General features: G+C 36.5%; 56 protein-coding genes, 1 pseudogene and 1 other annotated feature. Of the genes and pseudogenes, 39 read left to right on the top strand and 18 right to left on the bottom strand.

Annotated elements, in window-relative coordinates; genetic code table 11:
* Positions 1-138: 138 nt before the first annotated feature.
* From HF990_RS06640 to ahpC, 3 genes are all read right to left on the bottom strand, one after another.
* Positions 139-462 carry a winged helix-turn-helix transcriptional regulator gene (locus HF990_RS06640; RefSeq protein ID WP_168412247.1) on the bottom strand — a complete coding sequence of 108 codons (324 nt, stop codon included), beginning with the start codon at positions 460-462 and terminating at the stop codon, positions 139-141.
* A gap of 160 nt (positions 463-622) precedes the next feature.
* Entirely contained in the window at positions 623-2,155 is a 1,533-nt protein-coding gene (gene ahpF, locus HF990_RS06645; protein ID WP_016838483.1) for an alkyl hydroperoxide reductase subunit F, read from the bottom strand.
* A 14-nt stretch (positions 2,156-2,169) separates the two neighbouring features.
* Complete coding sequence (ahpC, locus tag HF990_RS06650) at positions 2,170-2,733, bottom strand: alkyl hydroperoxide reductase subunit C (protein ID WP_016838485.1); 564 nt, start codon at positions 2,731-2,733, stop codon at positions 2,170-2,172.
* A gap of 326 nt (positions 2,734-3,059) precedes the next feature.
* Between ahpC and HF990_RS06655 the strand changes: the two genes are divergently transcribed.
* From HF990_RS06655 to HF990_RS06670, 4 genes are all read left to right on the top strand, one after another.
* Complete coding sequence (locus HF990_RS06655) at positions 3,060-3,683, top strand: NUDIX hydrolase (protein ID WP_016838487.1); 624 nt, start codon at positions 3,060-3,062, stop codon at positions 3,681-3,683.
* 422 nt (positions 3,684-4,105) lie between these two features.
* Positions 4,106-5,623: a malate:quinone oxidoreductase gene (locus HF990_RS06660; RefSeq protein WP_016838489.1), complete on the top strand. Its 1,518-nt coding sequence runs from the start codon at positions 4,106-4,108 to the stop codon at positions 5,621-5,623.
* A 103-nt stretch (positions 5,624-5,726) separates the two neighbouring features.
* The gene (sfsA, locus tag HF990_RS06665; RefSeq protein ID WP_016838490.1) at positions 5,727-6,416 is read left to right on the top strand and encodes a DNA/RNA nuclease SfsA; all 690 of its coding nucleotides are present in this window, start codon (positions 5,727-5,729) and stop codon (positions 6,414-6,416) included.
* A 90-nt stretch (positions 6,417-6,506) separates the two neighbouring features.
* Complete coding sequence (locus tag HF990_RS06670) at positions 6,507-6,686, top strand: hypothetical protein (protein ID WP_016838491.1); 180 nt, start codon at positions 6,507-6,509, stop codon at positions 6,684-6,686.
* 117 nt (positions 6,687-6,803) lie between these two features.
* On the opposite strand, the gene fhuF is transcribed toward HF990_RS06670, so the two are convergent.
* The 4 genes from fhuF to HF990_RS06690 all read right to left on the bottom strand — a co-directional run bounded on the left by fhuF (position 6,804) and on the right by HF990_RS06690 (position 10,540).
* On the bottom strand, positions 6,804-7,577 hold the full coding sequence (gene fhuF / locus HF990_RS06675) for a siderophore-iron reductase FhuF (RefSeq protein ID WP_168412248.1): 774 nt from the start codon (positions 7,575-7,577) through the stop codon (positions 6,804-6,806).
* Entirely contained in the window at positions 7,570-8,388 is an 819-nt protein-coding gene (locus HF990_RS06680) for an ABC transporter ATP-binding protein (RefSeq protein ID WP_096552381.1), read from the bottom strand. The genes fhuF and HF990_RS06680 overlap by 8 nt, the downstream gene beginning before the upstream one ends.
* 95 nt (positions 8,389-8,483) lie before the next feature.
* Positions 8,484-9,539 (bottom strand): FecCD family ABC transporter permease, encoded by a 1,056-nt coding sequence (locus tag HF990_RS06685; RefSeq protein WP_168412249.1) that lies wholly within the window; start codon positions 9,537-9,539, stop codon positions 8,484-8,486.
* The gene (locus HF990_RS06690; RefSeq protein WP_168412250.1) at positions 9,536-10,540 is read right to left on the bottom strand and encodes a FecCD family ABC transporter permease; all 1,005 of its coding nucleotides are present in this window, start codon (positions 10,538-10,540) and stop codon (positions 9,536-9,538) included. The genes HF990_RS06685 and HF990_RS06690 overlap by 4 nt, the downstream gene beginning before the upstream one ends.
* Positions 10,541-10,712: 172 nt before the next feature.
* Here HF990_RS06690 and HF990_RS06695 point away from each other — a divergent pair, with 172 nt between their 5' ends.
* The 3 genes from HF990_RS06695 to HF990_RS06705 all read left to right on the top strand — a co-directional run bounded on the left by HF990_RS06695 (position 10,713) and on the right by HF990_RS06705 (position 13,102).
* Complete coding sequence (locus HF990_RS06695) at positions 10,713-11,699, top strand: ABC transporter substrate-binding protein (protein ID WP_168412251.1); 987 nt, start codon at positions 10,713-10,715, stop codon at positions 11,697-11,699.
* A gap of 306 nt (positions 11,700-12,005) precedes the next feature.
* A complete protein-coding gene (locus HF990_RS06700) occupies positions 12,006-12,218 on the top strand; it encodes a DUF1540 domain-containing protein (protein ID WP_016838497.1) in 213 nt (70 codons plus the stop codon).
* Between the two features lie 86 nt (positions 12,219-12,304).
* Entirely contained in the window at positions 12,305-13,102 is a 798-nt protein-coding gene (locus HF990_RS06705) for a nucleotidyltransferase domain-containing protein (RefSeq protein WP_016838498.1), read from the top strand.
* Here the strand turns inward: HF990_RS06705 and HF990_RS15350 are convergent.
* The 6 genes from HF990_RS15350 to HF990_RS06730 all read right to left on the bottom strand — a co-directional run bounded on the left by HF990_RS15350 (position 13,099) and on the right by HF990_RS06730 (position 18,945).
* Positions 13,099-13,434 (bottom strand): DUF5658 family protein, encoded by a 336-nt coding sequence (locus HF990_RS15350; RefSeq protein WP_016838499.1) that lies wholly within the window; start codon positions 13,432-13,434, stop codon positions 13,099-13,101. The genes HF990_RS06705 and HF990_RS15350 overlap by 4 nt on opposite strands.
* A 121-nt stretch (positions 13,435-13,555) precedes the next feature.
* Positions 13,556-13,723, bottom strand: coding sequence for a YfhD family protein (locus HF990_RS06710; RefSeq protein WP_016838500.1), 168 nt, complete (start codon positions 13,721-13,723; stop codon positions 13,556-13,558).
* Between the two features lie 183 nt (positions 13,724-13,906).
* Entirely contained in the window at positions 13,907-15,049 is a 1,143-nt protein-coding gene (locus HF990_RS06715; protein ID WP_168412252.1) for an alanine/ornithine racemase family PLP-dependent enzyme, read from the bottom strand.
* A complete protein-coding gene (locus HF990_RS06720; protein ID WP_016838502.1) occupies positions 15,046-16,134 on the bottom strand; it encodes a DUF1611 domain-containing protein in 1,089 nt (362 codons plus the stop codon). The genes HF990_RS06715 and HF990_RS06720 overlap by 4 nt, the downstream gene beginning before the upstream one ends.
* A gap of 328 nt (positions 16,135-16,462) precedes the next feature.
* Positions 16,463-17,878 (bottom strand): LysM peptidoglycan-binding domain-containing protein, encoded by a 1,416-nt coding sequence (locus HF990_RS06725; protein ID WP_168412265.1) that lies wholly within the window; start codon positions 17,876-17,878, stop codon positions 16,463-16,465.
* Between the two features lie 167 nt (positions 17,879-18,045).
* Positions 18,046-18,945, bottom strand: a complete 900-nt coding sequence (locus HF990_RS06730) for a TetR/AcrR family transcriptional regulator (RefSeq protein WP_168412253.1) — start codon at positions 18,943-18,945, stop codon at positions 18,046-18,048.
* Positions 18,946-19,172: 227 nt separating this feature from the next.
* Here HF990_RS06730 and HF990_RS15295 point away from each other — a divergent pair, with 227 nt between their 5' ends.
* Genes HF990_RS15295 through HF990_RS06745 form a run of 3 tightly spaced genes read left to right on the top strand, consistent with a single transcriptional unit; the run spans position 19,173 to position 25,266 of the window.
* The gene (locus HF990_RS15295) at positions 19,173-20,654 is read left to right on the top strand and encodes a TolC family protein (RefSeq protein ID WP_168412254.1); all 1,482 of its coding nucleotides are present in this window, start codon (positions 19,173-19,175) and stop codon (positions 20,652-20,654) included.
* Positions 20,655-20,700: 46 nt separating this feature from the next.
* Positions 20,701-22,077: an efflux RND transporter periplasmic adaptor subunit gene (locus HF990_RS06740; RefSeq protein ID WP_016838506.1), complete on the top strand. Its 1,377-nt coding sequence runs from the start codon at positions 20,701-20,703 to the stop codon at positions 22,075-22,077.
* Between the two features lie 3 nt (positions 22,078-22,080).
* Positions 22,081-25,266: an efflux RND transporter permease subunit gene (locus HF990_RS06745; RefSeq protein ID WP_168412255.1), complete on the top strand. Its 3,186-nt coding sequence runs from the start codon at positions 22,081-22,083 to the stop codon at positions 25,264-25,266.
* 47 nt (positions 25,267-25,313) lie between these two features.
* Here HF990_RS06745 and pgeF read toward each other — a convergent pair whose 3' ends face one another.
* Both pgeF and HF990_RS06755 read right to left on the bottom strand, forming a co-directional pair.
* Complete coding sequence (gene pgeF / locus HF990_RS06750; protein ID WP_016838508.1) at positions 25,314-26,075, bottom strand: peptidoglycan editing factor PgeF; 762 nt, start codon at positions 26,073-26,075, stop codon at positions 25,314-25,316.
* A gap of 354 nt (positions 26,076-26,429) precedes the next feature.
* Entirely contained in the window at positions 26,430-27,674 is a 1,245-nt protein-coding gene (locus HF990_RS06755; protein WP_096550041.1) for a PLL family lectin, read from the bottom strand.
* A 468-nt stretch (positions 27,675-28,142) separates the two neighbouring features.
* Here HF990_RS06755 and HF990_RS06760 point away from each other — a divergent pair, with 468 nt between their 5' ends.
* The 5 genes from HF990_RS06760 to HF990_RS06780 all read left to right on the top strand — a co-directional run bounded on the left by HF990_RS06760 (position 28,143) and on the right by HF990_RS06780 (position 32,811).
* Positions 28,143-29,372, top strand: a complete 1,230-nt coding sequence (locus tag HF990_RS06760; RefSeq protein ID WP_016838510.1) for an ABC transporter substrate-binding protein — start codon at positions 28,143-28,145, stop codon at positions 29,370-29,372.
* Between the two features lie 132 nt (positions 29,373-29,504).
* Entirely contained in the window at positions 29,505-30,380 is an 876-nt protein-coding gene (locus tag HF990_RS06765; protein WP_168412256.1) for a branched-chain amino acid ABC transporter permease, read from the top strand.
* Positions 30,381-30,392: 12 nt separating this feature from the next.
* A complete protein-coding gene (locus tag HF990_RS06770) occupies positions 30,393-31,331 on the top strand; it encodes a branched-chain amino acid ABC transporter permease (protein WP_016838512.1) in 939 nt (312 codons plus the stop codon).
* Positions 31,328-32,104 (top strand): ABC transporter ATP-binding protein, encoded by a 777-nt coding sequence (locus HF990_RS06775; RefSeq protein WP_016838513.1) that lies wholly within the window; start codon positions 31,328-31,330, stop codon positions 32,102-32,104. The genes HF990_RS06770 and HF990_RS06775 overlap by 4 nt, the downstream gene beginning before the upstream one ends.
* Positions 32,104-32,811 carry an ABC transporter ATP-binding protein gene (locus HF990_RS06780; protein WP_016838514.1) on the top strand — a complete coding sequence of 236 codons (708 nt, stop codon included), beginning with the start codon at positions 32,104-32,106 and terminating at the stop codon, positions 32,809-32,811. The genes HF990_RS06775 and HF990_RS06780 overlap by 1 nt, the downstream gene beginning before the upstream one ends.
* Before the next feature lie 81 nt (positions 32,812-32,892).
* On the opposite strand, the gene HF990_RS06785 is transcribed toward HF990_RS06780, so the two are convergent.
* Entirely contained in the window at positions 32,893-33,612 is a 720-nt protein-coding gene (locus HF990_RS06785; protein ID WP_016838515.1) for a DUF6904 family protein, read from the bottom strand.
* Positions 33,613-33,977: 365 nt separating this feature from the next.
* Between HF990_RS06785 and adh the strand changes: the two genes are divergently transcribed.
* The 5 genes from adh (at position 33,978) to HF990_RS06810 (ending at position 39,052) form a co-directional block, all read left to right on the top strand.
* Entirely contained in the window at positions 33,978-35,513 is a 1,536-nt protein-coding gene (gene adh, locus HF990_RS06790) for an aldehyde dehydrogenase (protein WP_016838516.1), read from the top strand.
* Between the two features lie 24 nt (positions 35,514-35,537).
* Positions 35,538-35,900, top strand: a complete 363-nt coding sequence (locus HF990_RS06795) for a DUF779 domain-containing protein (protein ID WP_016838517.1) — start codon at positions 35,538-35,540, stop codon at positions 35,898-35,900.
* Positions 35,901-35,999: 99 nt separating this feature from the next.
* Positions 36,000-36,968: a DUF4003 family protein gene (locus HF990_RS06800; RefSeq protein WP_168412257.1), complete on the top strand. Its 969-nt coding sequence runs from the start codon at positions 36,000-36,002 to the stop codon at positions 36,966-36,968.
* Positions 36,969-37,029: 61 nt separating this feature from the next.
* Positions 37,030-38,457, top strand: coding sequence for an aldehyde dehydrogenase family protein (locus HF990_RS06805; protein WP_168412258.1), 1,428 nt, complete (start codon positions 37,030-37,032; stop codon positions 38,455-38,457).
* Positions 38,458-38,557: 100 nt separating this feature from the next.
* The gene (locus tag HF990_RS06810; protein ID WP_016838520.1) at positions 38,558-39,052 is read left to right on the top strand and encodes an acyl-CoA thioesterase; all 495 of its coding nucleotides are present in this window, start codon (positions 38,558-38,560) and stop codon (positions 39,050-39,052) included.
* A gap of 114 nt (positions 39,053-39,166) precedes the next feature.
* Here HF990_RS06810 and HF990_RS15355 read toward each other — a convergent pair whose 3' ends face one another.
* Complete coding sequence (locus HF990_RS15355) at positions 39,167-39,958, bottom strand: methyl-accepting chemotaxis protein (RefSeq protein WP_408056484.1); 792 nt, start codon at positions 39,956-39,958, stop codon at positions 39,167-39,169.
* A pseudogene (locus HF990_RS15360) lies at positions 39,932-40,483 on the bottom strand (protoglobin domain-containing protein); the annotation flags it as partial. The pseudogene HF990_RS15360 and the gene HF990_RS15355, both read right to left, overlap by 27 nt.
* A gap of 151 nt (positions 40,484-40,634) precedes the next feature.
* Between HF990_RS15360 and HF990_RS06820 the strand changes: the two are divergent.
* The 19 genes from HF990_RS06820 (at position 40,635) to nusG (ending at position 57,614) form a co-directional block, all read left to right on the top strand.
* Positions 40,635-40,862 carry a hypothetical protein gene (locus HF990_RS06820; protein ID WP_016838522.1) on the top strand — a complete coding sequence of 76 codons (228 nt, stop codon included), beginning with the start codon at positions 40,635-40,637 and terminating at the stop codon, positions 40,860-40,862.
* Positions 40,863-41,107: 245 nt separating this feature from the next.
* Positions 41,108-41,413, top strand: a complete 306-nt coding sequence (locus HF990_RS06825) for a DUF4870 domain-containing protein (RefSeq protein ID WP_016838523.1) — start codon at positions 41,108-41,110, stop codon at positions 41,411-41,413.
* 212 nt (positions 41,414-41,625) lie between these two features.
* Positions 41,626-42,090 carry a CtsR family transcriptional regulator gene (locus HF990_RS06830; protein WP_026019087.1) on the top strand — a complete coding sequence of 155 codons (465 nt, stop codon included), beginning with the start codon at positions 41,626-41,628 and terminating at the stop codon, positions 42,088-42,090.
* A 14-nt stretch (positions 42,091-42,104) separates the two neighbouring features.
* Positions 42,105-42,659 carry a UvrB/UvrC motif-containing protein gene (locus HF990_RS06835; RefSeq protein ID WP_016838525.1) on the top strand — a complete coding sequence of 185 codons (555 nt, stop codon included), beginning with the start codon at positions 42,105-42,107 and terminating at the stop codon, positions 42,657-42,659.
* On the top strand, positions 42,656-43,756 hold the full coding sequence (locus tag HF990_RS06840; protein ID WP_016838526.1) for a protein arginine kinase: 1,101 nt from the start codon (positions 42,656-42,658) through the stop codon (positions 43,754-43,756). The genes HF990_RS06835 and HF990_RS06840 overlap by 4 nt, the downstream gene beginning before the upstream one ends.
* Entirely contained in the window at positions 43,746-46,184 is a 2,439-nt protein-coding gene (locus HF990_RS06845) for an ATP-dependent Clp protease ATP-binding subunit (RefSeq protein ID WP_016838527.1), read from the top strand. The genes HF990_RS06840 and HF990_RS06845 overlap by 11 nt, the downstream gene beginning before the upstream one ends.
* A 387-nt stretch (positions 46,185-46,571) precedes the next feature.
* Positions 46,572-47,942: a DNA repair protein RadA gene (gene radA / locus HF990_RS06850; RefSeq protein WP_016838528.1), complete on the top strand. Its 1,371-nt coding sequence runs from the start codon at positions 46,572-46,574 to the stop codon at positions 47,940-47,942.
* A gap of 198 nt (positions 47,943-48,140) precedes the next feature.
* A complete protein-coding gene (locus tag HF990_RS06855; RefSeq protein ID WP_016838530.1) occupies positions 48,141-49,235 on the top strand; it encodes a PIN/TRAM domain-containing protein in 1,095 nt (364 codons plus the stop codon).
* 31 nt (positions 49,236-49,266) lie between these two features.
* Positions 49,267-49,977, top strand: a complete 711-nt coding sequence (gene ispD, locus HF990_RS06860) for a 2-C-methyl-D-erythritol 4-phosphate cytidylyltransferase (RefSeq protein ID WP_016838531.1) — start codon at positions 49,267-49,269, stop codon at positions 49,975-49,977.
* Between the two features lie 177 nt (positions 49,978-50,154).
* Positions 50,155-50,634, top strand: coding sequence for a 2-C-methyl-D-erythritol 2,4-cyclodiphosphate synthase (ispF, locus tag HF990_RS06865; RefSeq protein ID WP_016838532.1), 480 nt, complete (start codon positions 50,155-50,157; stop codon positions 50,632-50,634).
* Positions 50,635-50,824: 190 nt separating this feature from the next.
* On the top strand, positions 50,825-52,285 hold the full coding sequence (gene gltX, locus HF990_RS06870; protein WP_168412260.1) for a glutamate--tRNA ligase: 1,461 nt from the start codon (positions 50,825-50,827) through the stop codon (positions 52,283-52,285).
* 48 nt (positions 52,286-52,333) lie between these two features.
* Positions 52,334-52,547: a binding site (T-box leader), on the top strand.
* A 126-nt stretch (positions 52,548-52,673) separates the two neighbouring features.
* Positions 52,674-54,077, top strand: coding sequence for a cysteine--tRNA ligase (cysS, locus tag HF990_RS06875; protein ID WP_168412261.1), 1,404 nt, complete (start codon positions 52,674-52,676; stop codon positions 54,075-54,077).
* A gap of 1 nt (position 54,078) precedes the next feature.
* Positions 54,079-54,489 (top strand): Mini-ribonuclease 3, encoded by a 411-nt coding sequence (locus HF990_RS06880; RefSeq protein ID WP_168412262.1) that lies wholly within the window; start codon positions 54,079-54,081, stop codon positions 54,487-54,489.
* A 1-nt stretch (position 54,490) separates the two neighbouring features.
* Complete coding sequence (gene rlmB, locus HF990_RS06885) at positions 54,491-55,240, top strand: 23S rRNA (guanosine(2251)-2'-O)-methyltransferase RlmB (RefSeq protein WP_016838536.1); 750 nt, start codon at positions 54,491-54,493, stop codon at positions 55,238-55,240.
* A 2-nt stretch (positions 55,241-55,242) separates the two neighbouring features.
* A complete protein-coding gene (locus HF990_RS06890) occupies positions 55,243-55,755 on the top strand; it encodes an NYN domain-containing protein (protein WP_016838537.1) in 513 nt (170 codons plus the stop codon).
* 70 nt (positions 55,756-55,825) lie between these two features.
* The gene (gene sigH / locus HF990_RS06895; protein WP_016838538.1) at positions 55,826-56,473 is read left to right on the top strand and encodes an RNA polymerase sporulation sigma factor SigH; all 648 of its coding nucleotides are present in this window, start codon (positions 55,826-55,828) and stop codon (positions 56,471-56,473) included.
* Positions 56,474-56,554: 81 nt separating this feature from the next.
* Entirely contained in the window at positions 56,555-56,698 is a 144-nt protein-coding gene (gene rpmG, locus HF990_RS06900; RefSeq protein WP_083839531.1) for a 50S ribosomal protein L33, read from the top strand.
* Positions 56,699-56,742: 44 nt separating this feature from the next.
* Positions 56,743-56,928, top strand: a complete 186-nt coding sequence (gene secE, locus HF990_RS06905; protein WP_016838539.1) for a preprotein translocase subunit SecE — start codon at positions 56,743-56,745, stop codon at positions 56,926-56,928.
* Between the two features lie 149 nt (positions 56,929-57,077).
* A complete protein-coding gene (nusG, locus tag HF990_RS06910; RefSeq protein WP_016838540.1) occupies positions 57,078-57,614 on the top strand; it encodes a transcription termination/antitermination protein NusG in 537 nt (178 codons plus the stop codon).
* The last annotated feature ends 57 nt before the right edge of the window (positions 57,615-57,671 follow it).

The raw sequence follows: 57,671 nt of genomic DNA on the forward strand, positions 1-57,671 counted from the left end.
GAGGCTTGAGCCGTGCCCGCGGAAAGCGTCGGCCGGAACGGAGAACAACGTTTTCCATAAAAAATCGTCACTTCATGAAAAATCATAAGTGACGATTTTTTATTAGCTAGGGTTTTGTCCCAAGCTCTTGGCTTCTTATCATTTAACAGATTCAACGGAAATCCATTGTTGAGACCATTCTTCAATTGATTTCAATATGGGTTCCATCGAACGACCTTTTTCCGTCAATGAATACTCGATCACGACGGGAGTAGAAGGAAACACTTTTCGATTAATAATCTCCATTTGTTCTAATTCTTTTAAGCGGTCAGATAAAACCTTTCCACTAATACCGATAGTTGACTGTATTTCACTAAAACGTCTTGGTCCAGAAAGTAATTGATATATCACTAATGCAGTCCATCTCTGACTTAAGATGGATATTGCTTTTTCAAATTTTGGGCAAATCGCTGGCTGTTCCAATTACAACACCTCTCTAATTAAGTATTTTATCAAAAAGTCGCTTATAAAAACAAAATAAGTTATTTTATTTAACATCATTACAGTAAGTAACTAAACATTGAATAAAAATCTCAAGTGAAAATAAAAAAGCAGTCCAAAAAAGGACTGCTTTATTGTAATATTAATTTCTAATAAGATAGTCGAATGCACTTAATGCTGCAATTGCGCCAGAGCCCATGGAAATAATAATTTGGTTATATGGACCGTCTGTACAGTCACCTGCTGCAAACACACCTGGGATTGTCGTAGCGCCTTTTTTATCTACAATGATTTCACCAATGCGATTACGTTCAAGTGTACCTTCTAACCATTCTGTATTTGGAACAAGACCGATTTGAACGAATACACCTGCTAATTCAATATGTTTTTCTTCACCAGTAACACGGTCTACATATGTAAGTCCGTTGACTTTGTCTGTACCAGTGATTTCTTTTGTAGCAGCATTAGTAATAACCGTCACATTAGACAAGCTATGTAGACGTTTTTGTAAGATTTCATCAGCTTTTAATTGCTCATTGAATTCGAGCACTGTGACATGATTAACGATTCCAGCAAGGTCAATCGCTGCTTCAACACCGGAGTTTCCTCCACCGATGACCGCAACGTCTTTTCCTGTGAATAATGGTCCGTCACAGTGAGGGCAGTATGCAACACCCTTGTTTTTAAATTCCTGTTCACCAGGTACATTAATGTTACGCCAACGTGCACCCGTTGCAATAATGACTGTTTTACTTTTCAGAACGGCGCCGTTTTCAAGTTCTACTTCAATTAGATCGCCTTTCTTTTCAAGGTGTTTTACACGTTGTAAATTCATGATATCAACAGGATATTCTTTCACATGTTCTTCAAGGGCTTTTGCAAGTTTAGGTCCCTCTGTTTCTTTTACACTGATGAAGTTTTCAATTGTTAATGTATCTAAAATTTGCCCACCAAAGCGTTCTGCGACAATACCTGTTCGAATACCTTTACGAGCTGCATAAATTGCTGCACTAGCTCCCGCAGGCCCACCGCCGATTACTAATACATCAAACGGATCTTTATTGGATAGCTCTTCCACATCTGAGCCTTTACCGAGCTTTCCAAGAATCTCTTCAATCGTCATGCGGCCACTAGCAAACGGTTCACCGTTTAAGAAAACTGTTGGTACAGCTAAAATATCTTTACTTTCCACTTCTTCTTTGTACGCAGCGCCATCAATCATTGTATGTGTAATGTTAGGATTTAACACACTCATGATGTTAAGTGCTTGTACAACATCAGGACAGTTGTGGCAAGTTAAGCTAACGTAAGTTTCAAAGTGGTATTCGTCATTGATAGATTTAATTTGATCAATGATATTTTGCTCAACTTTTGGAGGACGGCCACTTACTTGTAGTAAAGCTAGTACTAATGAAGTAAATTCATGTCCTAATGGAACACCGGCAAAAGTGATACCAGTGTCTTCACCAACACGGTTTACGCTAAAGCTTGGTGTTCTTTTTAGTTCTGTTTTTTCTACTTTAATTTTTGGTGTCATGGATGCTAGCTCATCAACTAAAGCTAGCATCTCTTCAGATACCTCGTCAGAACCAGCACTTACTTTTAAAACGATATCGTTTTCAAGCAGCTGTAAATACTGACTTAGTTGAGATTTTATTTCTGCATCTAATGCCATGTTGAATCGTCTCCTTAAATTTTACCAACAAGGTCAAGGCTTGGCTTAAGTGTTTTACCAGTTTCTTTCCATTTTGCTGGGCAAACTTCACCAGGATTGTTACGTACGTATTGAGCAGCTCTAATCTTGTCGATTAAAGCACTTGCGTCACGGCCAATACCTTCAGCGTTGATTTCAACAGCTTGAATTACACCATCTGGATCGATAATGAACGTACCGCGATCAGCAAGACCTTCGTTTTCTCTTAACACTTCAAATTGTTTAGAAAGAACGTGAGTTGGGTCACCAATCATAGCGTAAGTGATTTTTCCAATTGTTTCTGAAGTATCGTGCCATGCTTTGTGAGTGAAGTGAGTGTCAGTTGAAACTGAGAATACTTCAACGCCTAATTCTTGAAGTTTTGGATATTGTTCTTGAAGATCTTCTAATTCAGTTGGGCATACGAATGTGAAGTCAGCAGGGTAGAAGCAAACTACAGACCAATGACCTTTGAAATCTTCTTCAGTTACTGTGATGAATTCACCATTTTTGTAAGCTTGAGCAGTAAATGGTTGTACTTGTTTTCCGATTAATGACATATTCATTACCTCCAAAAATCTTATTTTTAATATTAAAACTTTTTGATAATAATTATTAGCTAGGATTAATTATTATATACATATCTTTTTTTGTCAAATGGAATATATTAAACATTTCAAACATTAGTCTATATTTTAGACTACATATATATACATAAAAATGGAAAATGAATTGAAGTGACGAACAAACTAAACTTTTCCATTTTTCACTATATATTTATTTTAGAAGATACGAATGGGTAATACAAGAAACAAACTCCTATCTATAATGAATGTTTATGTTAGGATAGAGTACAAAGGTTTCATAGAGGGGAGAGTGGAGTTTAGTGTTTTTGGAACAATTGAAGAGAAAGTTAAATACACAGCAAATAAAATTTATTGGTGAAGAAACAGCTTTTCGTTCTGCAGTGTTGATTCCCATCATTCAAATAGAAGGAGAATGGCATATTCTTTTTGAAGTGCGTTCATTTACGTTAAGAAAACAGCCAGGAGATATTAGTTTTCCGGGAGGCCGTGTCGAAGATTCAGATGCATCTCCATTAGAAGCAGCTTTGAGGGAAACCCATGAAGAATTGGGAATTCACCCCAATACAATTAAAGTAATAGGTGAACTAAGTCCGTTAATAACTTCCCCTTCCTTTGTCATTTATCCATATGTTGCAACAATTGATAATCAAGTTATTCAACCTTCTTATAATAAAGAAGAAGTAGAAGAAATCTTTACGATTCCAATAAAGTGGCTTCTCAATTATGAGCCATATTCTCATTTAGTAAAAATAAAGATCATTCCGCCATCAGATTTTCCTTATGAAAAAATTATTAATGGTAAGGATTATCAATGGAGAACAAGAGAAATGGAAGAATGGTTTTACGACTATGAGCAGTATACCATTTGGGGTTTAACGGCGAGAATTTTAAAACATTTTGTTGAAATACTGAAAAATAAATAAGATATTCTCTAATGGTAAAATTATAGAAATGATTACGAAGCATATCAGAGTTGTTTAAATAAAAAATTTGCTAGCATTTATCATTTGTTTTGTGCTCAAGATGTTATATCAATATAATTGTAATGAATCCAAATATTTCATTTTTTATTCATCATGCATTCGAAAATAATTTCACCAAATACGGTAAATAATATAAATCAATATAAGAAAAGAAAGTAATGATAGCTTTTATACACATGAATGTATAAAAAAATCCTTTCCATAAATGTACATTTTAACTTGCTATCAGAGCATAGATATAATATTTAAATCTCAAATTAAAAGTGTTATACTATAATAAGGTCAAAATGTACAAGAAGATGTTGACAAAAAATAGTCTACATCTTTATGGAAAAAATAGGGGAGATAAGGATGGTTATAAAATGAGTAGTAGTCAAACTAAGAAAAATGTCGTTCTAATCGGCGCCGGTATTATGAGTGCAACTTTAGGGACGTTACTAAAAGAGCTTGCTCCAGATTGGAATATTACGATTTACGAAAAACTTGATAAGCCTGGCGAAGAAAGTTCAAATGAATGGAACAATGCGGGTACAGGACATGCCGCACTATGTGAGCTTAACTACACTGTTGAAAAACCAGATGGCTCCATTGACATTTCCAAAGCAATTAATGTAAATGAACAATTCCAAGTTTCTAAGCAGTTTTGGGCTTACCTTGTAAAAAATAATTTAATTCAGAATCCGCAAGATTTTATAATGCCGTTACCACACTTGAGTTTCGTTACAGGTGAAAATAATGTTTCCTTCTTGAAAAAGCGTTTTGAAGCACTTTCAAAATTACATCTATTTGAAGGTATGGAATTCAGTGACGATCCGGAAAAATTAAAAGAGTGGATTCCGTTAATGATGGAAGACCGCGTTATTACAGAACCAATCGCAGCTACAAAAATTGATTCAGGTACGGACGTAAACTTTGGTGAATTAACGCGTATTTTAGTGAAACACTTACAAAATCAAGGTGTTGAAGTACATTACAAACATATCGTTGAAGGCATTAAACGCACAAAAGACGGCCGTTGGGAATTAAAAGTCCACGATTTAGACAGCATTAAAATGAAATACGTTTCTGCTGATTTTGTATTTATTGGTGCAGGTGGCGGAAGCTTACATTTACTTCAAGATACAGGGATTCCAGAAAGTAAGCACATTGGTGGGTTCCCAGTAAGTGGTTTATTCTTAGTATGTAAAAACCCTGAAATCGTTAAAAAACACCATGCAAAAGTATATGGTAAAGCAAAAGTTGGAGCACCTCCAATGTCTGTGCCGCACTTAGATACTCGTTATATCGATGGTGAAAAATCTTTATTGTTCGGACCATTTGCAGGATTCTCACCTAAATTCTTAAAAACAGGTTCCTACATGGACTTATTTGCTTCAATTAAAGCAAATAATTTATTGACCTTACTTGCTTGCGGTGCGAAAAACGTGCCGTTAACAAAATACTTAATCGGACAATTAATGTTAACAAAAGAACAACGTATTGAAGAATTACGTGAATTTATTCCTAATGCAAAAGCTGAAGATTGGGAAATTATTATTGCTGGACAACGCGTACAAGTAATTAAAGATACTGAAACTGGCGGTAAAGGTACATTGCAATTCGGTACAGAAGTCATTACATCATCTGACGGTTCTGTCGCTGCATTATTAGGAGCGTCACCAGGTGCTTCAACAGCGGTTAAAGTAATGCTTGATGTAATTAATCGCTGCTTCCCAGAAGAAATGAAAAAATGGGAAGGAAAAATTAAAGAAATGATTCCATCCTATGGTCAAAAATTACTAGACAACCCAGATCTATTCAAAGAAATACAAGCTTCTACTGATGAAATTTTAGGTTTAGGAAAAGAAAATATAGAGAAAGAATTAGAAACAATTCAATAATGAAGGCTCTCTACATAGCCGTCTTAACATACCAGATCTCTATAAAGGGAATCTGGTATGTTTTTTATTACTTGCAAAATAACAGGATATGGATGTGAAATAAATGAGATACATCAATATGGTTAGGGGAATCTTTTATCAACGATTGAACCGCTTTGTTGCTGAAGTTTATATCGATGGTCAAAAAGAAAAAGTCCATGTTAAAAACACTGGTCGCCTAAAGGAATTGTTGATACAAAATGTAGAAGTGTTACTAGAAGAAAGTAATGATCCGAACCGGAAAACAAAATATTCGCTCATTGCTGTGAAAAAAGGCGAACGGTGGGTAAATATCGATTCCCAGGCACCAAATACTGTTGCTTATGAAGCGATATTAGATGGGAAAATTGCTGAAATTGGAACCATCCAAAAATTAAAAAAAGAAGTGAAATATGGAGATTCCCGATTTGATTTATACTTTGAAACGCAAGAAGAAAAAGGGTTTATTGAAGTAAAGGGCGTAACGTTAGAGAAAGATGGAGTAGCGGTGTTTCCTGATGCACCCACTTCTAGGGGGACAAAACATGTTTTAGAACTAATGAAAGCGGTGGAGGCAGGTTATAAAGGAATCATATTATTTATTATTCAAATGGAGGGTTGTCGCCTTTTTGTACCTAATCATGAAACAGACCCATCCTTTTCAAATGCGTTACGACAAGCTTCAAAACAAGGAGTGCAAATTTTAGCTTACGAAACAAGTGTAAGTGAACAATGTATGGTAATCAGTAATCGAATTCCCGTTGAATTAATATGAAAAAGGATTGTTACATAAAAAGAAGAATTTAGGACAATTTAATAATGAACAAATTAGATTTGTTCAATTTGCTCAATAAGGAGGATGGTTATGTCAATCGAGGATAATAAACATAAAGACGAGTTCCAACGCAAAAATAAGCTTCAATTTCACCAATCCCCTAATCAAAAATCAACAGAATTTGCTTCTGATATGGCAATTGAAACAACTTCCCAGAAGGAAAAAGGGCGTATACAACAACCAATCAGTGAAAGAACAGCATGGCATTAAGACTGACCATTTGAATTATTGAGTATTTATAAGCTATGGATACTTTTCCATAGCTTTTTTAAGTGAAAGTATTACCATAAAAAAACGCTTTATTTCAATTGTAAAGCGTATAATCGATTATTCTATAAAATGTTTTTTTAATGATTTTGCTTCCATCTTTCTAGAAATGCAAGGACATGTTTTGCATCGCTTCATACTATTAAGGAGATAGTTGTAACAACATGTTTTTCTGATTCTGAGCTCTGCTCCATTATCTACAAATGATTTCTTACCATAATATTTTCGCAGTGGATTTCCTATATGACTACCAAATAATGATCCATCTGCTTCAAAAATAATGTAGTGAAAGTCATCAATGGCTTGTTGATGATTCTCCTTTAACTCCATTTCATACAGCCAAAATACGTACACAGCAATATTTTCCCATAAAATCGTTTTGGAAATGCCAATCGTTTTTTCAAACATGGCGATGAGTGGAGAAATATTTTTTAAAAATAAATCCTTTATAACCTCTTGCCGCCAAAAGGAACGGCTTTGACAGTTTTGATTCAATTCCTCAAAGCTTAAATCCTTAAGATTAATTATTGGAATCCAGTTTTCCCCTTTCTCTGGCCATTCCATTTCAATCATATTCAGTTCAACATTGAGTTTTTTGTTCCAGACAGACATAGCAAATAAAGAAATAACTGCAACGAAAGCAAATCTCTTCATAAAAATGGAAGCTGCAACTTTTTCTGAAGGGGCACCAATCATCTCGGCAATTTTTGAAATGAATTCTTTAAGATAAATTTCATCCATTAATTGATAAACATTGAAAGTATGAATCGATTCAGAATTTAATCTATATTTTTTCAATATCTGTAATTCTTTCTCTGTTAATGTATTAACCATGGGAAATAACTACCTCTTTTAAAATGCATCTACCTTTGCCATGTGGGATGCACAGCGGCGTTCCAAACAAAGGATCTGGTGTTACTTCACAATCCATGTCAAAGACAGCTTTTACTAGACTTCGATTAATGACGTGCTCCGGCTTCCCTTGGGCAAAAACTTTTTGATTCTTGATAGCCACAATATGATGGGCATATCGGCAAGCAAGATTTAAGTCGTGTAGGACCATTACCACCGTACGTTTTTCCTTTTCGTTTAATTCAAAAAGCAAATCAAGTATTTCGATTTGATGGGTCAGGTCTAAATAAGTGGTTGGTTCATCTAATAAAATGATATCCGTATCCTGAGCCAAAGTCATGGCAATCCAAGCACGCTGGCGCTGTCCACCGGAAAGAGCATCTACCGGTTTTTCTTTTAATTCTTCGAGTCGTGTCGCCTTCAAAGCATTGTTTACTTTTTCTTCATCCTCTTCTGACCATTGACGTAGCCAAGTTTGATGAGGATAGCGTCCTTGTTTTACCAGTTGCAAAACTGTTAAGCCTTCCGGTGCAGATGGTGATTGAGGAAGGATTGCCAATTGTTTAGCAACTTCTTTGGTAGAAAGCTTAGCGATTGCTTTACCTTCAAGAATAACCGTACCAGATGTTGGCTTCAGCAGACGGGCGATCGAACGAAGAAGCGTCGATTTTCCGCAGCCATTTGCCCCAATAAATACGGTAATCTCACCCTTTGGTATTTTTAAATCCAACTCGTGAATTATGAGGTTTTTTCCATAGGAAATCGATAAATTTTTCGTCTCAATCGCACTCATCATCTTGCTAGCTCCTTTTTATTTTTAGTTTTCGAATACTTTCGTTCCAAGCACTTTCAAAGAAAATATCTCTTCTGATACTCATTCACTTCATTTTAAGAATTTTTTGTTTTAAAAAGCAGATAGATAAAATATGGCGCTCCAATTCCTGCAGTGAATACGCCTGCAGGCACCTCTAAAGGTGAAAAGACGGTCCGGCCGATTAAGTCTGCAAGCATTACAAGTATTCCTCCAATAAATGCGGATGTAGGAATCAACGCCTCGAAGGATGAGCCAACAAGCCGTCTTGCCATATGGGGAGCCATCAGCCCAACAAAACCAATCGTGCCGGCAAAAGCTACTGAAATGCCAATTAACGCTGTACTTAACATTAATAATAGAAACCTATGTTTTTGAACGTTATCGCCTAGCCCAGTTGCTACATCATCACCTAATTCCTGAATATTAAGCAGTCTAGTAGCAAGAATGGCGAGGATAATTAAGATAACCGCCCCTGGAACAAGAATTACAACGTTTGTCCAATTCGATCCATAAACTGAGCCCGTAATCCAAATATTTGCTTGGCTTGCTTGATAGATTGGTCCAGTTACCATTAAAAATGTGGTGAACGCCTGCATAAGTGAGGAAATCCCGATGCCAATCAACACAAGGCGAATAGGGGATACCCCATTTTTCCATGAAAGGAAATAAACTAAGACCCCCACCACACTAGCACCAATAAATGCAGCTAATGGCAACCAAGCTATGCTGACCGTTAAAGAATGGTTCTGATCGCTGAAGATGGACATAAAACCGACAACGGCTACTGCCGCACCGCCAGAAATTCCCAAAACTTCAGGTGATGCAAGTGGGTTTCTTACCATTCCTTGTAAAATGGCGCCAGCAATCGCTAGGGAAATACCGACAGTTAAGGCGACGATAATTCTTGGCAGACGGAATGATGTGATAACCAATGTTTCCATCTCTGGACCTAAACCAAGTAGCACTTTAACAACTGTCAACGGGTTGATCTTCATTTCCCCTAAACCCGTGCTTATTACAAAAACAACAAAGGCGATAATAGCTAAGGTTGTATAAATAAATGCAGCTTTTCGATCAATTAGTAATGACATCTTGCCGTTAAAGAGACGTAAATTTTTGTATTTACTCATCGCGCATTGAACCCCCTTCTTGCAATATAGATAAAGAATGGAGTTCCAATTGCGGCGGTCATCACACCAACAGGGACTTCTGATGGCATTACTATGTATCTGGCAGCAATATCTGCTGCTAATAATAAAATTGCCCCCAAAACTCCGGCCATTGGAATAACCCAGCGGTGATCCATTCCTACAATTGCTCTTGCAAGATGTGGGACGATAATTCCCACAAAGCCTATTGGTCCTGCAACAGCGACAGAAGATCCAGCTAATAATATAACCAAAACTCCAATCGCAATTTTTATGAAACCAGTATTTAAACCTAATCCTTTGGCTACATCTTCACCCATAGCAAAAATATTCATTTTTCCCGAAATGAATATTGCTCCAAGCCAGGCTATCGTCATATAAGGAATAACTGAAATAAGCGTTTCAAGATTTCTCCCTGCAACAGACCCTGCCAGCCAAAACAATACTTGGTCAAGGAGTGCTTCATCAAGAACGAGCAATCCTTGGGTAAAACTAGCAAACATCGCAGAAATCGCTGCGCCTGCTAGGGTTAACTTCATCGGTGTCAGCCCTTCACGCCCAAAAGAACCAATAATAAAAACGCTAAAGGCAGCAAGAGCAGCGCCAAGAAACGCAAGTACGTTAAAACTTTGCATATTATGAACAGAAAATATTGTCATAGCAACAACAACTGCAAAGCCTGCTCCCGCATTAATACCAAAAATCCCCGGTGAAGCTAACGGATTTTTTGTTAACGTCTGCATTAGAACTCCGGCAATTGCCAAGCTTGCACCAACTGCCGCAGCTATTAATGCCCTTGGGATTCTTACTTTTTGAATAATGATATGTTCATTTGATCCATTGTAATGGGTAAAAGAATCAATAGCTGTTCTCCACGTAGTATCAGCATATCCAAAGATAACACTGGCACACATAAATCCAAACATTAATAGGAAAGTAACAAAAAGGCCAATCCATTTATAAGAAGTCCTTTTCAACAACATCTTTTTGAAGACCTCTCTTTTTTATTTTAAGTCTATATACAACTAAACATAGCTGTCAATGACTTTGATAATCATTTTCAATTATATATTGACAGAGGTGTATAGGTTGCTTTATGATTAGCTTATTGAAATTGATTATCATTTACAATTAGTTAAGGAGGATACAGTACAAGTGAAAGTGTTCAAAACATTTTTGCTTCTTTTCTCTGTAATAGCCGTTTTATTGCTGGCGGCATGTGGCGGCAAAGAAGAAAAAGCAACTGAAAAAACAGATCAAAAAACGACAGAAGAAAGTACGTATACAATTGAACATGCAATGGAATCCACAGAAATCAAAGGTACTCCAAAAAGAGTTGTTATTCTTACAAACGAAGGAACCGAAGCATTGTTGGCTTTAGGAGTAAAGCCAGTTGGTGCGGTTCAATCTTGGCTTGGTGATCCTTGGTATGAACATATTAGCAAGGATATGGAAGGCGTCGAAGTTGTTGGGACTGAGAGTGAAGTGAATGTGGAGAAAATTGCTTCGTTAAAACCTGATTTAATTATCGGGAACAAGCTTCGCCAAGAAAAAATTTATGATCAATTAAATGCCATTGCACCTACTGTTTTTTCTGAAACTTTACGTGGTGATTGGAAAGAAAACTTTAAGTTATATGCTAAAGCGTTAAATCTCGAAGAAAAAGGAAATGAGGTATTAGGTCATTACGATCAACACGTTGCCGACGTGAAAGAAAAACTTGGTGACAAAGTGAACAAAGAAATTTCTGTTGTTCGCTTTATGGCTGGAAAATCCCGTATTTATTACACTGATTCATTTTCAGGGGTTATTTTCAATGAATTAGGTTTCAAGCGTGTTGCTCATCAGGAAGAGTTGTTTACTTCAGATAATAAACTTGGCAATTTAGCTGTTGAAGTAGGAAAAGAAGTTATTCCGAAAATGGATGCAGATTACCTATTCTACTTCACTTATGCTCCCCAGGGAGATCAAGAGGCATTAAATACAGCAAAGGAATGGACAAGTGATCCTCTATGGCAAAATCTAAATGCCGTTAAAAACGGTAATGCTTTTGAAGTGAGCGATGCAATTTGGAACACTTCCGGCGGTGTAATTTCAGCAAACTTGATGTTAGATGATTTAGAAAAATTATTAACGAATTAATATCTGCCATAATATCCCAAGTATAAACTTAGAATTGGCCGTCTGAAAAAGCCATTTTGAAACGGCACTTTGCGACGAGGATACTTGTTTCAACTACCTCAAGGAGCAAAGGTTGATTATATAAGAGTGTCTGGAAAGTTTAGACTTTCTAGACACTTTTTTTTGCACCCTTTAAACAAATAATGCGCTTCAATTATTTACTTCTTAGTTATTTTTTTTCAAAATAAATGGTTGAAAAAATGAGCAAAATACAATTTGAGAAATAGTAATGCTGTTTCTCATTTTATCTCAATGAGGAGGATTGCTATGCCGAATGTAGAAGTAAACTGTACCGTCTCCAATTGCTATTTCCACAGAAAAGGAAATATCTGTGGTGCGGAGAAAATTTTAATTGATACGGATTCAGATTCCAAAGATAAGTCGTCAGAGTTTGCTTCAGAAGTAGACTTCCGAGAGATTGAGGAAAGGGCTAAATCATCAGAAGAAACTTGCTGTAAAACGTTTAGACCTAAAAAGTAGACTTTCGGAAGTATGGGCAGGCCAATCATTGAGAAATTGCGGGGACTAATCTATTTAGTCCCTTATTTTTTGAGGAGCTGTAATGAATGTATGAAGTCATTGTCAATCAACTGAAACAAATTGAACGCAGTCATCATGTAAAAGTATTATTTGCTGTTGAATCTGGTAGTAGAGCATGGGGAATTGCCTCAAAAGAAAGTGATTACGATGTTCGCTTTATTTATATCCATCCAGTAGACTGGTATCTTACAATCGATCCCCAAGGAATTGGAAAAAAACGAGATGTCATCGAGTTACCGATTCACGATCATCTTGATATAAGCGGTTGGGAAGTTACAAAAGCTTTAAGGTTATTCCGAAAATGTAATCCTTCTATTTTAGAATGGATGAGAAGTAGCCCCATTTATTTACAACCATATAGCTTTATTTCTAAGTTGCGCTTATTGGAGGATGAGGTTTTTAATCCGAAATCGATGCTTTCACATTACATACAAATTGCCAAACAAAATTATGCATCTCTCCAAGGAGAGAATGTGAAGGTAAAAAGCTATTTATACGCTTTGCGCTCATTGTTCGCTTGTAAATGGATTGAACAGTTCAATGAAATCCCACCGATACATTTTCAGCATTTGCTTTCACAAATGAAGGTTGATGGTAAATTGAGAAATGAGATTGAGCAGTTGGTGAAATCTAAAGTTTTCGACAAACGGGAAACCATTCGGCCTATTCCAATATTCAATGATTATATCGAACATGAATTGTATTCATTGCAGGACTATATAAAAAATCTGTATGGAGAAAAGAATAATCCAACTGTCCAGTTAGATAAGCTATTTCGTGAGACTTTAAGAGAAGTTTGGAATGAGAAGTTTGATGCATTCTAGAAACTATAATTACTCATCCATAACCAATATAGATGTACGAAAAAAAGCCCAGAATATAAGATTGAAATACCTGTTAAAGCATAAAGATAGAACCGTTGAAATGATTTTATGCATTTTAAAATAACAAGATTAGAAACAATAAAAATGAATACGGAAAGACTGAATTTAATTCCTAGAAATAAATATGGATTTGCTTCAAAAAAGAATCTCATCAGAGGATTTATTTCTTTTATGAAATTATTCATTAAACCATAATGTGTGGCTATACCATCAAATATGTTTAAGATTGCAACCAATAAACTCAATATAAAAATTTGCTTGTTTCTTTTCATTCAATACACCTTATAGATTTTTTCAATAGTATAACCATTTAAGCAACTTTCTAAAAAAAGTGGAATTCACATAGATATAAGCAATTCCCTTGCTTTATTATGTGAATTCCACCATACAATGTTATTTATTTTTTTTGTTTCTTTTTCTTTCCAACACTAACTGTTCTAATTGGGATAGTTCACGAGAAAACTCTTCTTGCGCGGCTCTAGCAGAGATTTTTTCTTGTTTTGGTGTTTGTGGCAAAGAACTTGCATTATTGGTTTGGCCTTGTTTATTATCTCTTCCCATATTAGATCTCCTTTCTTAATAGTTAATCTTAATATGGCAAGATGCGATTTTTTTATCACATTGAAAAGCATTAATTGGAGGAATGAAAAGAATAAGTTTTATTGAGAGGCTTATATTGGTGCACAACAATTTGGGGCAATATATTTGGGATGCTTCGTGAATAAGTAGCATCCCAAAAGTCAACTAATGACGTGGTATAATTTTTTGTTTATAAATACTGTATACATTGTTTTGTTTCTCATGTTTACTTCCTTTAAATTCAATATAAGTTTTATGAATGTATGGAGAGGTCATAATGGAAAGTAACGCTCCATAGTTGGGGATAAAAGTTATCTCGTCGCCAGGTTTGAAAAGTATTTTTTTTCCATCTAACACAATGTGGTCGCTGGTTGAACCAAGAATTTTCACAGGCATTGTTGGTGTTAAGCCCGAAACAGATACATCTTGCCTTCCTACTCCAACGAGAATATGGTTAATCCAACCTTGTTCATGGAATTCGATTGATTCACCAAAGCCGTTTTTGCCACGATTACCATAAGGGACAGAAGGTTTTTGTTTCGCCTCTATTACTTCTGCAACAAATTTAAATGTATCTTGATAAAGTTTCGGTATGACTTCGCCTTTAGTCGTCTCTCTTCCTAATAGAATCGATTCACCAAGACGTACATCATTGATTACACCAATATTTTTCGTTTCCATTAGCCATTTAATATTTGCAGAGTTTCCGCCTGATACGATAGGGAGTTGTAAAGAGAATTGTTGCCTAATTTGCTGAACAAGAGAAGAGAACTCTCGCATCTTGTCTTCTGTCGGTATGACGCCACCAAAACAAGCAAAATTTGTTGCCAAACCAACAATTTCGATACCTCGGAGTTTTATTACATCATTAATAAATGCTGGTAGATCTTTTGGCATGACACCTTCACGAAGGTCACCCATTTCTACCATAATTATAATTTTATGGATTTTCCCTTGTTTAATAGCTTCTTCTGATAATGCACGAATGATGGTAAGTTCAGTGTTCATGCTGATATCTGCATATTTGACGACATTGGGAATCTCAGACATCCCAGGGGTTCGAAGTAAAATAGTGGTTGCATTGATATTTGCCTTTTTTAATTTTTCTAAATGAATAATTTTCGATACGGCAAGTCTTGTGATTCCCGCCTGAATTAATGTATTGACGATTTGTAAATCAGCACAAACGCCTTTGACTACTCCTGTCACTTCCACCCCCTTTGCTTCGCATAATTGTTTTAGAACGATTGCGTTGTGTTGAATTTTATCAAGATTGATTTCAATTCGAGGAATGGGTTTTAGTTTCATATTGAACTCACGACCTTATCCTTATTTTTTAAGGATGGGAAGAAGTCAATGATTGCATTGATGATTTTTTCATCACCTTTTTTCAACACATCGCTAACAGGTACATGGTATTTATTTTCGTATTCTACAATTGTTTGATCGATTTCCTCATCTGTCATATTTTCGTGATTTAATGTGATGGCAATCACTTTTGTATTTCCATAATGTTCAATTAAGTTAATTTCTTCTTGAACATCCGGCATTGGCATAAATGGAAAATCTCCTAACACTTTTCGTTTTGGCGGATGTTGCAAGATGACTGCTTGTGGTCTTGCACCTCTTAAAATACCGCATGAGCTAGCATAGGCTGGGTGGCTCAGCGCACCTTGCCCTTCCACAATGATAATGTCAGGATTTTCATTTTTGTGGGCACGCAATATTTCCCCCTCCAATTCTCCAATTAAATACTGGAGTGGGAAAGCATCCATTGCAAAACCATACTCTGCACCCTGAATTAAACCTGTTTGTCCAGTGGCAATAAAGATTGGATTGAATCCGCGGTTTCTGAAACCTTTTTCAAGCACTTTCGCAGTTGTACGTTTTCCGCAAGCACCATCTGTACCGAGTACTGCAATAATCGGTGTATTGATTTTTAAAATTCCACCAGTAAATAAATGCCACTCTTTTTTCGGTTTTGGCTTTCGAATATCGCGAATGGTTACGTTATATTTTTTTGCATTATTCATCATTTCATCATCTTCAGTTAGAAATTCTTGCAGTGGGTTAATGATGTTTAAGCCAGCCTTCATCGCTTCTAAAATGACGGCTCTTTCTTCATCTTTTAAAAAGGCATCGCTAGGGGCAATTCCGAGGATAAAATCTGTTGGTTTTTCTTTGGAAATTGTTAATGCTTCTTTGAGGTTTTTACATAAAGGGATTCCATTTTTGACACCATCTAAATATTCACCAGAATCCAAACCACTCTTTGTACTATCAATTACTGCGGTTATTTCATAATATCCTGGCTCACGAATCAGACCATTAGCGGTTTTTCCATCCATTGAACCAAATTGGCCTTCACAATAAATAATTGCTATTTTCTTCATGTACAATCCCTCCATTTACCGAAGAATAAACAAAAAACATCTTTGTTGCTTCTTGAAGTAATGGTAGAGTCCAATACAATGAAGTAAAAGATGTTCTATAGGTGAAATATTCAATTGTTAACTAAACCAAGGGTTAAAGTATTAACTTAATTATAAGATTATTTATTTTTTTACGCAAAAAATAGAAACAAAATTCATGAAATTTCCCAAAATTTAGGTTAATAGTTTAGAAGTTTTGTAATTGTACTGAATCTTTATGTCTTAAATCTCCATAAAAAATAGCAGCACAAACAATCTATTTTTCGTTTGCACTGCAAATGTAAGTATGTTAACGATTCAATTTAATAATATCAAAATAATCGTTTAATAATGCCCAGTTTTGTGGGAATGGATAACCTAAAGCCCAATAGCTGATGCCCCGTAAGTTATATTCTTTCGCTAAATTAAATTTTGCTCGAGCACTTCTTGCATCTTCAAACCATACTTCATGAGCTTGCCCGCTTTCATCCACATATCTGAAAAATGGAGATTGAGCATTTTCATCATAAAAGATTTCAGATTTATAACGGGTTGCACGGCGAATAGCTTCCTGTGGACTAAAGGTCTCGGCAATTGCCCCTTCTACGTGAGGAATTTTCCAATCTCTTGCGTATATTTGAAATCCTAAAAATATTTTTTGAGCAGGAATAACCGTTAATGCATACTCTACTACACGTCTTATTTGATTAATTGGAGAGATGGCTCGTGGTGGACCTCCCCTCCACCCCCACTCATAAGTCATTAGAATAACAAAGTCTACTAAACGGCCATGAGCTTCATAGTCATGGGCAGTATATAGTAAACCTTCCTGTTCATTGCTTGTTTTTGGTGCGACCGCAGTAGATACGAAATATCCCCTTTCATGAAGGCGATTGACTGTCAGCTGTAAAAACTCATTATAATTCTCCCGATCTTCTGGAAGCACATACTCAAAATCGATATTCAATCCACGGTAGCCCTTTTCTTCCATTACTTTTAGGCAGCTGTTGATTAATTTTTCCCTTAATTCTTGATTGGATAAAACAACATGGGCTAGGTTCGAGCCAGTGCTTGTAGATGAAAAATTAGAAATGGCTAACATCGGTATAGCTTGTTGAGATTTTGCAGCATTAAGCATTAATTCATCAGCAAAAGGTTCTAACGTACCATCCTCTTTAATCATGTAAGAAAAAGGTGTGAAATAAGTAAGTAAATTACCTACTGCATTAACAGACTCTGCCCCTTCTTCATCCTGTTGATATGAATAAGCGTTGATTTCAATAGATGGTTTCGGTCTAGGTATGATTAGCACCATCCCTGGGTAGATGTTATCTGGATTATGCAGACCATTTTGTTTAATAATGGCTTCTGCCGTTGTTCCATAATATGCTGCAATTTGCCACATCGTTTCTCCTGGTTGAACCAAGTGTAAGCGCTGAGGGATATAAATTGTTGTACCGGGGATTAAATTATATGGATTGATGGTAGGGTTTGCTTGTTGGATAGCTTGAACGGAAACTTCATAATTGCTTGCAATCGACCATAATGTTTCTCCAAATTGAATGATATGCGGTGTTGTTGTATCTGGAATCACGATTGCTTGGCCTATGAGTAATTCTCGGGGATTGGGAAGTTGGTTTAGTTGGATAATGGCATTCATGCTTGTGTGATATATACTTGCCAATTTCCAAACGGTGTCTCCTTGCTGCACGACATGAATTCTCAGACGAATGCCTCCTTCCTAATTCTTATAATGCACTATATGTTCCACACTGCTAATTCATATGCTTAAGTAAAAAGAAAGTCTTCCATTTTTGAAGACTTTCTCTTTTTTTTGAAACTTACTTCTATATTGGAACGTACTAAATTAAGGGGAAAATTTACCTATATCCATTAATTGCGCGAAGTTGGTTTTTTTGAATTTAAATAATTCCAAATGGCATTTGAAATTTCTTTCGCCTCTTTTTGATGTGATGTGTTATTGAAAGCACTATTAAAAGATGATATGAGTGCTTCTAGAACATATAATTTTTCTTCTGGCTTTTTCAATTCATCGAGTAAATAATTGGCTAATTCTACTCCTTTTTCTGAATCATTTTTAGTTAATTGATTCACAAATCCTTCAAGCTGTTTGACAATGAAGTCTTTAGATAATTTTTTTGAATTAACTTTTGATTTTAAAGCGTGTACGATTTCTTCATTAAATACGACATCACCAGTTTCTAATATGTTTGGAATAGTGGCAATGACGCGATTGAGTGCTGTTTTGATAATCGATTCAGGTGCAACTTTAACCCCAGTTGCGATATGAATAAAATGCAATGAAAATACGATGATAGCAAAAGTATGGATGGCGCACTCGTAAGAGATAGGACGGATTTTCTCTCCATAAATATCGACAAAACGATTTGCTAACCAATCTATTTCAATGACCATATGTTTTTCAATAATCTCTTTTATATCCTTATCATTGGAGTCGAAGGTTGTTGAAAAGATTTCATTAAAATTTTGTTTTCTACTTAAATGAAAACCCATAGCAATTTGATTAATTAGTAAATTGATATCAGAGGTATCTTTATTTGAAGCTATTTGATAGCGAGCATTGACTAACTCTTCTCTTGATTCTTCTAAAATAGCGATTAAGCATTCATTTTTAGAAGTGAAATGATTGTAGAATGTTCCTTTGGAAATATTAGCAGCTTCAATAATATCCATAATGGATGTATTGTTGAAACCTTTTTTAATAAATAATTCGCGAGCTGCTTGAATAATTTGCCTTTTACGTTTGTTCATTTCGCCACCCTTTCCGCAAGAAAAACAACATTTTATACTATAAGTATAAAATAATTAAAATTGAAATATCAATGTCTCGTAGAGTTTTTGCAATAATGTTGTAAAAATTGAACCATCGGTATAAAATGGTTTGAGGGAAATAAAATGGATTATCGCTTAACGGTTGTTTTGGAAGATGGTGGATGTCTTATATAGAAAATAAATGATTAGAAAGTGAGGTTTTTCCTGTGAAGAAAAGTTTGACTATTGGTATAGCTGCCGCTCTTGCGGCAAGTAGTATTACACCAGCAGTCGTCGCCGCTGCTCCAAATTCTCCTGATCATGTATTTGCAAAAACGAAAAACAAAAAAGAGGAAGAAAAATCTTTTGTCGAAAAAGTGAAAGTCCAAGAGTTAACGTTGGAAGAAGCGATTCGATATGGATTAAACAGTAACTATTCTTTAATTGAGTTGGAGTATACTATTGAAAACTTAAAATTACAAGAAGATATGTATGAGGATCTTCTCGATGTTGCAGAAAGTTCTTATGAGAGTACTCAGAGAAAAATAGAAGAGTTAAATAAGTATTTAGAATCTACTTCAAAAGATACTGTGACAGTTGATTTAGCGAAAGAAGTAACTAATCTCAAGCGATCTTTAGAAGAATTATTAGACATCAATCCGGAAGACCTTGAACCAGATATCGATCCTTCAGACTCTGATAATGTAATCGTTAAAACACAAATAAGATATTTAATCAATTTTTTGGAAAATGCCATGAAATACGTGGATGAATATGAAAAATATCAGCAAAGAGAATTAGTAAAAGAGCAATTGAATGTGCTAAAAAGCAATTTAAGCAACCTCTATTTCCAAGTGAATCAGTATAAAAACATGCTTGATACTTTAGATATTCAACGAACTCAAATGTTTAATAACCGTGTGCAAATGCGTGAACAATTAAAGCTACCAATCATATTAGATTTTATTAGCTTGCTTTTAACTGAAGAGCAAATTGATTTTATGAAATATACACTCGAAGTACAACAAAGCCAATTAAACGGGATGAAAACACGTTATGAACTAGGATTAGTATCGAGAAAAGACTATGAAAAAACAGAAAGAGACATATCTGATTTAGAAACGCAAATTGCTGAACTTGAAAAGCAACTTAAACATGATAAGGCGGTATTTGCTACTACAATTGGCATTACATATGATGAAGATTTTAAATTGATAAGACCGGACTTAGGGGAATTGGCGTTAATAAAACAGGAAAAATCAACAGAAGAACTTATTAAAAATAGCTTTGACATGGTGAATGCAAGAACAAATTTACGAATTAAAGAAAAAGCATTAGATGATTTTGATGATGAAGAAAATCGTACAAGAGAAAGAGAAAAAATGCTTGAAAATGATGTTGAGGTAGCTAAATTGCAAATTGAAGCTCTTCAAGTAGAATTAGAAAAGGCTATAAAAAATACCTTCCATCAAGTACAAAAACAATATGAAGCGTTAAATGAAGCGAAAAAAGATCTAGAACAAGCAAAAACTGATTATGCTGATACACAGCTTTACTACAATTTAGGCTTACTTTCAAAACAAGAATTTGATGCAGCCAATACAAGTATAAAACAAGCGGAATTTAACTATAACAACGCCAAATACCAATATTATTTACTCACAAAACAAGTAGAGTTAATGAATAAAGGTGTTATTGTTAGAAATTGATAATCAGGGCTTTGGATTTTTCCTTTGCTAAGGAGGCTTTAAATAGATGACTAAGAAAGGAATAATAGGGACCCTTCTATTGTTAACATCTATCATCCTATTAGTAGGTTGTAATAATTCGACAGAAGAAACAGAGGTTCCTGAAACAGAAATACCAGTAAAAGTTGCGACAGTGACTTTCGGTGCTTTAACAGATGATAATGAGTTATCGGGCACCATCTTACCTGAAAATGAGGTTGCAGTTTTACCGAAAGCTGTTGGAGAAATTAAAGCAATTTATGTAAAAAAAGGAGATAAAGTAAAGCAGGGCGATATTCTAGCCCAGCTTGATGATACAGCTGAAAGAAATGCGATGGAACAGCAGCAAAAAAGCTTAGAGCAAGCACAAGCTAGTTTGAAAAGCGCACAAAATGGCAAGGTAAGAGCTGAAAACAGTTATAAACAAGCACAGGCCTCACTAAAATCAGCTGAAGCTTCTTTACAACAAGCAAAAGAGAATTTAAAAAATTTAGATTTTCAAATTCAAAATGCTCGAAATTCTTGGGAACAAGCTAAAAGAAACTTAGACAGAATGAAAGCTTTATATGAAGCTGGTTTGATTTCTCTACAAGATTATGAAAATGCTCAAAATGCGGAGAGAAGCGCAAAAATTGCTTTAGACCAAGCAGAACTATCGAAAAAAACAACGGAAAATGAAGGCATTAGAATGCAAGAAGTAGCTGTAGAGCAAGCTCAAATCAATGTGGAGCTGGCGCAAACTTCCATGAAAGATGCGGAAATTGCAGTGGAACAGGCACAAATACAAGTAGATCAAGCTCAACTTGCTGTAGATGCTGCTAAGGATCGTTTAGATGATAAAGTGATTAAAGCGACGATTGCAGGAGAAATTACAGAAATCAATGGGGAAGTAGGGGAAATGGCTTCTAATGCCAACCCATTTGCAACGATTGTAGCAAAAGATTCAGTGAAATTAAGTGTGAAAATTACGGCTAACCAACTATCTTCCTTCGAAGTCGGGGATGTATTAGATGTGAAAGTTGCCGGTTTAGAAGGAACATTTAAAGGAAATGTTGCCTATGTTTCTTCAGTGAGTTCAGGATTTGGACTATTTACTGTTGATATTAATATCGATAATAAAGAACAAAAAATTCGACCAGGCATGATTGCTTCCGTCATTGTGGAAGAAATTAAACAAGCCAACTCGCTTCTTATTCCTGTTGAAGCGATCGTACAAAAAGAAGGGAAAACCGTTGTATTCATCGTTTCAGAAGGAAAAGCAGAACAAAGAGAAGTAGAAATTCTCAAATACAGTACAGATTTGGTGGCTGTCGTGGGAGAACTTAAAGAAAACGAACAAGTTGTAATCAGTGGACAGAACCTCCTCGATGATGGAAATAAAGTCCGTATAATGGAGGAGGAGTAGACATTGAAACTTGTAAACACCTCAATTAAACGTCCAGTCGGCGTTATCATGTTTGTTATTTGTGCTATTCTATTGGGCTTTATCTCTTTAAGGGAATTGAAGGTAGAATTATTCCCGAAAATTGATTTGCCAATAGCGGTTATTGCTACAAGTTATCAAGGAGCTGCTCCACAAGAAATAGAAGAATTGATTTCAAAACCGATTGAATCAGCTGTAAGTACGGTAGAAGGCATGGATACAATTCAGTCAGTATCCAGTCAAGGAGCTTCTCTAGTACTAATGATGTTTGATTATGGTCGGGATATTGATGATGCGTTAATCGATGTTAGAGAAAAAGTCGATCAAATATCGGGGATGCTTCCAGATGGTGCAAATGATCCGATGGTAATGCGACTTGATCCAAATGCGACACCTGTAGTGATTGCAAGCCTCTCAGGAGATAATTTGGAAAAATTACAAGATATTGCAGAAAGTGATATTCAACCGGCAATTGAACGAGCGCCTGGTGTTGCCTCTGCTACCATTGTTGGTGGAAAAGAACGCGAAATTCGCATCAATTTGAATCAATCAATGCTGAAAAACTATGGACTAACAGGTTCACAAGTGATTGCTGCATTACAAGCGGAGAATCGTACAATCTCGGCAGGAACGGTTGAACAAGGAAATCAAGATGTGCAACTACGCGTTGTTGGAGAATATACATCCGTTAGTGATATTGAAAATACGCTCATCACTTTAAATAATGGTGATACCGTTCGCGTAAAAGACGTAGCGGATGTCGAAGATACATTTAAAGAAGTATCGTCAATTTCTAGAGTGGACGGTAAAGATACATTAATTTTCACCATTATGAAACAGTCGGATGCGAACACCGTTGAAACTGCAGAAGAAGTTAAAAAAGTTATTGAGAAATTGAATGAAAAATATACCGAACGAGGATTAGAAGTAAAAACGATTATGGATACGTCGGTGTATATTACTGCATCAATTGACTCAGTTCTAGATAACATGATTGTAGGGGGATCACTCGCTGCAATCATCCTATTACTCTTCTTAAGGAGTCTAAAAGCGACGTTAGTTATTGCCGTTTCAATGCCGATTTCCATTATTAGTACATTTACGTTAATGTACTTCACAGGAGAAACATTAAATATTATTTCGATGGGTGGACTGGCTCTCGGTATCGGGATGATGGTTGACAGCTCCATCGTTATATTAGAAAACATATACAAGAAGCGTTCGGAAGGATTATCGATTAAAGAGGCAGCATACCATGGTGCTTCGGAATTAGGCCCTGCTGTTATTGCCTCTACACTGACGACTGCAGCTGTATTCGTTCCAGTCGTATTCGTAGAAGGGCTTGCTTCACAAATTTTTCGTCCGTTAGCATTGACGGTTGTATTTGCATTGACAGCATCGCTAGTAGCTGCCATGACATTGGTGCCAATGCTATCAACGCAATTTATGCGTAATGTTCAAATCTCAGTAGATGAGGATAATGGACAATACTTCTTTAATCGTGTTTTAAACAAAATTAAAAATTTCTATGGAAATGTACTAGAAAAGGCCTTACGTAGAAGGAAAACAGTTATTGCCATCGTAACTGCTGCTTTTGTGGGAAGTTTAGCTTTAATGCCAGTTGTGGGTATGGAGCTAATGCCTGCAACAGATAGCGGGCAAGTTTCAATTACTGCACAGTTGCAAAACGGTGCGAAGTTAGAGGAAACGGAATCTATCGTAGAGGAAATTAATGAACGGTTAAAAAACTTTGAAGATATAATTAAAGTGAATTATGTAAGTATTGGTGGTACTACAAATGGTATTACTGCAGGAAGTAAAAATGTGGCGTCCTATATGATTGAACTAGTTAGTTCATCGGAAAGGGATATTACTACTGATCAATTCATTGCTCAATTAAACGATTTAGTAAGCGATATTCCTGGGGCAGAAATTACTATATCGGAAAATAGCCATGGAATGTCCACTGGTTCACCAATCTCGCTTTCGATTTCAGGGGATAACTTAGATGTATTAACTGATTTAGGACAGCAAGTTGTTTGGATTTTAGAGGATATCGATGGAACGTTGAATGTGAAAAGTTCGGTTGAAGATGGAAGTCCAGAATTGCAAGTGGTTGTAAATCGTGAACTGGCTTCTGCTTTTGGGCTAAGTTACCAACAAATTATGAATGAAATCAATGTAGCGTTTAACGGCCAAGTGGCGACTAGGTATAAAGACGATGGTAGCGAATATGACGTAACGGTTGCATTACCTGATGATAAAACGGAGACTGTTCGTGATTTAGAAACATTTGTTGTTCGGAATAATGCAGGGGAGGATATTCCGTTATCTGCCGTTGCTGAAATAGTGCCAGTACAAGGGCCTTCTCAAATTACTCGAAATAATCAAGAGCGTACAATTAACGTAACGAGTGATGTAATTGGACGAGATTTAGGAACGGTTTCAAAGGAAATTGATGCGAAATTAAAACAAATCCATTTACCTGATGGATATGAAATTTCCATGGGTGGAGAAGTAGAAACGATGATGGAATCTTTCGTCCAATTAGCATTAGCATTAGTTTTAGGTATATTCCTTGTATATATGGTAATGGCTGTTCAATTTGAATCCATTACTTATCCATTTATCATCATGTTCTCCATGCCTACTATGGTGATTGGGGTAATATTAGGGCTACTCATTTCAGGATTACCGTTAAGTTTACCAGGTTTTATCGGTCTAATTATGCTTGCAGGGATTGTTGTAAACAACGGTATTTTACTTGTTGAATATATTAATATTTTAAGAAGAAATGGAATGGAGCGAATGGAGGCTATTGTAGAAGCAGGAAAAAGCCGTATGCGTCCAATCTTAATGACAACACTCACTACGGTTTTAGCGATGATTCCGCTAGCCCTTGCAATTGGTGAAGGTGCGGAAAACCAACAACCAATGGCTGTAGTAGTTGTATTCGGATTAACTTCTTCTACAATCTTTACTTTAGTATTCGTTCCAGTTATGTATGTCGTGATTGATAACATATCAGAAAAAGTGAAAAACATCTTTAACAAAGATGATTCAGATAAGACTGGTAAACCGAAAAGAAGAATCTTCAAGCGCAGAAAAGCGAAAAATAAAGTCGTAGAAAAAGAGTTAGAAACAATCGGTGGAAAACCAGAGTTGACGTAAGTAAAAAAGCATATCTCTCGGATAGAGAGGTATGCTTTATTTTTTATTTATACTTTTCTCATAATAAAACTTAAATGACGTCCAGCCTTTTTATCTTCTCGATAAGAAAATCCTTGAGGATGCTTATAGGTGCATGTTGAGTCAATGGTAATCTGTTCAGACGGTATACCACTAAGTTCGCATTGTTTTTTAACCGTTTGTTGATTATCGATATGATATTTACCCGTCTCTTCGTTAAAATAAATAAATTCATTTGCATAACCTAAATTTTTAAATTTAGCATACACATCTTCATCAACTTCAAATTTTTCTTGGCTAATTGCACTACCGAGATGAACACGGAAATCTTTAATATCACATTGTTCGTTCTTTTGGATGTGTTCAAATACTTTTCTAGTTATCTCCTTCACGGTTCCTTGCCAACCAGAATGAATCACTCCTATAATGCCGCTTTTTTCACTATAAAAAATAATTGGAACGCAATCAGCTGTAAAAGTACAAAGGACGATGTGGGACTCTGTTGTATAAAGGGCATCGGTATTTGGAATGGCAGTATCTTTTGAAAGTGCTCCTCGTCCGCAATCTTTTTTTGTAACTTTATATATGTTATCGCTATGGGTTTGATTGGCACATACAAATTGTTCGATATCACAACCGATGTATGCAGCAAGCTTTTGACGATTTTGAACGACATCTTCTTCATTATCGCAAACATGAAGGGCCATGTTATGCTGTTCTAACTCTTTTTCATTTTTTAACGTGATGCCAGCAATAAATTTTTCGTTATTGAAATAAATTTTTGTTGTCATGTCTTCACTCCTAGACTCAGTTCTGCATGGTAATTTTTATTATATATTGTTCTTTCAGTTGAGTCATAAAGTATGTAATTATGTTACAGAAAATATCGGGTGAGTGAACTATATGATTTCCATTTTAGAATTGCAAATTATAATAGCCAATAAATCAAAATTTAAACACGTTATCCAATATATATACAGGTAATACTGATGGAATAATGCAATAATGGTAACTAGGAAAATTCACTTTTCAAAAACGTGATAATAGTTATACTGGTAAAAATATTTGCCAAATGGTAGGTATAAAGAAAAGCCCTATTAGGAATGTTTATCTACCTAATAGGGAGTTTGACAAACCTAATTTATTTAATTTCCTTGATAACGATGAATTAAATCGTTGTTTTGTCCTCTGGCAAATACATCTGTTCTAGTTGGTCCCCAAGATACTGCTGCTGGTGCGCTTGTAATTTGAGTAGTGCCTAAGCTTACCCATGGTTCCCAACGAGTGCCATTCCAAGTTCTCTTAAACAATCGATTTCCTACGCCTCTTATAAAGACATCAAGATGGTTTGGACGCTTAGAAGAAACGGTTGGCGCACTTGTTAATGTACCGCCAAGGCTTTCCCAATCGCTCCAGCGGTTTCCGTCCCACCATTTATGAATTAAATCATTATTTACTCCTCTAGCAAAAACATCTATTCGATTTGGTCCCCAAGAAATCGCAGCTGGTTCAGAATTTAAATTTCCTCCGAGATCTTCCCAAGGTTCCCAATAAGAACCGTTCCAAGTCCTCTTATACAATCGATTTCCTGCGCCTCTTACAAATACATCTAATTGATTTTCACGTTGAGAAGATGCGCTAGGACCGCTTGTTAATGTGCCTCCAAGACTTTCCCAACTGCTCCAGCGAGTGCCATCCCACCATTTATGGTACATGGCATCATCTGTCCCTCTTACAAACACGTCAATTCGGTTTGGACCCCAAGAAACAGAGCCAGGAGCGGATGTTAATACGCCTCCGAGGCTTTCCCAATTGCTCCAACGGCTACCATCCCACCAAATATGGTATAACGCATTGTCACTACCTCTTGCAAATACGTCTAATCGATTGGGTCCCCAAGAACTTACACTAGGAGCGCTTAATAATGTTCCACCTAAACTTTCCCAATCGGACCAACCCTCTTCTGGCCTAGGTCCAGGTTCTGGAGCCGGTCGTTCACCGCGGATATAAGCTAAAGCCAATTCAATAGCTCGAATTAATATGCGATTTACTGTGCTTTCTGGGAAATTCATTGAACGGATAAAAAGTGGGAACCAAGGATTATCACGCTGGAACTGATTATAAATTTGGGTAGGAGTGCGATTTAAATTTTGTTGATTACGTAAGTACGAAATTGTTAGAAGCATGAGGGTATCAATCATTTGGGGATTTACACCAGCTTGCTCTAGCTGCGTATATAAGTTGCTATGCTCTGTGCGAATACGTTGTATCAATTCTTGCTCACTTGGTCTTTGTTGCGGTGTTTGTTGTACATATAAAGGATTGGGAGGGTAGTAATAATTTACAGGAACATATACGTAATAATAGGGATAGCCATTATACATGTTCATATGAATACCTCCATTTCTTTGAATAGTGTATGCGTAAAGAAAAAAAATGGGACTCAAATGATTCAAAAGAGCATAGTATTTTTGGCGCATAAAATTTAAGCATGGAAATAGGAGAACGGTTGGGAGTATCACGATAAAATTCATAATTTTTTATAGAAAATTTTGTAAAGGAAAAATATAAAAATTTGATAATATTAAAAGTTTGAATCGATAATAATATCAATTAATTATTAATTAAATATTTTGTATAATGCGAAATATTTAAATTTCCAAAAAAATCACACTAGACTAAATAAAAATAATGTTTTACAATACAGAAAGCTAATACATTTGAAATAGATATTGGATTGAAACCCTTTTCAGAAAATTATGAAATTAATATTCTGAAATAAGTGTTTTTATTTTCTGAAAAATCTAATATCTAATTAGTTTTTATTACAAAATCTAAATAAATGGGGGGAGTATTACATGGTGGAATCAAAAAAGACTAAAAGATTTGCCTCTCTTTTTCTAGCATCTTCTTTAGTTGTGGGAGCTTTAGCTGGTTGTAGTGGAGGATCTGGGGGTGACCAAGGAAGCAGTTCTTCATCAGACAATGGTTCTTCTTCAAACGGTGGAGATAGCGATGTAATTAAAATTGGTGCAAACCTTGAGCTTACTGGTGCTGTTGCTTCTTATGGTTCATCTATTGCACAAGGTGCAGAACTTGCGATTGAAGAAATTAATAATAACGGTGGAATCAATGGTAAGAAAATAGAATTTGTCAAAGTTGACAATAAATCTGAAAACGCGGAAGCAACATCTGCTGCTATCAGATTAGCAACTCAAGAAAAAGTAAACGTAATGATTGGCCCTGCAACAAGTGGTAACGTTCTTGCGACAGTTCAAATTGCGAACGACAATAAAATTCCGCTTGTTACAGCTTCAGGAACTGCGCCAAACGTTACTGAGAATGCAGATGGATCTATTAACGAGTATGTATTCCGTACATGCTTTATCGACCCATTCCAAGGAGTAATTGCTGCAAACTTTGCTACAAATGAACTTGGAGTAAAAAATGTAGCGATTTTTGCAGATAACTCTTCGGACTATGCGAAAGGTTTAGCAGCTGCATTCAAAGAACAAATTGAAGCAAATGGCGGACAAGTAGTTGCGGAAGCAGCGTATGTAGCGAAAGACACAGACTTCAAATCAACTTTAACAACTCTTAAATCTAAAAACCCAGAGTTTATCTTTATTCCGGGATATTATGAAGAAGTTGGTTTAATTGTTAAACAAGCGCGTGAATTAGGAATCGATGTTCCATTAATGGGTGCTGACGGATGGGATTCTCCAAAATTAGTTGAATTAGCTGGTGCTGAAAACTTAAACAACTCATTCATTATTAACCACTATTCATCTGAAGACCCAGATCCAAAAATTCAAGACTTCGTAAAAGCATTTAATGATAAATACGGTGAATCACCAAATGCTTTCCACGCTCTTGGATATGATACAGTTTACTTCATTAAAGATGCAATTGAGCGTGCAGGATCTGTGGATGGAGCAGCAATTAAAGACGCGCTTGCTGCAACAAAAAATATTTCGCTAGTATCTGGTACAGTCTCTGTGGATGAAAAGCATAATGCGGTGAAATCTGCAACAATTTTAGAGTATGTAGACGGTACACAAACATTTAAAACTAAAATTGAACCTTAATTTTACAAGAAAGGGGGGCACACCGCCTCCCTTTTCCCGTTCGTATCCCAAATTTCCAAATATTAGTTGAATGTTCTGAACTTTTAAGAATTGACAGATAAAATATTTGCTTCATAAAAGGAGTGTGACTTTATGGATTGGTTGCAGCAACTCATTAATGGTATTTCCTTAGGAAGTATTTATGCATTGATTGCGTTGGGGTATACGATGGTATACGGTATTATCAAATTAATTAACTTCGCCCATGGAGACGTTTTCATGCTTGGCGCATTTATCGGTTTTTTTGCCATCACTCGTTGGGAAATGGGTTTCATTCCAGCGTTAATTATAGCTATGGTTGTTTGTTCAATCATTGGTATGATCATCGAGAGGGTTGCTTATAAGCGCTTAAGAAATGCAACTCGAATTGCAGCGTTAACGACAGCCATTGGGGTATCGTTCTTAATAGAGTACACCATGATATTCTTTAGAGGAGCCACACCAGAGGCTTATCCTCAAGTATTACCGCAAACAAATATTAATATCTTAGGTGCGAATATAAACTCTCAAACTATTTTTATTCTTGTAGTTACAATCATTTTGATGATTCTTTTACAATTTATTGTTCATAAAACGAAAATTGGTAAAGCGATGCGTGCAGTTTCTCACGATGCAGATGCTGCGAGACTAATGGGTATTAACGTTGATAATACAATTTCGGCAACGTTCGCAATTGGTTCCGCTTTAGCAGGTGCAGCAGGAGTAATTTTCGGATCATATTACACAAGAATTGACCCATTAATGGGCGTTCTACCTGGTTTAAAAGCCTTCATTGCGGCTGTATTAGGAGGAATTGGAAGCATTCCAGGAGCGATGGTTGGAGGCTTTATATTGGGAATCATTGAGACAGTTGTAAGTGCTGTAGGTTATTCACTATGGCGCGATGCCGCAGCATTTATCATCTTAATCTTAATTTTAATTTTACGACCAGCAGGTATATTCGGTAAAAACATCCGTGAGAAAGTGTAGGTGACTGGGGAAATGAAAAAATCGAAAGCCTTTTGGGGTTATTTAGCATTTGCACTAGTAATCTATGCAGTTGTACAAGGTATGCTTGCAAGTGGAATGCTCGATTTATATTATCAAAACATGTTAATTACGATTTGTATTAACGTGATGCTTGCTGTAAGTTTGCATATCGTAATAGGGGTTACAGGCCAATTCTCTATTGGTCATGCCGGTTTTATGGCGGTAGGCGCATATATTAGTGCAATTTGTACAATGAAACTAGGGTTGCCATTTATTGTGGGAATCATATTAGCGGGGATTGTTGCAGCTGTAGCAGGTTTACTAGTCGGGGTACCTTCTTTAAGACTTAAAGGAGACTACTTAGCGATTGCTACATTAGGATTTGCTGAGATTATTCGAATTGTATTCTTGAATGTTGATTATGTTGGCGGAGCAGCAGGGATGGTTGTCAATCATGCTACAACTTGGACATATGCTTTTGTCGGTGTGGTTATTACAATCATGGTTATTTCTAATTTTACAAACTCTCGTCATGGACGCGGTTGTTTAGCTATTCGTGAAGATGAAATAGCAGCCGACGCGATGGGAATCAATACAACTTATTATAAAGTTGTTGCTTTTGTAATCGGTTCCCTTTTTGCAGGGGTAGCAGGTGCTTTATATGCACATAATTTCTATATTATTCAACCAACAGCATTCAACTTCTTAAAATCATTTGAAATTCTGATTTATATCGTATTAGGCGGTTTAGGAAGCCTTTCAGGTTCTGTCATGGCAGCTATTTTCTTAACGGCAATTTCACAATATTTGCAAGCGTTCCCAGAAACGCGAATGATCATTTACTCTGTCGTATTGATTATCGTGATGTTATATCGTCCAACAGGATTGATGGGAACAAAAGAGTTAAAAGACTTATTTAAAGTAAAAAATAGAGGGGGGTCTGAAGCATGAGTAATCCTCTTCTGAAATTGGAAAATATCGGTATACAATTTGGTGGATTGAAAGCGGTACAAAATGTCAACATGTATTTAAATAAGGGAGAACTTGTTGGACTAATTGGACCGAATGGAGCAGGGAAAACCACAACCTTCAACATGTTAACTGGTGTATATGTACCAACAGAAGGTGAAATTACCTTTAATGGTCAAAGTATTAAGGGATTAAAACCATACCAAGTATCGCATAAAGGAATCAGCCGTACATTCCAAAATATTCGATTATTTAAGGATTTAACGGTATTAGATAACGTAAAAATCGCAAACCATCAGCTTGCGAAACATTCAATCCTTTCTTCCATCTTGCGTTTGCCAACTCATTTTAAAGGCGAGGCAACTATGGAGAAAGAGTCTATTGAATTTTTAAAAATCTTTGAGCTAGACGTTTATAAAGATGAATTAGCGAAAAACTTGCCTTATGGAATGCAACGACGTCTAGAAATCGCTCGAGCGTTAGCTGCTGGACCAAAGCTTCTATTATTAGACGAGCCTGCAGCGGGAATGAATCCACAAGAAACACAAGAATTGATGGATTTAATTGCATTAATTCGAAAAGAATTTGATTTAACAATTCTATTAATCGAGCATGACATGAGTCTAGTAATGGGAATCTGTGAAAGAATCTACGTTTTAGACCATGGTCAATTAATTGCTGAAGGAACATCGGAAGAAATACGTAACAATCCAAAGGTAATTGAAGCTTACCTTGGTGAGGAGGTCGTACACTAATGCTACAAGTAAATAATATTGATGTGTTTTACGGGAATATTCATGCATTAAAAAATATCTCCTTGGAAGTTAATGAAGGTGAGATTGTTACGTTAATCGGTGCAAACGGCGCAGGAAAAACTACTTTGTTGAAAACGTTATCTGGATTACTGAAACCAAAGCAAGGTACGATTACGTACAAAATGCAACAAATTGGTGGCAAACCAGCTCAAGCGATTGTGAAAAGTGGTATTTCTCATGTGCCGGAAGGACGCAGGGTTTTTGCGAATATGTCAGTAGAAGAAAACTTGGAGTTGGGTGCTTTTCTTAGGAAAGATCGCGATGGAATCAAAAAAGATTTAGACCATGTATTTGAACTATTTCCAAGATTAAAGGAACGAAGAAAACAATTGTCCGGTACTTTATCCGGTGGGGAACAACAGATGTTGGCAATGGGAAGAGCGATTATGGCAAGACCAAATTTACTATTGTTGGATGAGCCTTCAATGGGACTTGCCCCACTAATTGTTCAACAAATATTTGAAATTATTCAAACAATCAACAAAGAAGGAACAACTATTTTACTTGTTGAACAAAACGCTCATATGGCTTTATCGATAGCAGACCGAGCTTATGTTATCGAAACTGGAAAAATTGTATTGTCAGGAACAGCGAAGGAACTTCAAGAAAGTGAAGAAGTAAAGGCGGCATATTTGGGAGGAGTATAATAAAAAAGACTGTCCGAAAAGAGAAGAGAAACTTTTCGGTACAGTCTTTTTTTATCATTATGACTGAATAGCAATCTAATATTACCATTCAATATATTCAGGATATTTCATTTGAAGAGGTAATTCATGAATTTCATGTTTTGTAATATTGGCAGTGGCTAATATTTGATCCTTTAAAGCCAAGTATTCATCATCTTCCACCATTAATCGAATAGCAAAGGCACCTAAATGCTTTTTTCTTTCTTCAAATGTTAGCTTAAGATATTCTAAGTTTAAAATATCTACATATTGAGTTGCATAACGGAAGTATTTAGGCGATTTTGATAACATTAAGTGTATAAATACATTGTAATGTTCTTCAGGCAAATGTTCTTTTAAACATTCCGTAACAAGAGATTGGAATTTTCGAATGGATGTAGTATGTGGGTTCCATGGATTATTGTCTATAAATTCATTGTATAAATCGATGAAGTCGTTTAAAGCGAGTGCTGTAAAAATTAATTCAGGGTATAAAATTTCAACGGAGAAATATACATTTTTTTCAGGAGCAAGCGTGTCTTTTTTCTTTTCAATTCCTTTATGGATGCCGTTCGCTACAAACTCGATATTACATTCTCCTTGAGTTGCTTTCCGCAATTGAAGACAAACCCCTAATATACGTTGTCTCGCACCTCGGTAATCATAATAATTATTTTCATCTCCAATAACTTCGTAGATATTCTTAATTAACTCATCTAAATCCCAATAGTCACCACTAATTCGTCCCCCTGTTAAACGTTCAGTGCTTTGAATGGATAACATTTTTATCCCACCTTTTCTAGTCCGCAAAATCTATTACATATATTGTACAATCTTTTAAATAGAAAAAACTATATATTTCTTTGATTCTACTAGTTAATCGTTATTTATTTATATAAAATACAGAAAATTGTAAAAATTGAAAATAAAAAGTTTATTTTTTTCATTAGGGGGTATGTGGTTAGCAAAGCTCACTCTAAAAAGGTCGTTTCATAGAGAAGTGTGGCGAAGGAAAATATAAAATATTTTTCAATATTAGAAATAATCTACTAATCTTTCGAATATATATTATTAGATACCTTTAGGAGTGAGTATGTTGTCATCAAGAAGTAAAGGTATAAAAATCAAAAAATGAGGGGAGTAGGAAAATGTCTGTATTAACTGCTGCATATGCATTTCCTAATACTGAAGGAGCGATTGTAAACTTCAAGGAACGCTACGATAACTATATCGGAGGACAATGGACACCACCAGTTAATGGCGAGTATTTCGATAATGTATCGCCAGTAACAGGAAAAGTTTACACAAAGGTTGCTCGTTCCACAGCGGAAGATATTGAACTTGCCATCGATGCAGCTTACAAAGCGAAGGATTCTTGGGGCAAGACTTCCGTTGCAGAAAGAGCAAGAATCTTAAACAAAATCGCAGATCGCATGGAAGAAAATTTAGAATTGTTAGCAGTTACTGAAAGCTGGGAAAATGGTAAACCGGTTCGTGAAACTTTAAATGCGGACATACCTTTAGCTATCGATCATTTCCGCTATTTTGCAGGAGTGATTCGTGCGCAAGAAGGCGGTATTAGCCAAATTGATGACAATACTATAGCTTATCATTTCCAAGAACCAATTGGTGTTGTCGGGCAAATTATTCCGTGGAACTTCCCAATCTTGATGGCAGCATGGAAACTCGCACCAGCCCTTGCAGCAGGAAACTGTGTGGTTTTAAAACCGGCAGAACAAACACCAACTTCTATACTAGTATTAATGGAACTTATTGAAGACTTGTTACCACCTGGTGTTGTGAATATTGTAAACGGTTTTGGTTTAGAAGCTGGAAAACCGTTAGCTTCCAATCCACGTATTGGAAAAGTTGCCTTTACTGGTGAAACAACAACAGGTAGACTTATCATGCAATATGCTTCACAAAATATTATTCCGGTTACATTGGAGCTTGGTGGAAAATCGCCAAATATCTTCTTTGAAGATGTAATGGAAGCAGACGATGAATTTTTAGATAAAGCAATTGAAGGATTTGTATTATTTGCTCTTAACCAAGGAGAAGTGTGTACATGCCCTTCAAGAGCATTAATTCAAGAATCCATTTACGATAAATTTATGGAACGCGCACTTGAGAGAGTAAAAGCCATCAAACAAGGTAACCCACTAGATCCAACTACAATGATAGGAGCTCAAGCTTCAACAGAACAAATGGAGAAAATTTTATCCTATATTGATATTGGTAAACAAGAAGGAGCAGAGTTGCTTATCGGTGGAGAACGCAACAATTTAGGTGGAGAATTATCAGAAGGTTTCTACATTAAGCCTACTGTATTTAAAGGTCATAACAAAATGCGCATTTTCCAAGAAGAAATCTTCGGTCCAGTAGTTGCTGTTACAACATTCAAAACGCAAGAAGAAGCATTAGAAATTGCAAATGACACGATGTATGGATTAGGTGCGGGAGTATGGACTCGCGATATTAATACAGCTTATCGAATGGGAAGAGGAATTCAAGCTGGACGCGTATGGACAAACTGCTATCACCAATACCCAGCTCATGCAGCATTTGGTGGCTATAAAATGAGTGGAATCGGTCGAGAAACTCATAAAATGATGCTTGAACACTATCAGCAAACGAAAAACTTGTTAGTAAGTTATAGTCCAAATAAACTTGGTTTCTTCTGATTCTAAAATTTAGGAGGGATGGCGTTGGTAAAACGCGTTGTAGCAACAGACGCAGCCCTTGCCCTCATTGAACAATTAAAGAAAAAACATGGTCCAATTATGTTCCATCAATCAGGCGGTTGCTGTGATGGTTCTTCCCCTATGTGCTATCCTGAAGGAGATTTAATCATTGGTGATTCGGATATATTACTAGGGGAAATTGGTGGAGCAAAGTTTTATATGCATAAAACTCAATTTGAATATTGGAAACATACTCAATTAATTATCGATGTCGTTGACGGTCGCGGAGGTATGTTTAGTTTAGAAGGCGTTGAAGGTAAACGTTTCTTAACAAGGTCGAGAGCATTTACTTCTGAGGAGCTAGCAGAATTAAATAAGGTTGGTTAACATAGAATAATATATGGGGGAGCTTCAAGTATTGGAGTTCCCTCTTTATTTTGAAACATATCCTCCTTTCAATCGTAATAAGACTAGGAGTGATATGAAATGGATACAAATTTCCACATCAACTTTCAGAACAACTATAATCGAGCCGTAAATTTTTTTGGCAATGCCTATAATCAAAACTTTTTTATGTCTCTTGCAAGCAAATACACACTTGAAAACAGAGAATTTAGCGGCGTCGCTTTGCAAAAAGTGGTAGATAGGATGGTAGAAAACTCTAACAAAGCAATACAAAGGAATTCTCCCGTCACCTATCATATTGCCGTTCAATTTTTAGGGCAGAATATAGATGGTTGCATGGAAAACCTATTGCAAAGGGATATGGCGTTAAAAGAAGCCGGATTTACTAAATCTCCTTTTCGACTGGCGGGCGCCATGATGCTGGAAGAAGACATTCTTCTTCACGCCAAACGAGCAAAAACTTTATATGATGAAATGCACCGAAAACAATACTTTTTAACTTCCAAAGAAGATATTCCCTATGTGGTTCTTTTGTCGAAAGGGATGGAACAACCGCATACGCAGGTGGATACGATTTTGCAATATTACCAAAGCCTAAGAAAGCAAGGATTTATGTTGGGCAACTCTCTTCAATGCCTTGCACAAATCTTAACGATGTATAGTTCCGAATATAACGAAATGTTGCTTCAGTATGTTGCCGAGCTGAAAAGGGGATTGAATCAGAAAGGAATCAAAATAAAACCGATTCATTATCCCTATATCGGGATTTTGGCGTTGAATGCAACAGATAATGAAAAAATTGATGAAATTGCGGAATTACATAAATCGTTAATGGAATTGAAAATTTTCCGTATGGCAAAGGAATTGGCGTTGATTGTTTCCATCCAGAAAATCATCAGAGAGCTGGTCGAAGTTCAAAATATGGTCAATATGAAAGATCATGCATTTCTCGAAAATTTGATTCATGTATTGGGTATAACACTGGATGTTTTGGATTTTGTATTAATACCGGGAAGTGCAGGTGATTTCTTCGATTTCTTCAGTTCTTAATGCACTCCAAAAAATGTTGGGAGTGATAAAATGGAAATAAATCATAATGGAGGTGTCCTACATGAAAGAAACAAAATTATGGATTAACGGTCAATGGGAGGAAGCAAAAGAAACGTATGACTTGACCGCTCCCTACACTGGTGAAGTGATTGCGAAAGTGGCAAAGGCTTCTGTACAAGATGTGGAACGTGCAATTGAAGGCGCACATGAAGCGTTTCAAACGTTTAAGAAAACCACAGCCTATGAAAGAGCGGAAATTTTATATAAAGTTGTGGACATCATGCAGAAAAGAAAACAGGAATTTGCAGAGATTCTTGCAAGTGAAGCTGGAAAGCCGATTACTGCTGGACTGGCTGAATTGGATCGCACCATTTCTACATATCAATTTTCAGCTGAACTGGCAAAACACACTTTTGGCGAAACGGTCCCAATGGACGCAGCTCCCGGAGGAAAAAATCGCATAGGTTATACGAAACGAGTACCCATTGGAGTTGTATCAGCCATTACCCCTTTTAACTTTCCATTTAATTTAGTTGCGCATAAATTAGGACCCGCTTTTGCAGTCGGAAATACGGTTGTTCTAAAGCCAGCAACTCAAACACCTCTAAGTGCTTTAGCAATGGCGGAGATTTTTAAGGAAGCAGGACTTCCTGATGGTGCACTACAAATCGTGACGGGTTCGGGTGGAGAACTTAGCGATGTTCTTGTAACTCATCCTCTGGTGAAGAAAGTGACGTTTACAGGCAGCGGCGCAGTCGGAATGAAAATCAAAGAAAAGGTCGGATTGAGAAAAGTTACATTGGAATTAGGTTCCAATGCAGCTGTCATCATTGAACCAAGTACGCCAATTGAGAAAATCATCTCTCGCACGGTAAGCGGTGCTTTCGGCTTTTCTGGACAAGTGTGTATTTCCCTGCAGAGAATTTTTGTTCATGAATCCATTTACGACCAATTTACAGAGGCATTCGTGAAAGAAACGAAAAAATTAAAATTAGGTAATCCATTTGACCCTTCAACAGATTTAAGCGCTATGATTCATCCGAAAGAAGTTGAGCGCATGAAAGAGTGGATTGAAGAAGCGAAGGCTCAAGGAGCTAAAGTAGCGACAGGAGCTGAATTTACGGAACGTACGATGACACCAACTGTGATGGTGAACGTAAAACCAGATATGAAAATTATGTGTTTAGAAACATTTGCCCCAATTGTTTCGATTGTACCTTATAAAACATTAGACGAAGCCATAAAATATGTAAATGATTCCGATTTAGGTTTAAATGCTGGCATTTACACAAATGTTTTAACGGATGCTTTAAAAGCGGCGGATGAATTGGAAGCGGGTACAGTTGTAATTAACGATATCCCGACATTCCGTGTAGACAACATGCCGTATGGTGGCGTGAAAAATAGTGGATATGGACGCGAAGGAATAAAATACGCTATTGAAGAAATGACGGAATTAAAGTTTATTACGATTAAAACAGAATTTTAAAAGAAAAGTTGCAATACTCAACCGTATGAAATTAATATTATGTTTGCATAATAATTGCAAACTTCTCGGTAAAGCACACCATGTATTAGGAGGACAACAAATGAGTATTGCATACCCGATGAGCAGATCACGCTCAACTCAAACACGACTTGTATTACCCCCAGATACGAACCAGTATGGATCCATTTTTGGTGGGAAGATACTAGCATATATTGATGAAATCGCGGCAATTGCTTGTATGAAGCATACGAAAAAAGAAGTGGTAACCGCTTCTTTTGATTCAGTAGATTTCGTTTCCCCTGCATATGTTGGAGATATGTTGGAGTTAGAAGCAATTGTCACATCCACCGGAAGAACATCAATGGAAGTGTATGTGCGTGTTATGTCTCGCAATGTTAAAACAGGTGAAGAAAAATTGACAACCGAATCATTTGTTACGATGGTAGCAATTGATAAGGGTGGAAAACCGACACCGATTCCAGCAATCTACCCTGAGACTGAGGAAGAGGAGAAGTTATATAAAGCGGGGTTAGAAAGACAAAGATTAAGAAAAGAAAAAAGAAATAAAGTAAAAGAGGTCGTCGTTCAAAAGTAAATTAGGTTGGGACAAAAACCGCCTCAAATAAAAAAACCGTAGACACTTTTAATGTCTGCGGTTTTTATACATCAAAAAGGACAATTTACTACTAAATTTAGTATTTTTTATCTCTCATTTGGAAAAATCATTTACCACTTTGAGTAATGTGTCAGATGATTTTGAAATTAGAGTTGAACTTTCTACTAAATTAGCAATATTGCTTGAAATATTTTCGATATCTTTTGACGTGGAAGCATACTGATTGCGTATCCCAGAAACTTTTTGGGCAATTTGTTCAAATGATTCTGCTAAGTGCTCTTGAGTTTGTACGCTTAATTGTACTTGTTCATCTACATTGTTGACACTAGACGTCATATCCGTAATGTTTTCTTCCATTTCTTGTATTAATCCAGAGACATTTTGTACTGCTTTCTTCGTTTCTTCAGCCAGTTTTCGAACTTCTTCTGCAACGACAGCAAATCCTTTTCCGTGTTCACCCGCACGAGCCGCTTCAATTGATGCATTTAAAGCAAGTAAGTTTGTTTGATCCGCTATGTTCGTCACTAAGTTTACAATTTCAGAAATGCTTTTAGAAGAAGAACGTAAGTTTGTCATGGACTCTTCTAATAAATTTACACTGTTTAAAATCGTGTTCATTAAGTTTGTCTGTTTTGCTAATTGTGCTTTCCCTTGGTTAGATTTTTCCTCTGTATCAGCAACGAAATCTAAACCTTGTGATGTGGCTGATGCGATATTTTGTGATTGTTCAGAAATCATTTGAATCGATGCTGTCGTTTCTTGATTCATGGCATTTAAATCTTCAGCAATGTTTTGGATGGAGATTAATAATGATTGTTTTACTTGATCATTTTCCATACGTAATCGTTCTTGCTCAATTTCGTAAGCTTCAATCACAAGTTGCATTTCTAAATTGATAATTTTAGAAAATGCATTGATGGCAAGAATTGCTTCTTCTTTAGAAATATCAAGCTTATTAATAAACTGAGTAAATGCTGTTGTTAAAGATTGGAAAGAAGCGATATACCATTTAGATGATAATCCAATTTTGATATGAGCAAGGGCAATTCTAGTTCGGTTCTCTAAATAATGATTATCAATTTGTCCTTCAAAAATATCTTGTAAATGCTTTGTTAAAGTAATTTTCAATCGATCAATTGTTGAGTATTGATTAATTAATTCTACTAAATGTTTATTCATTGAAATGTTTTCATAAAAAATATCAACCATCTTTGGAATATAGTTCTCAATAAGTGGTTTTAATTGTTTAAGGATGGCTAATTCTTTTTTTGTTAACTGAACCATTTCAATTTGTTTGGCTACAATAGGGTTCGCAGAAACGTTTATTCCTACTTCGTGAATATATTTTTCTTCATCAAAAAATTGATTATAATTTGATTTGTTTTCCTTGTTATAAAGTACAAACCTCATATGTATGCTCCATTCTAATTTAATTTTTTTATTGTTTGACCCATTACAGTTTAATTCCTGAATTTGTATTTTTATTATAAACAATGTAAAATACGATTAGTTTATTAGTTCGTATTGTTTTTTATTAAATTAGTAAAGGAAGTTTGTTAAGATGAATCAGCGAAGGCTTGCTTATATTATTGTGTCCATGGTGACAGTAGCAGTTATTTCCACATTAATGTTAAACAATATGTTTGATGAGGTACCGAAAAATCATAAAATTTTAATTATCATTAGTGCCACCTTGTTTTCAGGTCTTTTTGCCCGCGGGTTATTCCCTGCTGATCATCCCGATGAAATCGATTCTAAACATACAGATAATAAAAAGAATGGTAATTAAGCCCTCCTAATTTGAGAGGGCTTTTTTCATTTCTGTTTTTCTGTTTACAGAATACCATATTATTTAGTAGTATCTAAAGATTTTTTTGACTATAAATTGAAAATTGTGGAAAAGATATGAAAAAGAAACGGACAAAAGAATAAAATCAATGATAAAACACGCAAGGTTTTTGAAACTATTAATCAAATCATTCGTACATGTATATAACAAGAATTTCAATAACCTTAAAGGGGGTTAACAAATATATGGAAGAAAAATGGGCTAAAGTTATTATTCACGCAAGTGCTTTTTTTGCACCAGTTCTAGTACCAATTTTATTTTTCTTAATAAGCAGTGAAGAAAGTGTTAAACGAATATCGATTCAAGCATTGCTCTTCCAGTTTGTTATGTGGGTATTAATCGGTATTTCTGTCGTACTAAGTTTTCTTTTAATTGGTATTCCATTCTTAATTATCTTTGGAATTATGACATTTGTTGTACCAATTATCGGTATTTTCAATGCGCTGCGAGAAACACCTTGGAATTACCCAATTGTTGGCCGTTGGGTATAAAATAATTTCTCGTAAATGTAAAACTCCTGAGTATTCTTCAGCTTAGATGAATATATTGATAAAAAATCGGCAAAGCGTACTTTCATACGTATTGTCGATTTTTTTACAATAAAAATGGTCAAGGGTTTATCGTTGCAAATATGGAAAAAAGGAAATATAATAAAGTCAAAGATAGTCAAAGTCAAAAAGAGCGAGGTGAAGTTGTAATCATAATGAAAAATATTTCAGATTTAATTGAAGGGTATTTAAAACAAGTTATCGAATTAGGTGGTAAAGGACATATTGAAATTAAACGCAGCGAATTAGCCGATATGTTTCAATGCGTTCCCTCGCAAATTAATTACGTTATTAATACCCGATTCACAGTGGAACGAGGCTACCTTGTTGAAAGCAAACGAGGTGGCGGTGGATATATAAGAATTTTTCGTGTGAAACCAAGTTCAAAAGTTGAGCTGATTGAAAATATCATTAAACAAATTGAAAAAGGTGCCACGCAAAATATGGCTGAAGATATTATATATAGGCTGCTGGACGAAGGCGTTATAACCGACAGAGAGGCAACGATAATGCTCGCTGCCATCGATCGGAATACGTTAAAGTTACAACTCCCAGCTCGTGATGAATTGAGGGCCGCTATTTTAACATCGATGTTACTAACTTTAAAATACGAAAAATAAAGAGGTGGTGGGTCATGATTTGTGAACACTGTAAACAACGGAAAGCAACCGTTACAGTTACACAAATAATAAATGGCCATAAAAGTGAGAAGCATTATTGTGAAGTATGTGCAGCACAATTTCATCCATTCAACTTAGACTTTCATAAAGAAGAACAAATCCCAATCCATCAATTGTTATCTAATTGGTTTGGGATGCCTATTTGGAAAAATGAAACACAAGAAAGAGCTGTTCAACCATCCATCCAGACAAATGCATGTCCGGCTTGCGGATTTACTTTTCGTAAATTTTTAAATGAAGGTAAATTGGGTTGCCCACAATGCTATGAAACCTTTGGCGAAAAACTTCCGCAAGTACTTGCAAAAATACAAGCGGGAACCAAACATACTGGAAAAAGGCCTGGACAAAAAGTGGATAACAACCGAATTATTAAAAAACAAATTGAACATGCACGCGAACAGCTGCAATTAGCTATACAAGATGAACGTTTTGAAGATGCGGCGAAATTCAGAGATGAAATTAAAGCATTGGAACGCAAGCTTGAGATGGGAGGTGTTGATACACCATGAACCTTGAATATTTCTTAAAAGCGGAAGCACCGAGTTGGATGGGCGTTGACGGTGAAGAAAATGACATTGTCATTTCCACCCGGATTCGATTAGCGAGAAACTTGGATGGTTTCCGTTTCCCATTAATATTTACTGATGAAGAAGCGAAAACGGTTGATCAAATGGTTACGCAAGCTTTTTCCCAATTGAATAACGGAAATCACCATTTCTCTCATTTCACAATTCAAGAAATGCCCGTATTACAACGTCAAGTATTAGTTGAAAAACATCTCATTAGCCCGATGCTTGCCAATAGAGAAAAATTCGCTTCAGTTATCATTTCAAAAGATGAAGCCATTAGTGTGATGGTAAATGAAGAAGACCACTTAAGAATCCAATGTTTATCCCCTGGACTTCAACTAATAGAAACTTATGAAATGGCTAATAAATTAGATTGTCAGCTTGAAAAACTTTTACCGATTGCCTTCAATAACCAATTCGGCTATTTAACGAGTTGCCCTACAAATGTAGGAACTGGTTTACGAGCATCTGTGATGATGCATTTACCAGGACTTTCGATGATGAAGCAAATGAAAGTATTAACACAAATGCTAGCTCGTTTTGGCATGGTCGTGAGAGGTATTTACGGTGAGGGCAGTGAAAATCTAGGGAACATGTATCAAATTTCAAATCAAGTAACCCTCGGTAAAGCAGAAGATGAAATAATTGATGATTTACAAACTGTCGTGATGCAAATCATTGAACAAGAACGAAACGCAAGACAAACTCTATTAAAACAATCCCAAGTTGCTTTGGAGGACCGTATTCACCGTGCCTTTGGTACTTTGAAACATGCGCGGATTATGACAAGTGAAGAAGCAGCAACATGTTTATCTAATGTTCGCTTAGGCATAGATTTAGGCATAATTAAAAATGTTTCAAAACATGTATTAAATGAATGCACAATACTGATTCAACCAGGATTCGTACAACAATACGCAGGCACAACTTTGGAACCAGGAGAGCGAGATGTATTCCGAGCAAAATTAATACGAGAAAAATTAAACGATGGAAATTCGAAATTAAAGGAAAAAGGAGAGGAAAAACATGATGTTTAATCGTTTTACTCAACGAGCTCAAAAAGTGTTACAGTTGGCGCAAGAAGAAGCCATTCGTTGGAAGCATGAATCCATCGGAACTGAACATATCTTGCTCGGGCTAATTCGCGAAGGTGGAGGCATTGCTGCAAAAGCTTTAGAAGCGATTGATGTAAGCCCAGAGATGATTGAACGAGGTATCGAGGAACTAGTTGGAAAAGGTACGAAGGATGTTGGACCAATCGTTCACTATACACCAAGAGCTAAGAAAGTTATTGAACTATCCGTAGATGAATCTCGAAAACTGGGTCATGCTTACATCGGAACAGAACACATTTTACTTGCATTAATTCGTGAAGGTGAGGGTGTTGCAGCTCGAGTGCTTGCGAACGCTGGGGTAAGCTTAAATAAAGCGCGTCAACAAGTTTTATTGCTTCTCGGTAACAACGATGTTTCTCAAAATTCCAATCCAACTCAAACAGTAAGCACTCCAACACTTGATAGCCTGGCTCGAGATTTAACTGCAATTGCCCGTGAAGGTTCCCTTGACCCTGTAATTGGACGTAGCAAAGAAATTACACGAGTTATCGAAGTGTTATCTCGCCGCACGAAAAATAACCCGGTATTAATTGGTGAACCTGGTGTAGGTAAAACAGCGATTGCTGAGGGACTTGCTCAACAAATCGTTAATAATGAAGTACCGGAAACATTGCGCGATAAGCGTGTAATGACGCTTGATATGGGTACTGTTGTAGCAGGTACAAAATATCGTGGTGAATTTGAAGATCGTCTGAAAAAAGTAATGGATGAAATTCGCCAAGCGGGTAACGTCATTTTATTCATTGATGAACTTCATACATTGATTGGTGCTGGTGGTGCAGAAGGTGCGATTGACGCTTCGAACATTTTAAAACCGGCATTAGCTCGCGGTGAATTGCAATGTATCGGTGCAACTACGCTAGATGAATATCGTAAATACATTGAAAAAGATGCAGCTTTAGAACGTAGATTCCAACCGATTCAAGTCGATGAACCAACTGTGGAAGAAACAATTCAAATTATTCAAGGTCTTCGCGATCGTTACGAGGCGCATCACCGAGTAAAGATTACCGACGAAGCAATTGAAGCTGCGGCAAAATTATCTGACCGTTACATTTCAGACCGCTTCCTGCCAGATAAAGCCATTGACTTGATTGATGAAGCCGGATCTAAAGTGCGTTTGCGCTCATTTACAGTGCCACCAAATTTAAAAGCGCTTGAAGAAAAATTAGAACATGTGCGCAATGAGAAAAATGCAGCAGTTTCAAGTCAAGAATTTGAAAAAGCAGCAGCACTACGTGACACAGAGCAAAAAATTAAAGAAGAACTAGAACAAACGAAAAAATTATGGAAAGAAAAGCAAGGTAAAGAAGAATCAAAAGTAACAGTAGAAGATATCGCAGAAGTGGTATCCATGTGGACTGGAATACCAGTGAATAAACTGGCTCAAGAAGAGTCTGAAAAACTGTTGAACTTAGAAGAAGAATTGCATAAGCGCGTTGTCGGACAACATGAAGCGGTTGAGGCGATTTCTAGAGCTATCCGCCGTGCTCGCGCAGGATTGAAGGATCCGAAACGCCCGATTGGTTCATTTATCTTCTTAGGACCAACTGGGGTTGGTAAAACGGAACTTGCTAGAGCTTTAGCAGAAGTAATGTTTGGCGATGAAGATGCAATGATTCGTATCGATATGTCCGAATATATGGAGAAACACTCTACTTCTCGCCTAGTGGGTTCACCTCCTGGATATGTAGGATTTGAAGAAGGTGGGCAATTAACGGAAAAAGTCCGCCGCAAACCATATTCAGTGGTACTTTTAGATGAAATTGAAAAAGCGCACCCAGACGTATTCAATATCTTATTACAAGTGCTTGATGACGGTCGTTTAACAGATTCAAAAGGCCGCACAGTGGATTTCCGCAATACGGTTGTCATTATGACATCCAATATTGGTGCAGAAGCATTAAAGTATCAAAAGAATGTAGGATTCGGTGTGGGTGGAAGAGATAATAAATATAAAGACATGAAGAGCACGATGCTTGAAGAATTGAAAAAAGCATTCCGCCCAGAGTTCTTAAACCGTATTGATGAAACAATCGTATTCCAGCCGTTGGATAAAGAAGAATTGAAACAAATTGTATTATTGATGGCAAAATCTTTAATCAAACGCTTAAAAGAGCAAAACATTGAACTTGAACTAACAGATGCAGCTTTAGAGAAAATTGCTGAAGAAGGGTACGATCCACAATACGGTGCACGACCAATTCGAAGAGCTTTACAGAAAAATGTAGAAGACCGTTTATCAGAAGAGTTATTAAAAGGCACAGTTTCAACGAACAGTACAGTTGTATTTGACTATGTGGATGGCGAATTTGTCGTAAAACAAAAAGATGTTGTTGAAAGTGTATAATTATTGATTAGTCGAGCTGTACCAAAAGACACTGTACACTGTCTTTTTGGTACAGCTTATTTTTTCTTATTAACAGGTATTCATCTCCATTAAAGGAGCATCCGCACGAGTTTGGAGGTTATGTGCACGAGTAGAGGTAGTATTTGCACAAGTTTGGTGGTTAAATGCACAAGCAGAGGGGATATCTGCACAAGTGAAGGAATCATACGCACGAGCAAGTAGCTTTTCTTTCGTAGAGTGTAACTACACAAACAAGTTCTTGTGCTAAAACCGATATATTCAATAAATAGACCTACCTAGTCTAACGAAATTTTCTAGTACATCAATGAATCTAATCTAGTACCTTTGTTATAATAGCTATACCAAAAAAATTTGCAGGAGGACCTAATGGCAAAAAAGAAAACAAAGTTTTGCTGTCAATCATGTGGCTATGAATCTCCTAAATGGTTGGGGAGATGTCCTGGTTGTGGTGAGTGGAATACCTTTGTAGAAGAAATAGAAGTGATGACGAAATCTCGTGGAGTGTTTCAGCATTCGGAAGCTATAAGTCAGAAGGCCGTACCAATTATCAGCATCGAAACGCAAGAAGAACAAAGAGTCCAAACAAGCATGGTGGAACTAAATCGTGTGCTTGGAGGTGGCATAGTACCAGGTTCACTTGTTTTGATTGGGGGAGATCCTGGTATAGGGAAATCAACGCTACTTATGCAACTTTCCGCTGAATTATCCAATAATGGACATCGGGTGCTTTACATTTCAGGAGAAGAATCGTTGAAACAAACAAGATTACGCGCAACAAGAATCGGTGTCCAATCAAATGAATTATTTATTTATGCTGAAACTGATTTAGAACTCATTCGTCATAGTATTGAAGAGGTTCAACCGAAGTTTATCATTGTTGACTCCATTCAAACAGTGCATCATCCAGAAGTGACGAGTGCTCCTGGGAGCGTATCGCAAGTTAGAGAATGTACTTCAGAATTGATGAGAATAGCGAAGACGAAAGGAATTGCAACATTTCTTGTAGGACATGTTACAAAGGAAGGGCAAATTGCAGGGCCTAGAATATTAGAACATATGGTAGACACCGTACTATATTTTGAAGGTGAAAGACATCATACGTATCGAATATTAAGAAGCCATAAAAATCGCTTCGGATCAACTAATGAAATTGCTATTTTTGAAATGATTCATTCGGGTTTAAAAGAAGTGTTAAATCCGTCTGAATTATTTTTAGAAGAACGTTCACATGGGGCAGCTGGTTCGACGGTCGTTGCTTCCATGGAAGGTACAAGACCTATACTTGTCGAGATTCAATCATTAGTTACACCAACTAGTTTCAATTATCCAAAAAGAATGGCTACCGGTGTTGATCAAAATAGAGTTCAATTATTGATGGCTGTTTTGGAAAAAAGAATGGGCATGCTGTTGCAAGCGCAAGATGCATATATTAAGGTGGCAGGAGGCGTAAAGCTGGACGAACCTGCGATTGATCTCGCCGTTCTTACCTCCATAGTCTCCAGTTTTAGAAATCAGCCTGTTCAAGTTACAGATGTTTATATCGGTGAAGTAGGACTTACCGGAGAAGTAAGACGGGTATCCCGCATCGAACAAAGAGTTCATGAAGCTGCAAGACTTGGATTTAAACGAGCCATTATCCCTGCTTCTAATATAGGAGGTTGGGAATACCCAAAAGACATTGAAGTAATTGGGGTGCAAACCATTAACGAAGCATTAAGAGTTTGTTTTGGTAATTGATGAAAAGGGATGTCCATACCAATATTTATAATGTATGGGCATTTTTCCTTTTGAAATTGGGAAAAATAATTTTATATTCTGGACGAAAAGGGAAAAAAGTACAAATTATGTATTTCGTAGTTGTTTCAAATCGCAAACGATTCATGAACGATGTATAATTAATAGTAAGATAATATATCACAAAAAGGAGGTGGCTGTATGTTAAAAAGAGTAATTCAATTTGCTTTTCTTTTTATTGGGGGAGCACTAGGTTTTGTTTTTTTACCGCCATTATACGAAATTATAAATTTGTCATCTAATCCGTTGTTAAATAATCCATATACATCAGTCGCATTAGGAGCGTTGTTATTATTTCTTCTATCGTTTTCTTTATCAGATTATTGTGTGAAATTCATCAACTGGATGGAAGAGGTACTTTTTAAAATTCCAGCTGCAGACCTACTATTTGGTACTCTTGGGTTAATTGTCGGTTTAATTGTAGCATATTTTGTTGGGTTTGCGATTGAACGAATCAATATACCGGTAATTACTGATTTTTTACCAATAATATTATCTATTACACTCGGATATTTAGGATTTAGAGTCGGATTTAAAAAGAGGGAAGAATTATCACAAATATTTACCAAATCCGGTGTAGGATCAAAAAAGAAAGTTGGAGATTCTGGGCAAGTTGTTTCACAAGAAAAAACGCTATATAAATTGTTAGATACGAGCGTCATAATAGATGGTCGAATTGCGGATATCGCAACAACAGGATTTATAGAAGGTGTTTTAGTGGTGCCGCAGTTCGTATTAACCGAATTACAACATATTGCGGATTCCAGTGATACATTGAAGCGTACCCGTGGACGAAGAGGGTTAGATATGTTGAAAAAATTACAAGACGGAAAAACGGTAAATGTCATCATTTCTGAAGAAGATTTTGATGATGTTCAAGAAGTAGATTTAAAATTAGTACGGTTAGCGAAAAAAATGGGAGCAAAAATTTTAACAAATGATTTTAACTTAAACAAAGTATGTGATCTTCATCATGTACAAGTATTGAATATTAATGAGCTTGCGAACGCAGTAAAACCGGTTGTTATACCAGGAGAGGATATGCAAGTCGTTGTCATCAAAGATGGAAAAGAACAAAATCAAGGTGTTGCCTATTTAGATGATGGAACGATGATAGTTGTAGAAGGTGGTCGTAGTTACATTGGGCAATCTATTACAGTCACCGTTACAAGCGTACTGCAAACATCCGCCGGTCGCATGATTTTTGCTAAACCAAAAGACGAACAAGTTGCATAACCGTTGAAAAGTAAGAGTAGGAGTTGAGCACGTGGATTACGAAGTAGTATTGCCAGCAGCCGGTAGCGGAAAACGGATGGGAGCGGGAAAAAACAAATTATTTTTATCTTTAGCGAATAAACCGATCCTCATTCACACCCTCGAAATTTTTCAAAAGGATAGAAACTGTACGGGAATATATTTAGCGGTAAAACCAGAAGAAAGGGACTATATTCAACATTTATTAAATGATTATAAAATTACAAAGGTAAAGGGGTTACCAAATGGAGGGAAAGAACGTCAACATTCTGTTCATTCATGTTTAAAAGTAATGAATGATGTGGAGATTGTTCTCGTCCATGATGCTGCAAGACCGTTTATATCCCAACAAGTCATTGACCGTTTAGTGGAAACCGCATATGAAAAAGGGGCTGCGATAGCAGGAGTTCGAGCGAAGGATACGATGAAAAAAGTACAAGATGGTATTATTGTTGAAACGGTAGATCGGGAAAACCTATGGTCAATCCAAACGCCGCAAGCATTTCGTTACGAACTGTTACGGCATGCGGAGGATGTAGCGGAAAAAGAAGGATTTTTAGGAACGGACGAAGCGATGCTAGTGGAGCGCCTCGGTTATGAAATCCATATTGTTGAAAGCAATTATGAAAATATTAAAATGACGACGAAAGAAGATTTATTATTTGGTGAAGCCATCTTAAAAAACCGCCAGATGCAGAAAGAAGGTACCTCACAAATCTTTTAGATTGGTGAGGTCTTTTCTTGTTTCCATACATAATAATTGGGTTGAATGTATGCTTACAATCCATACAAATGGGAAATATGTTAATATATGAAGTGGCAATTTGGAATCTGATTTTACAGTAAAGGATGGTGAACGCTGCATATAAGGCTGAACAGTCTTTCATCATGCAGCTACAATATGTTTCGTGTTGGACAAGGATTTGATGTGCATGCGTTTCAAGAAGGGCGGCCACTTATTATCGGAGGCATAGAGATACCTCATACGAAAGGCCTTGTTGGTCATTCCGATGCGGATGTGTTATTACATGCAATTACAGATGCGGCCCTTGGAGCAATTGGAGAAGGAGATATCGGACGTCATTTTCCAGATACAGATCCAAAATATAAAGATGCAGATTCAGCGAAATTATTGGAGTATATATGGAAAATAGTAAATGATAAAGGGTATATTCTTGGGAATGTTGATTGTACAATTATGGCTCAAAAGCCTAAAATGGCTCCATATATTGAGCAAATGCGAAATCGCATAGCAGAACTTTTGGATGCGAACCCGTCTCAAGTAAACGTCAAAGCAACTACAACGGAAAAATTAGGCTTTGTTGGCCGAGAAGAAGGTATAGCAGCATTAGCAACAATATTGTTAATAAAAAAGCAATAGTTCTCAAATGTTGAAAGAAGATGAATTCGTTCCTGAAAAGTTAAAATTTCTTCCCTCTCATTAACTTTTCAATGTGAAGACAGAGTGGTAAAATGTACAAAAGTTAAGGGAAGCATTGGAAATGGCAATATTCTAGTAGTGGCCAAATAAAAATGAAGGTTTTTATCTGGTAAACTTAGGAGGAAAAATTATGACAAAACAAGTTCGTGTTCGGTATGCGCCAAGTCCTACCGGTCATTTACATATTGGTGGAGCGCGTACTGCGTTATTTAATTATTTGTTTGCAAAACATTACAACGGAACATTTGTTGTTCGCATTGAAGATACGGATACGGAGCGCAATGTTGAGGGTGGAGAAGCGTCACAGCTTGATAATCTGCGCTGGCTTGGAATAATTCCAGATGAATCTGTAGATATTGGCGGACCTTATGCGCCATATCGCCAAACGGAAAGACTAGATATATATAAGAAACATGCGGAAGAGCTATTAGAACGAGGTCTAGCTTATAAATGTTTCTGCACACCTGAAGAATTGGAAGCTTCAAGAGAAGCCCAAAGAGCAAAAGGCATTCCTGCTCCAACTTACGAAGGCAAATGCCGCCATTTAACGAAAGTGGAAATCGCTGAAAAAGAAGCGCAGGGAATTCCTTATACAATCCGTTTTAAAGTTCCAGAAAATGTAACATACAAATTTAATGATTTAGTGCGCGGAGAAGTTACTTTTGAATCTAAAGATATTGGCGATTGGGTTATCGTGAAGGCGAATGGAATTCCTACTTATAACTTTGCGGTTGTTTTGGATGACCATTATATGGAAATTACGCATGTATTCCGCGGAGAAGAACACTTATCTAATACGCCGAAACAAATGATGATTTTTGATGCTTTCGATTGGGAATACCCTGAGTTCGGCCATTTAACAATCATTGTGAACGAAAATCATAAGAAGTTATCAAAACGTGATGAATCCATTATCCAGTTCGTTTCTCAATATAAAGAGCTTGGATATTTACCAGAAGCGATGTTCAACTTCTTTGCATTGCTTGGTTGGTCTCCGGAAGGGGAAGAAGAAATCTTTACAAAAGAACAATTGATTGAAATTTTTGATGAGAAGCGTTTATCAAAATCACCGTCAATGTTTGACCGGAATAAACTAACATGGATGAACAACCAATACATTAAAAAATTGTCATTGGATGAAGTAGTAGACTTAGCACTTCCTCACTTGCAAAAAGCCGGTTTACTTCCTTTAGAATTGACTAGTGAACAAAAACAATGGGCAACAAAATTGATTGCGTTATACCATAATCAAATGAGTTATGGTGCAGAAATTGTTGAATTATCTAGCTTGTTCTTTAAAGATGAAATTGAATATGATGAAGCTGCCCAAGAAGTACTAGCTTTAGAACATATTAAAGAATTGGCTGCATCATTTAAACAGCAATTAGAGGCTTCGGAAGCTTTTGATGCTTCGTCAATTAAAGCGGCAATTAAAGCAGTACAAAAAGAAACTGGATATAAAGGGAAAAACTTATTTATGCCAATTCGAGTGATGACAACAGGCCAAACTCATGGTCCGGAATTGGCGGATGCAATCGAATTAGTGGGCAAAGAAAAAGTTTTAGCCCGATTAGAAAAATTCACAAATTAATATTTTTTAGATGAACGGTTTTTGAGCCTTGGATATAATGATATAAAAGTGAAAGCGTTGAAAAGGAGAAGTACGTAAAATATGTTTGAAAGAGAGGGTCACCACAGGCTGAAAGTGACCTAAACCTCTATTTTACGGAAATGCACCTTTGAGCACTTTGCTGAAATGGAGTAGGCAAGTCGGCTAGTCACCGTTAAAGACCTCGAGCGGAAAGCTTCATGCTTTCAACCAGAGTGGAACCGCGCGAATTGGCGTCTCTGTCATAGTGATATGATGGAGGCGTTTTTTATTCAGCTAATTTTTATTGGCTACCTGTAGAGAAATGGTGGTAATTTAGTTATAGAAGGATATATTTGTTCGGAGAAAATTGGCTAAAGGAGAGAATGACATGGCAATTCAAATTTACAATACGTTAACAAGAAGAAAAGAACCATTTGTTCCTCTTGAAGAGGGAAAAGTAAAAATGTACGTATGCGGACCAACTGTTTATAACTACATTCATATAGGCAATGCACGTCCTGCCATTGTCTATGATACCGTAAGAAGATATTTGCAATATAAAGGGTTTGATGTGAAGTATGTATCAAACTTCACCGATGTGGACGACAAAATTATTAAGGCAGCTAACGAGTTAGGAGAAGAAGTTTCTGAACTGACAGAGCGTTTTATAAAAGCTTATTTTGAGGATATCACTGCACTTGGATGCAAAAAAGCGGATGTTCATCCGAGAGTGACAGAACATATGGATGAAATTATTGAATTTATTAAAGTATTAATCAATAAAGGGTATGCTTATGAATCTCAAGGGGATGTATATTTCCGCACACGCAAGTTTGAAGGTTATGGAAAACTAAGTCATCAGTCAATTGATGATTTAAAAGTAGGCGCACGTATCGAAGCGGGTGAAAAGAAAGAAGACCCACTAGACTTTGCTCTTTGGAAAGCTGCAAAACCAGGTGAAATTCACTGGAGTAGCCCTTGGGGTGAAGGACGACCTGGATGGCATATTGAATGCTCCGTAATGGCAAGAGCTCATCTAGGTGACACAATTGACATTCATGCTGGAGGTCAAGATTTAACGTTCCCGCACCACGAAAATGAAATTGCTCAGTCTGAAAGCTATACCGGAAAACTTTTTGCCCGTTACTGGATGCATAATGGGTATATTAATATTGATAACGAAAAAATGTCAAAATCTCTTGGGAATTTCGTATTAGTCCACGATATTATCCAGAAAATTGATCCGCAAGTATTAAGATTTTTCATGCTTTCTGTACATTATCGTCATCCAATCAATTTCTCAGAAGAATTGATTGAATCCGCTCGAAGTGGATTGGAGCGCTTGCGCACAGCTTATTCGAATCTTCAACATCGACTAAAATCTACGACGAACCTTGCAGAAAATAGTGAATTGTATTTAGAAAAAATCGATGAGTTGAAAAAACAATTCGAGAAGGAAATGGATGATGATTTCAATACAGCTAACGGTATTTCTGTTTTATTTGAACTAGCTCGCACGTCAAATACGTATGTAAACGAAACAAATACGGATGAAAAAGTGCTAAAAGCATTTATTGAAACATTTGAAGTTCTTAGTGGTGTTTTAGGAATTAAATTAGCTGTTGAGATGGAAATTTTAGATGAAGAAATTGAAAAGTTAATTGAAGAGCGTAATATTGCACGAAAAAATCGTGATTTCAAGAGAGCGGATGAAATTCGTGACCAATTATTAAGTATGAACATAATTTTAGAAGATACACGACAAGGTACTCGCTGGAAACGAGGTTCATAAGATGGCACAACTAGTTGATATTAAGCAATTAAACGCACTTGCATTAGCATATATGGGGGACGCCGTTTTAGAGGTGCGCGTTAGGGAACATTTATTGTTAAGCGGTCGAACGAAACCGAATACGCTGCACCATGAGGCGACAAAATATGTCTCTGCTAAAGCTCAATCAATGATTGTGCATCGCATGATAGAAGAACAGTATTTAACGGAAGAAGAGTTAGCAATTTATAGACGTGGGCGCAATGCAAAGTCTGGTACTGTTCCGAAAAATACGGATGTTCAAACTTATCGCAATAGTTCCGGATTTGAAGCAGTTCTCGGCAGTCTTTATTTAACAAAACAGTATGAACGTATGAATAAAATAATTGATTATGCAATACAAATCGTTGAAGAAGCGAAAGGAGCGTCATAACATGAGCGAAAGTGGAGAAATGATTGCTGGCAAAAACCCGGTATTAGAAGCCCTTCGTTCAGGCCGAGAAATGAACAAAATATGGATTAGTGAAGGTGTAAAAAAATCGGGAATTAAGGAAGTGCTGGATTTAGCCCGCGAGCGAGGAGTATTTGTACAATTTGTGCCAAAGAAAAAAATCGATCAACTTTCAAGTGCCAACCATCAAGGTATCGTTGCTTCTGTCGCTGCTTATAAGTATGCGGAACTCGATGATTTATTTGATGTGGCCAAAGCAAGAAGCGAAGATCCATTTTTCATCATTTTAGATGAATTAGAAGACCCTCATAATCTTGGCTCAATTATGCGAACTGCAGATGCGATTGGCGTTCATGGTATAATCATACCAAAGAGACGTTCTGTTGGACTTACAGCAACGGTAGCGAAAGCTTCTACAGGAGCTATTGAGCATGTTCCTGTTTGCAGAGTGAACAATTTAGCGCAAACAGTAGATGAGTTAAAAGAAAGAGGCGTCTGGATTGCTGGAACAGATGCAAAAGGTAGCACCGACTATCGAAAAATGGATGCTACCTTGCCACTAGCTATCATTATTGGAAGTGAAGGGAAAGGAATGAGTAGACTACTGAAGGAGAAATGTGACTTTCTCTATCATTTGCCAATGGTTGGGCATGTTAATTCATTGAATGCGTCTGTTGCAGCGGCATTATTAATGTATGAAGTGTACCGAAAACGTCAAGAAGTGAATGATTAGTTATGAAAAACATTCTAATAGTTGATGGATATAATATGATAGGTGCTTGGAAAGAATTGCGGCCTTTAAAAGATACAGATTTAGAGGAAGCTAGAAATCGCCTGCTTGAACTAATGGCAGAATATAAAGCCGCTATGGGATGGCGGGTGATTGTTGTTTTCGATGCCTATCATGTTTCTGGGGCAGAGAAATCTTATGTACAAAATGCGGTGGAAGTAATTTTTACAAGAAAGAACGAAACGGCAGATGAGCGTATTGAAAAATTATCAAACGAGCTGAAAGGGAGGAAAGTCCAAATATACGTAGCAACTTCTGATATGACGGAGCAAAACGTAATATTTGGGAATGGTGCCCTTCGAAAATCAGCCCGTGAACTAGAAATAGAGTTGGAAATTATTCAATCAAAAATATCAAAAAGAGTAGAAACTTCGCAGAAAGAAAGACCTAAATCTAGAATCCCATTATCGAAAGAAGTAGAGTTAGCCTTCGAAAAATGGAGAAGAGGTTTAAAATAATCAATTGACCTATATTTTCCAATTCATATATACTGTTCCTAATATGATTTATACGTCTGGGGTGAGGCCGTTGCTAAAAACAGAGCAATCGCAAGTAGTACAATCTTTTGACGAGCTAACGGATGAACAACTTGTTGAACTAGTGCATCAAGGTAATACAGAGGCGTTAGATTACTTAATTAATAAATACCGTGTATTCGTAAAGGCGAAAGCTCGCTCTTATTTTTTAATAGGAGCGGACAAGGAAGATATTATACAAGAGGGAATGATAGGTTTATATAAAGCCATAAGAGATTTTAAAGAGGACAAGCTTGTTTCCTTTAAAGCTTTTGCAGAGTTATGTATTACGCGCCAAATTATTACTGCTATTAAGACGGCAACGCGTCAGAAACATATTCCACTCAATTCCTATGTTTCTCTTGATAAACCAATATATGATGAAGAGTCGGATCGGACGTTGATGGATGTCATTACATGCTCGGAATCAGAAAATCCAGAACATTTAATGATTAACCGAGAAGAGTACTCCTATTTGGAAGAAAAAATTAGCGAAATTTTAAGCGAACTTGAACAACAAGTGCTTACTTTATATTTAGATGGACAATCTTATAATGAGATTTCTGAAGAATTAAATCGTCATGTAAAGTCAATTGATAATGCATTGCAACGGGTGAAACGGAAATTGGAGCGCCATTTAGAAAATGGGGAAATTATTTGAAACTCATTCCTCAATTATTGACAGCATGTTTTTTTGGTGTTAGTCTTTAAAAGATAAAATGCCAGAATAGAGGTTTTTTCAGTGGCAAAGAAAATTGTATTAAGCTGTGAAGAGTGTGGTTCTAGAAATTACACTTATCCTGAAAAAGACAGCTCAACTAGATTACAATTGAAAAAGTATTGTCAGCGCTGCAATCGACACACATTACACAAACAAACGCGCTAGTTGAAATAGAGAAGACAGATGATTTATTCGGAGGTTAAGCTAGAATGGGCAAAATAAAACAATTTCTGCAAGAAGTTATGTCCGAAATGAGAAAGACAAGCTGGCCAAAAAGCAAAGAGCTTACAAAATATACGATTGTTGTAATCACAACAGTCATTTTTGTAGCAATCTTTTTTGTGCTTGTAGATTTATTGATTTCGGGAGCATTCCGTTGGTATTTAAAAATATAATTATAGCCCCATACTAAATATCTTTCGAAAAATAGCCCGTCTAACATTTCGCGGGTTTTTTTCATTTATGTTGTAAATTATAATATTAAATACAGATTCAACGGGTTGTAATTGTAAAGGAGGGAAGGACGAATAGTCCAATATACATTATGGAAAAACAATGGTATGTAGTTCATACTTATTCAGGTTATGAAAATCGTGTAAAAGCAAATCTCGAAAAACGAGTAGAAACAATGGGGATGCAAGATCTCATTTTCCGTGTAATCATCCCTGAACATGAAGAAACTGATTTAAAAGATGGAAAAAAACGTACGGTGATGCGAAAAGTTTTCCCGGGTTACGTATTAGTTGAAATGATTTTAACTGATGATTCTTGGTACGTTGTTCGCAATACCCCAGGAGTGACAGGATTTATTGGCTCATCAGGCGGAGGAGCAAAACCGACACCTTTACTGCCTGAAGAAGTAGATCGTCTGCTTCGTTCAATGGGATTACACAAAAAAGCAATTGGCGAGTTAGATATTGCTGTTGGCGATCTAGTTGAAGTGTTAGATGGACCATTTGCTCATTTCCAAGGAAATGTAGAGGAAATAGATGTGGATAAAGGAAAAGTAAAAGTTTCAGTTGACATGTTCGGTCGGGAAACGAAAATGGAATTAGATTTCGAACAAGTACAACGGGTATAAACCTTTAAAAAAGAGTAAAAAATTTCAATGGTTTGCACATTTTAACCAATTTGGTTA

This window comes from Ureibacillus thermosphaericus, assembly GCF_012396605.1.
Classification (GTDB): domain Bacteria; phylum Bacillota; class Bacilli; order Bacillales_A; family Planococcaceae; genus Ureibacillus; species Ureibacillus thermosphaericus.

Excerpts from the sequence above, each read along its gene's own strand:
- ahpF (WP_016838483.1), bottom strand. The coding sequence starts at position 2,155 with ATGGCATTAGATGCAGAAATAAAATCTCAACTAAGTCAGTATTTACAG.
- ahpC (WP_016838485.1), bottom strand. The coding sequence starts at position 2,733 with ATGTCATTAATCGGAAAACAAGTACAACCATTTACTGCTCAAGCTTAC.
- HF990_RS06660 (WP_016838489.1), top strand. The coding sequence starts at position 4,106 with ATGAGTAGTAGTCAAACTAAGAAAAATGTCGTTCTAATCGGCGCCGGT.
- sfsA (WP_016838490.1), top strand. The coding sequence starts at position 5,727 with ATGAGATACATCAATATGGTTAGGGGAATCTTTTATCAACGATTGAAC.
- HF990_RS06670 (WP_016838491.1), top strand. The coding sequence starts at position 6,507 with ATGTCAATCGAGGATAATAAACATAAAGACGAGTTCCAACGCAAAAAT.
- fhuF (WP_168412248.1), bottom strand. The coding sequence starts at position 7,577 with ATGGTTAATACATTAACAGAGAAAGAATTACAGATATTGAAAAAATAT.
- HF990_RS06680 (WP_096552381.1), bottom strand. The coding sequence starts at position 8,388 with ATGAGTGCGATTGAGACGAAAAATTTATCGATTTCCTATGGAAAAAAC.
- HF990_RS06685 (WP_168412249.1), bottom strand. The coding sequence starts at position 9,539 with ATGAGTAAATACAAAAATTTACGTCTCTTTAACGGCAAGATGTCATTA.
- HF990_RS06690 (WP_168412250.1), bottom strand. The coding sequence starts at position 10,540 with ATGTTGTTGAAAAGGACTTCTTATAAATGGATTGGCCTTTTTGTTACT.
- HF990_RS06700 (WP_016838497.1), top strand. The coding sequence starts at position 12,006 with ATGCCGAATGTAGAAGTAAACTGTACCGTCTCCAATTGCTATTTCCAC.
- HF990_RS06705 (WP_016838498.1), top strand. The coding sequence starts at position 12,305 with ATGTATGAAGTCATTGTCAATCAACTGAAACAAATTGAACGCAGTCAT.
- HF990_RS15350 (WP_016838499.1), bottom strand. The coding sequence starts at position 13,434 with ATGAAAAGAAACAAGCAAATTTTTATATTGAGTTTATTGGTTGCAATC.
- HF990_RS06710 (WP_016838500.1), bottom strand. The coding sequence starts at position 13,723 with ATGGGAAGAGATAATAAACAAGGCCAAACCAATAATGCAAGTTCTTTG.
- HF990_RS06715 (WP_168412252.1), bottom strand. The coding sequence starts at position 15,049 with ATGAAACTAAAACCCATTCCTCGAATTGAAATCAATCTTGATAAAATT.
- HF990_RS06720 (WP_016838502.1), bottom strand. The coding sequence starts at position 16,134 with ATGAAGAAAATAGCAATTATTTATTGTGAAGGCCAATTTGGTTCAATG.
- HF990_RS06730 (WP_168412253.1), bottom strand. The coding sequence starts at position 18,945 with ATGAACAAACGTAAAAGGCAAATTATTCAAGCAGCTCGCGAATTATTT.
- HF990_RS06740 (WP_016838506.1), top strand. The coding sequence starts at position 20,701 with ATGACTAAGAAAGGAATAATAGGGACCCTTCTATTGTTAACATCTATC.
- pgeF (WP_016838508.1), bottom strand. The coding sequence starts at position 26,075 with ATGACAACAAAAATTTATTTCAATAACGAAAAATTTATTGCTGGCATC.
- HF990_RS06755 (WP_096550041.1), bottom strand. The coding sequence starts at position 27,674 with ATGAACATGTATAATGGCTATCCCTATTATTACGTATATGTTCCTGTA.
- HF990_RS06760 (WP_016838510.1), top strand. The coding sequence starts at position 28,143 with ATGGTGGAATCAAAAAAGACTAAAAGATTTGCCTCTCTTTTTCTAGCA.
- HF990_RS06765 (WP_168412256.1), top strand. The coding sequence starts at position 29,505 with ATGGATTGGTTGCAGCAACTCATTAATGGTATTTCCTTAGGAAGTATT.
- HF990_RS06770 (WP_016838512.1), top strand. The coding sequence starts at position 30,393 with ATGAAAAAATCGAAAGCCTTTTGGGGTTATTTAGCATTTGCACTAGTA.
- HF990_RS06775 (WP_016838513.1), top strand. The coding sequence starts at position 31,328 with ATGAGTAATCCTCTTCTGAAATTGGAAAATATCGGTATACAATTTGGT.
- HF990_RS06780 (WP_016838514.1), top strand. The coding sequence starts at position 32,104 with ATGCTACAAGTAAATAATATTGATGTGTTTTACGGGAATATTCATGCA.
- HF990_RS06785 (WP_016838515.1), bottom strand. The coding sequence starts at position 33,612 with ATGTTATCCATTCAAAGCACTGAACGTTTAACAGGGGGACGAATTAGT.
- adh (WP_016838516.1), top strand. The coding sequence starts at position 33,978 with ATGTCTGTATTAACTGCTGCATATGCATTTCCTAATACTGAAGGAGCG.
- HF990_RS06800 (WP_168412257.1), top strand. The coding sequence starts at position 36,000 with ATGGATACAAATTTCCACATCAACTTTCAGAACAACTATAATCGAGCC.
- HF990_RS06805 (WP_168412258.1), top strand. The coding sequence starts at position 37,030 with ATGAAAGAAACAAAATTATGGATTAACGGTCAATGGGAGGAAGCAAAA.
- HF990_RS06810 (WP_016838520.1), top strand. The coding sequence starts at position 38,558 with ATGAGTATTGCATACCCGATGAGCAGATCACGCTCAACTCAAACACGA.
- HF990_RS15355 (WP_408056484.1), bottom strand. The coding sequence starts at position 39,958 with ATGCAACTTGTGATTGAAGCTTACGAAATTGAGCAAGAACGATTACGT.
- HF990_RS06820 (WP_016838522.1), top strand. The coding sequence starts at position 40,635 with ATGAATCAGCGAAGGCTTGCTTATATTATTGTGTCCATGGTGACAGTA.
- HF990_RS06825 (WP_016838523.1), top strand. The coding sequence starts at position 41,108 with ATGGAAGAAAAATGGGCTAAAGTTATTATTCACGCAAGTGCTTTTTTT.
- HF990_RS06830 (WP_026019087.1), top strand. The coding sequence starts at position 41,626 with ATGAAAAATATTTCAGATTTAATTGAAGGGTATTTAAAACAAGTTATC.
- HF990_RS06835 (WP_016838525.1), top strand. The coding sequence starts at position 42,105 with ATGATTTGTGAACACTGTAAACAACGGAAAGCAACCGTTACAGTTACA.
- HF990_RS06840 (WP_016838526.1), top strand. The coding sequence starts at position 42,656 with ATGAACCTTGAATATTTCTTAAAAGCGGAAGCACCGAGTTGGATGGGC.
- HF990_RS06845 (WP_016838527.1), top strand. The coding sequence starts at position 43,746 with ATGATGTTTAATCGTTTTACTCAACGAGCTCAAAAAGTGTTACAGTTG.
- radA (WP_016838528.1), top strand. The coding sequence starts at position 46,572 with ATGGCAAAAAAGAAAACAAAGTTTTGCTGTCAATCATGTGGCTATGAA.
- HF990_RS06855 (WP_016838530.1), top strand. The coding sequence starts at position 48,141 with ATGTTAAAAAGAGTAATTCAATTTGCTTTTCTTTTTATTGGGGGAGCA.
- ispF (WP_016838532.1), top strand. The coding sequence starts at position 50,155 with ATGTTTCGTGTTGGACAAGGATTTGATGTGCATGCGTTTCAAGAAGGG.
- gltX (WP_168412260.1), top strand. The coding sequence starts at position 50,825 with ATGACAAAACAAGTTCGTGTTCGGTATGCGCCAAGTCCTACCGGTCAT.
- cysS (WP_168412261.1), top strand. The coding sequence starts at position 52,674 with ATGGCAATTCAAATTTACAATACGTTAACAAGAAGAAAAGAACCATTT.
- HF990_RS06880 (WP_168412262.1), top strand. The coding sequence starts at position 54,079 with ATGGCACAACTAGTTGATATTAAGCAATTAAACGCACTTGCATTAGCA.
- rlmB (WP_016838536.1), top strand. The coding sequence starts at position 54,491 with ATGAGCGAAAGTGGAGAAATGATTGCTGGCAAAAACCCGGTATTAGAA.
- HF990_RS06890 (WP_016838537.1), top strand. The coding sequence starts at position 55,243 with ATGAAAAACATTCTAATAGTTGATGGATATAATATGATAGGTGCTTGG.
- secE (WP_016838539.1), top strand. The coding sequence starts at position 56,743 with ATGGGCAAAATAAAACAATTTCTGCAAGAAGTTATGTCCGAAATGAGA.
- nusG (WP_016838540.1), top strand. The coding sequence starts at position 57,078 with ATGGAAAAACAATGGTATGTAGTTCATACTTATTCAGGTTATGAAAAT.